The 57,013-nt window shown below is 69.3% G+C and carries 55 protein-coding genes, 1 tRNA gene, 1 other RNA gene and 1 pseudogene (1 of these 58 cut by a window edge); 31 read left to right on the top strand and 27 right to left on the bottom strand.

Features of this window, described 5'->3' with window-relative positions; genetic code table 11:
* From A5694_RS04885 to ctaC, 3 genes and pseudogenes are all read right to left on the bottom strand, one after another.
* Positions 1–320 (bottom strand): annotated as a pseudogene (locus A5694_RS04885) (hypothetical protein); the annotation flags it as partial.
* Positions 321–452: 132 nt separating this feature from the next.
* The gene (locus A5694_RS04890) at positions 453–872 is read right to left on the bottom strand and encodes a cytochrome c oxidase subunit 4 (protein ID WP_064920730.1); all 420 of its coding nucleotides are present in this window, start codon (positions 870–872) and stop codon (positions 453–455) included.
* Positions 873–884: 12 nt separating this feature from the next.
* Entirely contained in the window at positions 885–1,943 is a 1,059-nt protein-coding gene (gene ctaC, locus A5694_RS04895; RefSeq protein WP_064920731.1) for an aa3-type cytochrome oxidase subunit II, read from the bottom strand.
* Between the two features lie 206 nt (positions 1,944–2,149).
* Between ctaC and asnB the strand changes: the two genes are divergently transcribed.
* Positions 2,150–4,096 carry an asparagine synthase (glutamine-hydrolyzing) gene (gene asnB / locus A5694_RS04900; protein WP_064920796.1) on the top strand — a complete coding sequence of 649 codons (1,947 nt, stop codon included), beginning with the start codon at positions 2,150–2,152 and terminating at the stop codon, positions 4,094–4,096.
* 78 nt (positions 4,097–4,174) lie between these two features.
* On the opposite strand, the gene A5694_RS04905 is transcribed toward asnB, so the two are convergent.
* From A5694_RS04905 to A5694_RS04915, 3 genes are all read right to left on the bottom strand, one after another.
* The gene (locus tag A5694_RS04905; RefSeq protein ID WP_064920732.1) at positions 4,175–5,149 is read right to left on the bottom strand and encodes a carbohydrate kinase family protein; all 975 of its coding nucleotides are present in this window, start codon (positions 5,147–5,149) and stop codon (positions 4,175–4,177) included.
* 122 nt (positions 5,150–5,271) lie between these two features.
* Positions 5,272–5,628, bottom strand: a complete 357-nt coding sequence (erpA, locus tag A5694_RS04910; RefSeq protein WP_064920733.1) for an iron-sulfur cluster insertion protein ErpA — start codon at positions 5,626–5,628, stop codon at positions 5,272–5,274.
* A gap of 105 nt (positions 5,629–5,733) precedes the next feature.
* Positions 5,734–6,873 carry a glycerate kinase family protein gene (locus A5694_RS04915; RefSeq protein WP_082952510.1) on the bottom strand — a complete coding sequence of 380 codons (1,140 nt, stop codon included), beginning with the start codon at positions 6,871–6,873 and terminating at the stop codon, positions 5,734–5,736.
* A 60-nt stretch (positions 6,874–6,933) separates the two neighbouring features.
* Between A5694_RS04915 and A5694_RS04920 the strand changes: the two genes are divergently transcribed.
* From A5694_RS04920 to A5694_RS23935, 4 genes are all read left to right on the top strand, one after another.
* Positions 6,934–7,620: a DUF3043 domain-containing protein gene (locus A5694_RS04920; protein WP_064920734.1), complete on the top strand. Its 687-nt coding sequence runs from the start codon at positions 6,934–6,936 to the stop codon at positions 7,618–7,620.
* A gap of 23 nt (positions 7,621–7,643) precedes the next feature.
* A complete protein-coding gene (gene cobT, locus A5694_RS04925) occupies positions 7,644–8,708 on the top strand; it encodes a nicotinate-nucleotide--dimethylbenzimidazole phosphoribosyltransferase (RefSeq protein ID WP_064920735.1) in 1,065 nt (354 codons plus the stop codon).
* Positions 8,705–9,433 carry an adenosylcobinamide-GDP ribazoletransferase gene (locus tag A5694_RS04930; RefSeq protein WP_064920736.1) on the top strand — a complete coding sequence of 243 codons (729 nt, stop codon included), beginning with the start codon at positions 8,705–8,707 and terminating at the stop codon, positions 9,431–9,433. Before cobT ends, A5694_RS04930 begins: the two co-directional genes overlap by 4 nt.
* Before the next feature lie 122 nt (positions 9,434–9,555).
* Positions 9,556–9,720, top strand: coding sequence for a hypothetical protein (locus A5694_RS23935; protein WP_165604320.1), 165 nt, complete (start codon positions 9,556–9,558; stop codon positions 9,718–9,720).
* A 15-nt stretch (positions 9,721–9,735) separates the two neighbouring features.
* Here the strand turns inward: A5694_RS23935 and A5694_RS04935 are convergent, their stop codons facing one another.
* Positions 9,736–10,842: a branched-chain amino acid aminotransferase gene (locus A5694_RS04935; protein WP_064920737.1), complete on the bottom strand. Its 1,107-nt coding sequence runs from the start codon at positions 10,840–10,842 to the stop codon at positions 9,736–9,738.
* 23 nt (positions 10,843–10,865) lie between these two features.
* Positions 10,866–11,960, bottom strand: a complete 1,095-nt coding sequence (gene gcvT, locus A5694_RS04940) for a glycine cleavage system aminomethyltransferase GcvT (RefSeq protein WP_064920738.1) — start codon at positions 11,958–11,960, stop codon at positions 10,866–10,868.
* 32 nt (positions 11,961–11,992) lie between these two features.
* Between gcvT and A5694_RS04945 the strand changes: the two genes are divergently transcribed.
* Together A5694_RS04945 and A5694_RS04950 are read left to right on the top strand one after the other, a co-directional pair.
* Positions 11,993–13,081 (top strand): adenylate/guanylate cyclase domain-containing protein, encoded by a 1,089-nt coding sequence (locus tag A5694_RS04945; RefSeq protein WP_064920739.1) that lies wholly within the window; start codon positions 11,993–11,995, stop codon positions 13,079–13,081.
* Positions 13,082–13,092: 11 nt separating this feature from the next.
* Positions 13,093–14,631 (top strand): leucyl aminopeptidase, encoded by a 1,539-nt coding sequence (locus A5694_RS04950; RefSeq protein ID WP_064920740.1) that lies wholly within the window; start codon positions 13,093–13,095, stop codon positions 14,629–14,631.
* 13 nt (positions 14,632–14,644) lie between these two features.
* Here the strand turns inward: A5694_RS04950 and A5694_RS04955 are convergent, their stop codons facing one another.
* Positions 14,645–15,817 (bottom strand): hypothetical protein, encoded by a 1,173-nt coding sequence (locus A5694_RS04955; RefSeq protein ID WP_234786435.1) that lies wholly within the window; start codon positions 15,815–15,817, stop codon positions 14,645–14,647.
* Between A5694_RS04955 and sucB the strand changes: the two genes are divergently transcribed.
* The 5 genes from sucB (at position 15,774) to A5694_RS04980 (ending at position 20,981) form a co-directional block, all read left to right on the top strand.
* Positions 15,774–17,534: a 2-oxoglutarate dehydrogenase, E2 component, dihydrolipoamide succinyltransferase gene (gene sucB, locus A5694_RS04960; RefSeq protein ID WP_064920741.1), complete on the top strand. Its 1,761-nt coding sequence runs from the start codon at positions 15,774–15,776 to the stop codon at positions 17,532–17,534. The genes A5694_RS04955 and sucB overlap by 44 nt on opposite strands.
* A gap of 42 nt (positions 17,535–17,576) precedes the next feature.
* A complete protein-coding gene (locus A5694_RS04965; RefSeq protein ID WP_064920742.1) occupies positions 17,577–18,488 on the top strand; it encodes a TIGR01777 family oxidoreductase in 912 nt (303 codons plus the stop codon).
* Positions 18,489–18,554: 66 nt separating this feature from the next.
* Positions 18,555–19,250, top strand: a complete 696-nt coding sequence (lipB, locus tag A5694_RS04970) for a lipoyl(octanoyl) transferase LipB (RefSeq protein WP_064920743.1) — start codon at positions 18,555–18,557, stop codon at positions 19,248–19,250.
* A complete protein-coding gene (locus A5694_RS04975) occupies positions 19,247–20,197 on the top strand; it encodes a lipoyl synthase (protein ID WP_064920744.1) in 951 nt (316 codons plus the stop codon). The genes lipB and A5694_RS04975 overlap by 4 nt, the downstream gene beginning before the upstream one ends.
* Positions 20,198–20,228: 31 nt before the next feature.
* Positions 20,229–20,981, top strand: a complete 753-nt coding sequence (locus tag A5694_RS04980) for a DUF4191 domain-containing protein (RefSeq protein ID WP_064920745.1) — start codon at positions 20,229–20,231, stop codon at positions 20,979–20,981.
* 52 nt (positions 20,982–21,033) lie between these two features.
* On the opposite strand, the gene A5694_RS04985 is transcribed toward A5694_RS04980, so the two are convergent.
* Positions 21,034–21,504 (bottom strand): RDD family protein, encoded by a 471-nt coding sequence (locus tag A5694_RS04985; protein ID WP_064920746.1) that lies wholly within the window; start codon positions 21,502–21,504, stop codon positions 21,034–21,036.
* Positions 21,505–21,626: 122 nt separating this feature from the next.
* Here A5694_RS04985 and glnA (A5694_RS04990) point away from each other — a divergent pair, with 122 nt between their 5' ends.
* The 4 genes from glnA (A5694_RS04990) to A5694_RS05000 all read left to right on the top strand — a co-directional run bounded on the left by glnA (A5694_RS04990) (position 21,627) and on the right by A5694_RS05000 (position 25,139).
* The gene (gene glnA, locus A5694_RS04990) at positions 21,627–23,063 is read left to right on the top strand and encodes a type I glutamate--ammonia ligase (protein ID WP_064920747.1); all 1,437 of its coding nucleotides are present in this window, start codon (positions 21,627–21,629) and stop codon (positions 23,061–23,063) included.
* Positions 23,064–23,137: 74 nt separating this feature from the next.
* The gene (locus A5694_RS04995; RefSeq protein WP_125225737.1) at positions 23,138–23,485 is read left to right on the top strand and encodes a hypothetical protein; all 348 of its coding nucleotides are present in this window, start codon (positions 23,138–23,140) and stop codon (positions 23,483–23,485) included.
* An 18-nt stretch (positions 23,486–23,503) separates the two neighbouring features.
* Positions 23,504–23,659 (top strand): hypothetical protein, encoded by a 156-nt coding sequence (locus tag A5694_RS23940; RefSeq protein WP_165604345.1) that lies wholly within the window; start codon positions 23,504–23,506, stop codon positions 23,657–23,659.
* 94 nt (positions 23,660–23,753) lie between these two features.
* On the top strand, positions 23,754–25,139 hold the full coding sequence (locus A5694_RS05000; RefSeq protein WP_064920749.1) for an HNH endonuclease signature motif containing protein: 1,386 nt from the start codon (positions 23,754–23,756) through the stop codon (positions 25,137–25,139).
* Between the two features lie 21 nt (positions 25,140–25,160).
* On the opposite strand, the gene A5694_RS05005 is transcribed toward A5694_RS05000, so the two are convergent.
* From A5694_RS05005 to A5694_RS05025, 5 genes are read right to left on the bottom strand one after another with little or no spacing between them, the layout of a single operon-like run.
* Positions 25,161–25,805: a PaaI family thioesterase gene (locus tag A5694_RS05005; protein WP_082952515.1), complete on the bottom strand. Its 645-nt coding sequence runs from the start codon at positions 25,803–25,805 to the stop codon at positions 25,161–25,163.
* Positions 25,806–25,820: 15 nt separating this feature from the next.
* Positions 25,821–28,814, bottom strand: coding sequence for a bifunctional [glutamine synthetase] adenylyltransferase/[glutamine synthetase]-adenylyl-L-tyrosine phosphorylase (locus tag A5694_RS05010; protein ID WP_064920751.1), 2,994 nt, complete (start codon positions 28,812–28,814; stop codon positions 25,821–25,823).
* Between the two features lie 12 nt (positions 28,815–28,826).
* Complete coding sequence (gene glnA / locus A5694_RS05015) at positions 28,827–30,167, bottom strand: type I glutamate--ammonia ligase (protein ID WP_064920752.1); 1,341 nt, start codon at positions 30,165–30,167, stop codon at positions 28,827–28,829.
* A 20-nt stretch (positions 30,168–30,187) separates the two neighbouring features.
* Positions 30,188–31,729: an alpha/beta hydrolase gene (locus tag A5694_RS05020; protein WP_064920753.1), complete on the bottom strand. Its 1,542-nt coding sequence runs from the start codon at positions 31,727–31,729 to the stop codon at positions 30,188–30,190.
* A 50-nt stretch (positions 31,730–31,779) separates the two neighbouring features.
* Complete coding sequence (locus A5694_RS05025) at positions 31,780–33,162, bottom strand: WS/DGAT/MGAT family O-acyltransferase (RefSeq protein WP_064920754.1); 1,383 nt, start codon at positions 33,160–33,162, stop codon at positions 31,780–31,782.
* Positions 33,163–33,319: 157 nt separating this feature from the next.
* Here A5694_RS05025 and panB point away from each other — a divergent pair, with 157 nt between their 5' ends.
* Complete coding sequence (gene panB / locus A5694_RS05030) at positions 33,320–34,159, top strand: 3-methyl-2-oxobutanoate hydroxymethyltransferase (RefSeq protein WP_064920755.1); 840 nt, start codon at positions 33,320–33,322, stop codon at positions 34,157–34,159.
* A gap of 56 nt (positions 34,160–34,215) precedes the next feature.
* Positions 34,216–35,634 carry a CYTH and CHAD domain-containing protein gene (locus A5694_RS05035; protein ID WP_064920756.1) on the top strand — a complete coding sequence of 473 codons (1,419 nt, stop codon included), beginning with the start codon at positions 34,216–34,218 and terminating at the stop codon, positions 35,632–35,634.
* Positions 35,635–35,719: 85 nt separating this feature from the next.
* Here the strand turns inward: A5694_RS05035 and A5694_RS05040 are convergent, their stop codons facing one another.
* Together A5694_RS05040 and rnpB are read right to left on the bottom strand one after the other, a co-directional pair.
* Entirely contained in the window at positions 35,720–36,181 is a 462-nt protein-coding gene (locus tag A5694_RS05040; RefSeq protein ID WP_064920757.1) for a hypothetical protein, read from the bottom strand.
* 303 nt (positions 36,182–36,484) lie between these two features.
* Positions 36,485–36,871, bottom strand: an RNA gene (gene rnpB / locus A5694_RS05045) — RNase P RNA component class A.
* 58 nt (positions 36,872–36,929) lie between these two features.
* Here rnpB and A5694_RS05050 point away from each other — a divergent pair.
* Entirely contained in the window at positions 36,930–37,649 is a 720-nt protein-coding gene (locus A5694_RS05050; RefSeq protein ID WP_064920758.1) for a 2OG-Fe(II) oxygenase, read from the top strand.
* A 7-nt stretch (positions 37,650–37,656) separates the two neighbouring features.
* Here A5694_RS05050 and A5694_RS05055 read toward each other — a convergent pair whose 3' ends face one another.
* A complete protein-coding gene (locus A5694_RS05055; protein ID WP_064920759.1) occupies positions 37,657–38,289 on the bottom strand; it encodes a class I SAM-dependent methyltransferase in 633 nt (210 codons plus the stop codon).
* Positions 38,282–39,241, bottom strand: coding sequence for an NAD(P)/FAD-dependent oxidoreductase (locus A5694_RS05060; protein WP_064920760.1), 960 nt, complete (start codon positions 39,239–39,241; stop codon positions 38,282–38,284). The genes A5694_RS05055 and A5694_RS05060 overlap by 8 nt, the downstream gene beginning before the upstream one ends.
* Before the next feature lie 230 nt (positions 39,242–39,471).
* Here A5694_RS05060 and cysK point away from each other — a divergent pair, with 230 nt between their 5' ends.
* Genes cysK through A5694_RS05075 form a run of 3 tightly spaced genes read left to right on the top strand, consistent with a single transcriptional unit; the run spans position 39,472 to position 41,616 of the window.
* A complete protein-coding gene (gene cysK, locus A5694_RS05065; protein WP_064920761.1) occupies positions 39,472–40,407 on the top strand; it encodes a cysteine synthase A in 936 nt (311 codons plus the stop codon).
* 9 nt (positions 40,408–40,416) lie between these two features.
* Positions 40,417–41,001 carry a serine O-acetyltransferase EpsC gene (gene epsC, locus A5694_RS05070; protein ID WP_064920762.1) on the top strand — a complete coding sequence of 195 codons (585 nt, stop codon included), beginning with the start codon at positions 40,417–40,419 and terminating at the stop codon, positions 40,999–41,001.
* A 39-nt stretch (positions 41,002–41,040) separates the two neighbouring features.
* On the top strand, positions 41,041–41,616 hold the full coding sequence (locus tag A5694_RS05075; protein WP_064920763.1) for a helix-turn-helix domain-containing protein: 576 nt from the start codon (positions 41,041–41,043) through the stop codon (positions 41,614–41,616).
* Positions 41,617–41,622: 6 nt separating this feature from the next.
* Here the strand turns inward: A5694_RS05075 and A5694_RS05080 are convergent, their stop codons facing one another.
* Genes A5694_RS05080 through A5694_RS05090 form a run of 3 tightly spaced genes read right to left on the bottom strand, consistent with a single transcriptional unit; the run spans position 41,623 to position 44,615 of the window.
* On the bottom strand, positions 41,623–42,741 hold the full coding sequence (locus A5694_RS05080) for a bifunctional RNase H/acid phosphatase (RefSeq protein ID WP_064920764.1): 1,119 nt from the start codon (positions 42,739–42,741) through the stop codon (positions 41,623–41,625).
* Positions 42,742–42,750: 9 nt separating this feature from the next.
* Positions 42,751–43,485, bottom strand: coding sequence for a zinc ribbon domain-containing protein (locus tag A5694_RS05085; protein WP_064920765.1), 735 nt, complete (start codon positions 43,483–43,485; stop codon positions 42,751–42,753).
* The gene (locus A5694_RS05090; RefSeq protein WP_064920766.1) at positions 43,482–44,615 is read right to left on the bottom strand and encodes a Nif3-like dinuclear metal center hexameric protein; all 1,134 of its coding nucleotides are present in this window, start codon (positions 44,613–44,615) and stop codon (positions 43,482–43,484) included. Before A5694_RS05090 ends, A5694_RS05085 begins: the two co-directional genes overlap by 4 nt.
* A 53-nt stretch (positions 44,616–44,668) precedes the next feature.
* On the opposite strand from A5694_RS05090, the gene A5694_RS05095 reads away from it, so the two are divergent.
* From A5694_RS05095 to A5694_RS05115, 5 genes are all read left to right on the top strand, one after another.
* Complete coding sequence (locus A5694_RS05095; protein ID WP_064920767.1) at positions 44,669–45,340, top strand: HAD-IA family hydrolase; 672 nt, start codon at positions 44,669–44,671, stop codon at positions 45,338–45,340.
* A complete protein-coding gene (locus A5694_RS05100) occupies positions 45,333–45,827 on the top strand; it encodes a low molecular weight protein-tyrosine-phosphatase (protein WP_064920768.1) in 495 nt (164 codons plus the stop codon). The genes A5694_RS05095 and A5694_RS05100 overlap by 8 nt, the downstream gene beginning before the upstream one ends.
* Positions 45,827–46,666, top strand: coding sequence for an SURF1 family cytochrome oxidase biogenesis protein (locus A5694_RS05105; protein ID WP_064920769.1), 840 nt, complete (start codon positions 45,827–45,829; stop codon positions 46,664–46,666). The genes A5694_RS05100 and A5694_RS05105 overlap by 1 nt, the downstream gene beginning before the upstream one ends.
* 80 nt (positions 46,667–46,746) lie before the next feature.
* Positions 46,747–47,556 (top strand): oxygenase MpaB family protein, encoded by an 810-nt coding sequence (locus tag A5694_RS05110; RefSeq protein WP_064920770.1) that lies wholly within the window; start codon positions 46,747–46,749, stop codon positions 47,554–47,556.
* A gap of 31 nt (positions 47,557–47,587) precedes the next feature.
* Positions 47,588–48,448: an LLM class F420-dependent oxidoreductase gene (locus tag A5694_RS05115; protein ID WP_064920799.1), complete on the top strand. Its 861-nt coding sequence runs from the start codon at positions 47,588–47,590 to the stop codon at positions 48,446–48,448.
* Positions 48,449–48,450: 2 nt separating this feature from the next.
* Here A5694_RS05115 and fadD8 read toward each other — a convergent pair whose 3' ends face one another.
* A complete protein-coding gene (gene fadD8 / locus A5694_RS05120; RefSeq protein ID WP_064920771.1) occupies positions 48,451–50,043 on the bottom strand; it encodes a fatty-acid--CoA ligase FadD8 in 1,593 nt (530 codons plus the stop codon).
* Positions 50,044–50,153: 110 nt separating this feature from the next.
* On the opposite strand from fadD8, the gene A5694_RS05125 reads away from it, so the two are divergent.
* Both A5694_RS05125 and A5694_RS05130 read left to right on the top strand, forming a co-directional pair.
* Positions 50,154–50,570 carry an ArsR/SmtB family transcription factor gene (locus A5694_RS05125; protein ID WP_064920772.1) on the top strand — a complete coding sequence of 139 codons (417 nt, stop codon included), beginning with the start codon at positions 50,154–50,156 and terminating at the stop codon, positions 50,568–50,570.
* Positions 50,571–50,576: 6 nt separating this feature from the next.
* Entirely contained in the window at positions 50,577–50,783 is a 207-nt protein-coding gene (locus A5694_RS05130; protein WP_064920773.1) for a hypothetical protein, read from the top strand.
* Positions 50,784–51,049: 266 nt separating this feature from the next.
* Here the strand turns inward: A5694_RS05130 and A5694_RS05135 are convergent.
* The 4 genes from A5694_RS05135 to A5694_RS05150 all read right to left on the bottom strand — a co-directional run bounded on the left by A5694_RS05135 (position 51,050) and on the right by A5694_RS05150 (position 52,713).
* Positions 51,050–51,124 (bottom strand) — tRNA-Val (locus A5694_RS05135).
* A 51-nt stretch (positions 51,125–51,175) separates the two neighbouring features.
* A complete protein-coding gene (locus tag A5694_RS05140; RefSeq protein WP_064920774.1) occupies positions 51,176–51,637 on the bottom strand; it encodes a peroxiredoxin in 462 nt (153 codons plus the stop codon).
* Positions 51,637–52,059, bottom strand: coding sequence for a DUF3052 domain-containing protein (locus tag A5694_RS05145; protein WP_064920800.1), 423 nt, complete (start codon positions 52,057–52,059; stop codon positions 51,637–51,639). Before A5694_RS05145 ends, A5694_RS05140 begins: the two co-directional genes overlap by 1 nt.
* 66 nt (positions 52,060–52,125) lie before the next feature.
* Positions 52,126–52,713, bottom strand: coding sequence for a hypothetical protein (locus tag A5694_RS05150; RefSeq protein ID WP_428844257.1), 588 nt, complete (start codon positions 52,711–52,713; stop codon positions 52,126–52,128).
* A 192-nt stretch (positions 52,714–52,905) separates the two neighbouring features.
* Here A5694_RS05150 and aceE point away from each other — a divergent pair, with 192 nt between their 5' ends.
* Entirely contained in the window at positions 52,906–55,695 is a 2,790-nt protein-coding gene (gene aceE, locus A5694_RS05155; RefSeq protein ID WP_064920776.1) for a pyruvate dehydrogenase (acetyl-transferring), homodimeric type, read from the top strand.
* A 52-nt stretch (positions 55,696–55,747) separates the two neighbouring features.
* Positions 55,748–57,013, top strand: the 5' portion of a protein-coding gene (locus A5694_RS05160) for a PucR family transcriptional regulator (protein WP_064920777.1). The gene runs 45 nt beyond the window's last position; the window shows 1,266 of its 1,311 coding nt (coding positions 1–1,266); its start codon is at positions 55,748–55,750; the stop codon falls past the right edge of the window.

Here is a 57,013-nt window from a genome sequence, read left to right on the forward strand (position 1 = left end):
ACCCCGACCACCCAGGGCCAGCGCGGGGTCTTGGCGTGTGGATCGGGCTCGTCGGGTGTGTCGTAGCTGTCGTAGTCGTAGAGTCGCGGATCCATCGGCACGTAGGGCCCGCTCAAGAATTGCTCGGACTCAGGTGCCGAATAGGCCTGCGAATAGGCGGTGTTGTCCCGAGTGCCGCCCGGTGTGTCTGCGGCGATCTCGTCGATCGGCGGGATGTCGTCAGCGGCCGAGACCGCTTCAGGAGTCAGTTCAGAGGCCGGCTGACCGTTGCCGGGGTCCTCGTCGCCAGAGCCCGCCTCCGGGGGATTCGGCCCGCTCATTCCTGCCTATCCTGTTCCAACCGCAGCGCCCACGCGCGCCACACCGACCGCGATCGATATCAACCGCCGTTGGTCATTGTGCACTGGCAACCCTACCCAAGCGGGTTGACACGGCGGTCCAGACGGACCGGCTCAGTGTTTCTCGGGGCCGATGTAGTACTCGAAGACCAGCCCGGCCGCGCTCGACAACACCATCGCCACTCCGGCAGCGATCAGCCACGGGAGCCACAACGCGATTCCGACGGCGGTCACCGAACCCGACAGCGCGATCAGCACCGGCCACCAGCTGTGCGGGCTGAAGAAGCCCAGCTCGCCGGCGCCGTCACTGACTTCGGCGGCCTCGTAGTCCTCGGGGCGGGTGTCCAGCCGGCGTGCCACGAAGCGGAAGAAGGTGGCCACGATCAGGGCCATGCCGCCGGTCAGGAACAGCGCGGTGGTGCCGGCCCATTCCACACCGCCGGTGGCGAACTGCGCGGTCAGGAAGGCGTAGATCACCCCGACCACCACGAAGAAGGTGGCCACGAACTCGAACAGCCTGGATTCGATGCGCATGAGGTTGTGTCCCTACTTGTTGCTGGCGTTGGGGGCGAGCAGGCCGCGGCGGCTGTCGAAGGGCCGCGTGGTGATGGCCAGCGGCTCCTGCTTGATCGCCTCCAGCGCCTCGGCGTTGCTCTTCCCGGCGATGCGCTGACCGAGGTAGGCCTTGAAGTCGTTGGGCGAGACCACCCGGACTTCGAAGTTCATCATCGCGTGGTAGGTGCCGCACATCTCGGCGCAGTGGCCGACGAACGCCCCCTCCTTGGTGATCTCGGCGACCTGGAAGGTGTTCACCTGGTTGTTGCGCTCGGGCCAGGCGATGACGTCACGCTTGAACAGGAACTCCGGCACCCAGAAGGAGTGGATGACATCGGCGGAGTTCAACACGAACTCGATGCGCTTGCCGCTGGGCACCACCAGCACCGGGATCTCGTTCGTGGAGCCGAGCGTCTCGATCCGGTCGAAGTTGAGGTAGGTCCGGTCCTCGGTGTTGAGACCACGAACCGGTCCGACCAGCTCCTCGCCGTGGGCGTCGACGCCTTCGGGCTTGGAGGTCATCGCCTCTTTGCGCTGCTGGTCGGCGCCGTCATAGCTCAGCGTGCCGTCGTGGAAGTTGACCTTCTGGTAGCCGAACTTCCAGTTCCACTGGAACGCGGTGACGTCGACGACCACCTCGGGGTCGGGTTCGTGGTGCAGCATCTTCTCCTGCACCACGACGGTGAAGTAGAAGATCACCGCGATGGCCAAGAACGGCAGGACGGTGAGCCCGAGCTCCAGCGGCATGTTGTAGCCGAACTGGCGCGGCAGTTCGGTGTCGGTTGCCTTCTTCCGGTGGAAGATGGTCGCCCAGAAGATCATTCCCCAGACGATCCCGCCGATCGCGACCGAGGCGATCACCATGCCGATCCACAGCTTGTAGTTGGCCTCGGCCTCCGGCGTGATGCCCTTGGGCCAGCCGAAGCCGACCACGTCGGTCCAGTCGTAGCCGCAGCCGCTGAGCGTCACCGCCAGCAGGCTCAGCACGCCGGCCCCCGCCAGCGGTCGACGCAGACGGCTAAGCACAACGCCCTGCCCGCGACGTGTCACGTTGGTGCCTCCTCGAGTCACAGACCGGGCCGGCGGGAACCGGCGGAGCAGTCGAATACTACGCAGCGTAGACCACCCCGATCACCGAGGTTCGCGTGACCTGCCGGTCAGCCGGTCACGGCGTGTTGCCCCTGTCCCGGACCATCCCGGTCGGTACCGGCCCTGCGCAGGCCGGGGCCGATGCCGGTGCGGCATACTGGGACCCGATGTGTGGACTGCTGGCCCTCGTGTGTGCCCCGGCCGGCACCGCCAACCCCGGCGCGGTAGCCGCCCGGGTCGAACGGGCGGCACACCTGATGCGCCACCGAGGCCCCGACGAACTGGGCACCTGGACCGGCGACGGAATCGCCCTGGGCTTCAACCGGCTGTCGATCATCGACATCGAGCACTCGCATCAGCCACTGCGCTGGGGGCCCGCCGAGCAGCCCGACCGCTACGTGCTGGTGTTCAACGGCGAGATCTACAACTACCTGGAATTGCGCGAGGAACTGGCCGCGTCGCACGGCGCGGTCTTTCACACCGACGGCGACGGAGAAGCGATCGTCGCCGGCTACCACTACTGGGGCGCCGACGTGCTGCCCCGACTGCGCGGCATGTTCGCCTTTGCGCTGTGGGACACGCTGCGCGGTGAACTGTTCTGCGCCCGCGACCCGTTCGGGATCAAGCCGCTGTTCATGGCCACCGGGCCGGGGGGCACGGCGGTGGGCAGCGAGAAGAAGTCGCTGCTGGATCTGGCTGACCTGGTGGGCTTCCAGACCGGCGACGACGGCATCGACCTGCGCGCGCTGCAGCACTACACGGTGCTGCAGTACGTCCCCGAACCCGAAACCCTGCACTCCGGCGTGCGGCGGCTGGAGTCGGGTTGCTGGGCGCGGATCAGCCCGGATCGGCCGGTCCCGGAGATCACCCGCTACTTCACACCGCGCTTCGACGCCAGGCCGCTCACGCGCGACACCGAGCAGGCGCGCTACGACGAGATCACCGCGGTGCTCGAGGACTCGGTGGCCAAGCACATGCGGGCCGACGTCACCGTCGGCGCGTTCCTGTCCGGTGGCATCGACTCCACCGCGATCGCCGCGCTGGCGATGCGCCACAACCCCAACCTGATCACGTTCACCACCGGCTTCGAGCGGGAGGGCTTCTCCGAGGTCGACGTGGCCGCCGCGTCCGCCGAGGCGATCGGCGCCCGCCATGTGGTCAAGGTGGTCAGCCCGGCCGAATTCGTCGCCGCCCTGCCCGAGATCGTGTGGTACCTCGATGACCCGGTCGCCGACCCGGCCCTGGTCCCGCTGTACTTCATCGCCCGCGAAGCCCGTAAGCACGTCAAGGTAGTGCTCTCCGGGGAAGGCGCCGACGAGTTGTTCGGCGGCTACACCATCTACCGCGAGCCGCTGTCGCTGCGGCCATTCGACTACCTGCCCGCACCGGTGCGCCGGTCGATGGGCAAGGTGTCGCGGCCGCTTCCGGACGGCATGCGCGGCAAGAGCCTGCTGCACCGCGGCTCGCTCACGCTGGAGGAGCGTTACTACGGCAACGCGCGCAGCTTCTCCGACGAGCAGCTGCGGGCGGTGCTGCCCGGCTTCTGCCCCGAGTGGACTCACACCGACGTCACCGCGCCGGTGTATGCCGAATCGGCGGGCTGGGATCCGGTGGCCCGCATGCAGCACATCGACCTGTTCACCTGGCTGCGCGGCGACATCCTGGTCAAAGCGGACAAGATGACGATGGCCAACTCGCTGGAGCTACGGGTGCCGTTCCTGGATCCCGAGGTGTTCGCGGTGGCGTCGCGGCTGCCGGTGTCGGCCAAGATCACCCGTACCACCACCAAGTACGCGCTGCGTCGCGCGTTGGAGCCGATCATCCCCGCACACGTGCTGCACCGGCCCAAGCTCGGCTTCCCCGTGCCGTTGCGGCACTGGCTGCGCGCCGGCGAACTGGTGGAGTGGGCGTATGCCACGGTGGCCGACACCGGCGCGGGTCACCTGGTCGACGTCGCCGCGGTGCGCACGATGCTCGACGAGCACCGCACCGGCGTCGCCGATCACAGCCGCCGGCTGTGGACCGTGCTGATCTTCATGCTGTGGCACGCGGTCTTCGTCGAGCACTCCGTGGTGCCGGCCATCAGCGAGCCGGCTTACCCGGTGCAGCTCTAAAAGCTTCTCCGAACGTGCGGCTTCATCCGCAACGCGCCGCAGCGCACGTATGAAACCGCACGTTCGCCTGGCTGGAAACTATTTGAGGGCGGTGCCGATCTCGGCGGCCGCGGCGTCACCGTAGGCGTCGGCCAGCCGGGCCAGCGCGGGGTCGCGGTCCCATGACCACTCCTGGGTTCCGGTGGACTCCAGCACCAGCACCGCCACCAGCGAACCGAGCTGCGCCGAGCGCTCCAAGCTCAGCCCAGCGCTGCGGCCGGTGAGGAAACCGGCGCGGAAGGCGTCACCGACTCCAGTCGGGTCGGTCTGGGCCTTCTCCGGGACCACGCCGACATGGACGCGGGAACCGTCCGGGTTGACGATGTCGACTCCCTTGGCGCCCAGCGTGGTCACCCGCAACCCGACCTGCTTCATGACGTCGGCCTCGGTCCAGCCGGTCTTGGACAGCAGCAGGTCCCACTCGTAGTCGTTGGTGAACAGGTAGGTCGCACCGTCGATGAGCCTGCGGATCTCGTCGCCGGTCAGCCGGGCCAACTGCTGGGAGGGGTCGGCGGCGAACGCCAGGCCGAGTTTGCGGCACTCCTCGGTGTGCAGGAACATCGCCTCGGGGTCGTTGGCCCCGATGATCACCAGTTCCGGTTTCCCGACGCTCTCCACCACCTTGGCCAGCGAGATGTTGCGGGCCTCGGACATGGCGCCCGGATAGAACGAGGCGATCTGGGCCATGTCGACGTCGGTGGTGCAGGTGAAGCGCGCGGTGTGCGCCGTGGTGGACACCAGCACGTTGTCGCAGTTGACGCCGTGCGACACCAGCCAGTCGCGGTAGTCGGCGAAGTCGTCGCCCGCTGCGCCGACCAGCGCGGCGTCACCGCCGAGCACGCCGATCGCGTAGGCGATGTTGCCGGCCACCCCGCCACGGTGCACCACCAGGTCTTCGACCAGGAAGCTCAGCGAAACCTTCTGCAGGTGATCGGCGAGCAGCTGCTCGGAGAACCGACCCGGAAAGCGCATCAAATGGTCGGTCGCGATCGAACCGGTCACCGCAATCGTCACTGACTATCCCCCTCGTGTGTTCAACGTGGACCTGGCTGTGGGTTCCCACGGTAGCGGTCCGGGGAACCCGGCCCGTCGGCGGGCAGCGCCAAGCCGTCGGGTCACGAGGCGGTACTAGGCGGTCAGTTGAAGGAGTCGCCGCACGAGCACGAGCCGCCGGCGTTGGGGTTCTCGATGGTGAAGCCCTGCTTGTCGATCTGGTCGGCGTAGCCGATCTCCGCTCCCTGCAGGTACGGGGCGCTCATCCGGTCGACGGCCAGCTTGACCCCGTTGAACTCGGTGATCATGTCACCGTCGAGGGTGCGGTCGTCGAAGAACAGGTTGTAGCGCAGGCCGGCACAGCCGCCCGGTTGGACCGAGATGCGCAGCGTCAGGTCGTCCCGGCCTTCCTGGGCCAGCAGCGACTTCACCTTGGCCGCGGCTTCATCGGTCAAGACCACGCCGTGAGACTCGGTGGTCGACTGATCCTGAACAGTCATTGCGTCTCCCTACTGCGGTTGATTCGGGTGGGCTCACCTCGACTCAAAGCGTCGCCGAGGCGACTGGGCCCACCGTGACAACGATACCTTGCGCCGACGTGTTCCCTACTGCGCCGCCGGACCGGGGCTGCCGATCTGCGCCGCAAGCACGGTGGTCAGACCGATCAGCTGGTTGGCCGCATCGACCAGGGCCAACCGCACCGAGCCGGCGTGGTCGGCGATCGCCCGGGCAGCCACCACACCCGCCGACCGCAACGCCGGTTCGTCCAGGTCGATCTGACCGGCCAGCACCAGCACCGGCAGGTGCCGCGCCCGCGCCGCGGTGCACAGCGAGCCGATCACCTTGCCGTGCAGGGACTGCTCGTCGAACCGGCCCTCACCGGTGACCAGGACGTCGGCATCGGCCAGGGCGGCCGCCAGACCGGTGCGACGGGCCACGATGTCCGCCCCGGATTCGGCGGTGCCCCCCAGTGCGAGCAGCGCTGCGCCGATCCCCCCGGCGGCGCCGGCCCCCGAGGCCGCGCTGACCTGCCGTCCGGCCGCGCCGTCGAGTTCGGTGGCCCAGGCGCTCAGGCGGGTTTCCAGCACGGCCACGGTGGCGGCGTCGGCGCCCTTCTGCGGCCCGAACACCCGCGCCGCGCCCCACGGGCCCAGCAGCGGATATTCGACGTCGCAGGCCGCGATCAGTTCGACATCGGCAAGGCGCTGGCGGGCGACGGCCAGGCCGCCGAGTTCATCGACCATGCCCCGCCCGCCGTCGGTGCTGGCGCTGCCGCCGAGTCCGACGACGATCCGCGCCGCCCCGGCCGTCAGCGCCGCCTCGATGAGCTGACCCACCCCGGCGCTGTGGGCGGCCAGAGCGGTGCTGGGCGACGGCGGCCCGTCGAGCAGTCCCAAACCACAGGCCTGGGCGCACTCCAGGTAGGCCGTCCGGGAATCGGCGTCCCAGAACCACTCGGCGTCGGCCGGTGCGCCGAGCGGTCCGCTGACCCGGCACCGCTGCACCGCGCCCGCACCGTCGGTGCCCGACCCGGCGGCCAGCACCGCGACGAAACCCGGGCCCCCGTCGGACTGCGGGGCGATCGCCAACCGGTCACGGGGGCGGCTGCGGTGCCACCCGGTCGAGATGGCGGCGGCGGCCTGCACCGCGGTCAGACTCTCGCCGTAGCAGTCCGGCGCGATCAGCACCCGCAGCACGGTTGTCCCCGAGGCCGCTGAGGAGCCGGCACCGGGGTGGTCAGCCATACCGGCAGGGTATCGAGCCACGCGGACGCCGTTACCTGCCGGGCAAGTAATCTGGCGGGCGTGAAGTTGCCGGGACGCAGGAAAGATGAGGCGGGTTCCGCGGGGACCGCCGATTCCGTGGGCGGCGCCGTCGACCTCGACAGCGCCGACGCCAAGTACACCGCTCATTCCCGCGGCACCGCTCCCAAGGGCCGGCCGACCCCCAAGCGCAACGCGGCGGCCAAGCGTCGCGGCCCGGTTGCGCCGGCTCCGATGACCGCCGCCGAGGCCCGGGCCCGACGCAAGAGCCTGGCCGGGCCGAAGCCGACCAAGGCCGAGCGCCGGGCCCAGAAAGCCGAACGGCGCGAACGGATGGCCCAGCGCCGGGAGCGGATGCTCGCCGGCGACGAGGCGGCTCTGCTCGAACGCGACCGCGGCCCGGTGCGCCGGTACGTCCGCGACATCGTCGACGCCCGGTACAACCTGCTCGGCATGTTCATGCCGGTGGCGCTGGGGTTGATGTTCGTCATGATGGCCGTGCCGCAGATCCAGTTCTACATTTCACCGGCGATGTTTGTGCTGATGATCTTGATGGCCATCGACGGCGTCGTGTTGGCCCGCAAGGTCAGCAGACTGGTCGACACCAAATTCCCCGCCGACACCGAAGCCCGCTGGAAACTGGGGATCTACGCCGTCAGCCGCGCATCGACGCTGCGTCGGATGCGAGCACCGCGCCCCCAGGTGCGGCGCGGCGAACGCCTCGACTGAGTCCGGCGCAGGGGCTGACAGCTTTGGACTTTGCCGACTTCCCGCCGGTCAGCCCGCCTGATGCGACGGTGGCCGCCGCCGCCCGTGCCCGCCAGGCCGGCCTGACCAAGCCGCCCGGATCGCTGGGCCGTCTCGAGGACCTGTCGGTATGGGCGGCGGCATGTCAAGGCTGTTGCCCGCCAAGGCAATTCGAACGGGTCCGGGTGGTGGTGTTCGCCGGCGACCATGGTGTGACGCGCGGACGGGTGTCGGCTTACCCGGCGGAGGTGACCGCGCAGATGGCCGCCAACATCGATCGCGGCGGCGCCGCAATCAACGCGTTGGCCGCCGTCGCCGGCGCCGGCGTGCGGGTGGTGGACATGGCGGTCGACAGCGAGGCGGCCGACTTCAGTGCCTACAAGGTGCGCCGGGGCAGCGGCGACATCACCAGCGAAGACGCCCTGACCGCCGAGCAGGCCGCGGCTGCGGTGGATGCAGGCCGCCGGATCGCCGACAGTGAGGTCGATGCCGGGGCAGATCTGCTCATCCCCGGCGACATGGGCATTGGAAACACCACGGTCGCAGCCACGTTGGTCGCGGCACTGACCGGCGCCGAGCCCGTCGAGGCGGTCGGCCATGGGACCGGCATCGACGACGCCGGTTGGGCGCGCAAGACCGCGGCGGTGCGCGATGCGCTGTTTCGGGCTCGCCGAGTGTCTGATCCGCTGGGGCTGTTGCGCTGCTGCGGGGGTGCCGACCTGGCGGCGCTGGCGGGGTTCTGCGCGCAGGCGGCCGTCCGGCGCACCCCGGTGCTGCTCGACGGCCTGGCGTCGACGGCCGCCGCCCTGGTCGGCGAACGGTTGGCCCCAGGCGCGCGGGCGTGGTGGCAGGCCGGCCACCGCTCACCCGAACCGGCCCACGCGCTGGCCTGTGCGGCGCTGGGGTTGGAGCCGATACTCGACCTGCGGATGCGGCTTGGCGAGGGCACCGGCGCCGCGGTGGCACTGCCGGTGCTGCGGGCCGCGGTGGCGGCGTTGGCCTCGATGTCCACCTTCGCCGAAGCCGGCGTTTCCGGGCCCTCCGAGGCTAAAGCGGGAGCCGACGCGTGATCCGGTCGCTGGCCTCGGCGGTCGCGTTCGGCACGGCGGTGCGGCTGCCGGGCGTCGGCGGCCCGCCGGGACGCGGGACGTTGACGGCACTTCCGGTGATCGGCGCCGCCCTCGGGGCGCTGGCGGCCGGGGTGGTCTGGGCCGGCGGGATCGCATTCGGTCCGGGCAGCGCCTTGGCCGGGCTGCTCGCGGTGGCCGTGCTGCTGGCCGCAACCCGCGGCTTGCACATGGACGGCGTGGCCGACACCGCCGACGGGCTGGGCAGCTACCGGCCCGCCGCGCAGGCGCTGCAGGTGATGCGCGAGGGGTCGACCGGCCCGTTCGGCGTGGTCGCGGTGGTGCTGGTGATCGGCCTGCAGGCGTTGGCGTTGCCGATGCTGGACGTGGCGGGGATCGTGGTCGCGGTCTGCGCCGGCCGGGTGGCGGCGGTGCTGGCCTGTCTGCGGTCGGTGCCGGCCGCGGCGGGCAGCACGCTGGGGGCCACCGTGGCGGGCAGTCAGCCGGTGCCGGTGGCGCTTGCCTGGGTGCTGGCGCTGGCAGCCGGGTCGACGGTCGCCGGCTCGGCGCCGTGGCACGGGCCGGTGGCCGTCGCCGTCGCGCTGGGCTGCGCGTTGGTGCTGGTCCGGCGGTGCGTACGCCGGCTCGGCGGAGTCACCGGCGATGTGCTGGGCGCCGCCGTCGAGTGGACCACGGCGCTGGTCGCCGTGCTGCTGGCCGCGCTCTAATTCATCCGATAAGTAACATTTCTCCGGACATATAGACATTCCTCCCCTGTGATGTGATAACTACAGAGTAGCTTTGTAAAAAGCGAACCAGCATTAACTTCTGGTCCACGGAGGGGACGTCGATGGCTCGCCATCACCGCTACAGCAAGAGAAGTCGGGAATCGCGCAGGGCCATGGCCGACGACGCCAGCGACCCACCGGACTATCCCGATCCCGACGACGCCGCGGCCGAGGACTGGCACGCCGGCCCCGACGAACCGGATCTGCCGCCGGGGCCGGCAGGCTGAACCGAACCCGGCGGGTCAGTCCAGCCGGGCCATCCAGCCGTGGGTGTCGGCGAAGGTGCCGCGCTGGATGCCGGTCAGCGTGTCGCGCAGCGCCATGGTGACCTCACCGGGCTGGCCGTCGGCGATGGTGAACTCCCCGTCGGCGGACTTGACCTGCGACACCGGGGTGATGACGGCCGCGGTGCCGCAGGCGAAGACCTCGGTGATCTCGCCGGCGGCGGCCTTCTTCTGCCATTCCCCCACGTCGATCTTGCGTTCCTCGACCGCGAACCCGGCGTCAGTGGCCAACTGCAGCAACGAATCCCGGGTGATACCGGGCAGCAGCGAGCCGGACAGCTCCGGCGTGACCAGCCGCGCCGAACCACCGCTGCCGAACACGAAGAACAGGTTCATCCCGCCCATCTCTTCGACGTAGCGCCGCTCGGCCGCATCCAGCCACACCACTTGATCGCAGCCGTTGTCGGCGGCCTGCGCCTGAGCGACCAGCGACGCGGCGTAGTTACCGCCGAATTTGGCTGCTCCGGTGCCGCCCGGGCAGGCCCGGACGTACTCCGTCGACAGCCACACACTCACCGGTTTGATGCCACCCTTGAAGTACGCGCCGGCCGGCGAGGCCATCACCAGGCAGCGATACTCGTTGGCCGGCCGCACTCCCAGCCCCGGCTCGGTGGCGAAGATGAAGGGGCGCAGGTACAGCGACTCCTCCCCGCCGGACGCAGGTACCCAGGCGGAGTCCACCGCGATCAGCTGCCGCAGCGATTCGATGAACAGTGCGTCGGGAAGCTCCGGGATCGCCAGCCGCCGAGCCGACGCACGCATCCGGGCGGCGTTGGCCTCCGGCCGGAACGACACGATCGAGCCGTCCGTCCACCGGTAGGCCTTCAGGCCCTCGAAGACCTCCTGGGCGTAGTGCAGCACGATCGCCGACGGGTCCAGTTCAATCGGCCCGTACGGTATGACCCGCGCATTGTGCCAACCGGCGTCGACGGTGTAGTCGATCGAGACCATGTGATCGGTGTGGTACTTGCCGAAACCCGGTTGGGCCAAAATGGATTCGCGCACCTCGTCGGGGGTCGGGTTCGCCGTGACCGACACGTGGAACTCGAGGACGCCGCTTTTCATGCAGCGATTGTATAACCGGTGCGCTAGCGGGTTTTTGCCGTCACGAACGGCGGCTGCACCACCTCGCACTCCACCGGGCGACCTCGCACGTCTACGGTCAGTTGCGCGCCGTCGTCGATACCCGCGTCCGCGTCGATCAGCGCCAACGCGATCCCGGCCTTGAGTGTCGGTGAGAACGTGCCCGATGTGGTGATCCCGACCTGCCGGTCACCGTCGAGCACCGCCAGCTCGGCCCGCAACACGCCCCGCCCGGTCGCGCGCAGCCCGCGCAGCAGCCGGGCCGGGCCGGCCGCCTTCTCCGCCTGCAGCGCCTCGCGGCCGAAGAACGCCGGCTTCTTCCAGCCGATCGCCCAACCACAGCGGGCCTGCAGCGGCGAGATAGCAAGCGACAGTTCATGACCGTGCAGCGGATAGCCCATCTCGGTGCGCAGCGTGTCGCGGGCACCCAAACCGGCCAGCTCACCGCCGGCCTGCGCCACCGCCGCCGCCAGCGCGTCGAAGACCACGGCCGTCGACTCCCACTCCGGCAGCAGCTCGTAGCCGTGTTCGCCGGTGTAGCCGCTGCGGCACACCCGTACCGGCACACCGGCGTAGCTGGCATCGGCGAACGCCATGTAGTCCATCTCGGTCGGCAGACCCAAACCGGCCAGCACCTCGGTCGATCGCGGGCCCTGCACCGCCAGCACGGCGCGTGACCGGTGCTCGTCGGTGACGCTGATGCCTGCCGGCGCGGCCTCGCCCAAGGCGGCCACCACCGCGGCGGTGTTGGCCGCGTTGGGGACCAGGAAGATCTCGTCGTCGGCCACGTAGTAGGCGATCAAATCGTCGATGACGCCACCGGATTCGTTGCAGCACAAGGTGTATTGCGCCTTGCCCGGCCCTATCCTGCCCAGGTCGTTGGTGAGCGTCGAGTTGACGAAGGCCGCCGCCCCCGGGCCGGCCACGGTGGCCTTGCCGAGATGGCTGACATCGAACAGGCCCACGGTGCTACGGGTGGCATTGTGCTCGGCGACAGTGCCGGCGTAGGAAACCGGCATGAGCCAGCCACCGAACTCGGCGAAGCTGGCGCCCAGCTCGCGGTGGCGGTCTTCCAGCGGCCCGTGTTGCAGTTCGCTCACGACGAGCCAGCCTAATCGGCACACTGATGTAGGTGGTTGACTGGGACGCGCTCGAAACCGCGGGAATCGTCGACGCGCGGGAGCGCGCCGGCCTCCTGGAGTACCTTGACGGCCTCGGCTTCACCACCGAGCAGATGGTCGAGGCCGAGCGGCAGGGCCGGCTGTTCGGGCTGGCCGGTGACGTCGTGGGGCGCTCGGGCCCGCCCAGCTACACGCTGCGGTCCGCCGGCGAAGCACTGGGCGTGCCGCACAGCGAGGTCCAGCGCGCCTGGACGATGCTCGGGCTCAGCGTGGCCAGTCCGGACACGCCCGCACTGAGCCAAGCCGACGTCGACGCGCTCGCCACCTGGCTGGAGATGCGGTCCTACCTCGGCGAGCCGGTCGACGGCTTCCTGCGGGTACTCGGGGCGACGATGGCCCGGCTGGCCGAGGCCGAGTCGTCGATGATCCGGATCAGTGAGCCCGACGTGTGGCTGGGCCACACCTTCGACGAACTCACCACCGCACGCGCCTGGCGGTCGGTCGCGGAGTTCATCCCGCGCCTGGGCGCGATGATCGACGCCGTGCACCGCCAGCACCAGGTCAGCGCTCGGACGTTCCTCGAGGGGCTGGCCGAGGGGCCGACGGCGAGCATGGTGTGCGGTGTCGGCTTCGCCGATTTGACCGGTTTCACCGCCCTGACCCGGGTGCTCACCCCAGAGGAGTTGGCCAACCTGCTCACCGAGTTCGGCGGCAGCGTCGCCGACGTGGTGCACGCCGACGGCGGGCGGGTGGTGAAGTTCATCGGCGACGCGGTGATGTGGGTGAGCGCGAGCGCGGAACTGCTGGCGAAGGCCGCGGCCGACCTGGTCACCCATCCCAAAGCCCGCAAAGTGGGTCTGCAGGTGCGGGCCGGGCTGGGTTACGGCGAACTGCTGGCCATCAACGGTGACTACTTCGGCACCCCGGTGAACCTGGCTGCGCGGTTGGTGGATGCCGCCGCCCCCGGGCAGGTGCTGGCCTGCGCCGGCGTCGTCAAGGAGTTGACCGACTGGCCTGTTATCGCCCGGGGACCGTTGACACTCAAGGGTTTCGACGAACCGGTCCCGGCATACGAGCTGGACCTGGCCGCCACTCGTTAGGGTGAGTGCTTGTGAGCACCCAACCCGGATACCCCGTCCCCGCCATCACCGTCACCGCCACGCTGCCCGCCGCCGAGGACGCCGTGCTGATCGTGCCGGTCGTCTCGGCCGGCGACGAGTCTGAACCCGGCGCCGTGGTCGCGGCCACCGAGCCTGCGCTGCCCGCCGAGGCGGTCGCCGAGATCGAGGCCGGGCTGCGCGCCTTGGGTGCCAAGGGCGGCAGCGAGCAGGTGAACCGACTGGTGGTCACGTCGCTGCCGGTGGCCAGTGTGCTGACGGTCGGGCTGGGCAAGGCCCGCGACGCCTGGCCCGCCGAGCTCATCCGGCGCGCCGCGGGCACCGCGGCACGCTCGCTGAACGGCACGGCGGCGGTGATCAGCACCCTGGCCGGGTTGCCCGGCGAGCCCGAGCAGGATCTGGTGGCCGCCACCGTCGAGGGGCTGCTGCTGGGCGGCTACCGCTTCACCGCGTTCCGCACCGACAAGACCGCCCCGAAAGATCCGGGCCTGCAGAGCGTCACCGTGGTCTGTGCCGCAGCCGACGCCGAGGCCCGCGCGACACACGGGGCCGATGTCGCCGCCGCGGTCGCCACCGCGCGGGATTTCGTCAACACCCCACCGAGTCACCTGTTCCCGGCGGAATTCGCCGAGCGGGCCCGGGCGCTGGGCGAATCCGCCGGCCTGGAGGTCGAGGTGCTCGACGAGCACGAACTGGCCGACGCCGGATACGGCGGGGTGATCGGTGTCGGCAAGGGGTCGGCGCGCCCGCCTCGACTGGTGCGGCTGACCCACCGGCCCGCGGGGGCGGCGTCGCCGAAGAAGGTGGCGCTGGTGGGCAAGGGCATCACCTTCGACACCGGCGGCATCTCGATCAAACCGGCCGCCTCGATGCACCACATGACCTCCGACATGGGTGGGGCCGCGGCGGTGATCGCGACCATGGTGCTGGCCGCGCGGCGCCGGCTGCCGATCGAGGTGATCGCCACCGTGCCGATGGCCGAGAACATGCCGTCGGCCACCGCGCAGCGCCCCGGCGACGTGCTGACCCAGTACGGCGGCACCACCGTCGAGGTGCTCAACACCGACGCCGAGGGCCGGCTGATCCTGGCCGACGCGATCGTGCGGGCCTGTGAGGACAACCCGGACTATCTGATCGAGACCTCCACGCTGACCGGTGCTCAGACCGTGGCGCTGGGTGCGCGCACCCCCGGGGTGATGGGCTCGGACGAGTTCCGCGACCGGGTGGCGGCGATCTCGCAAGCCGTCGGCGAGAACGGCTGGCCGATGCCGCTGCCCGACGAGCTCAAAGAAGACCTGAAGTCGACGGTGGCCGATCTCGCCAATGTCAGCGGGCAGCGCTTCGCCGGAATGCTGGTGGCCGGGGTTTTCCTGCGTGAGTTCGTGGCCGACGGCGTGGCCTGGGCCCACATCGATGTCGCCGGCCCGGCCTACAACACCGCCGGCGCCTGGGGCTACACCGGCAAGGGCGGCACCGGCGTGCCGACCCGGACCATGTTCGCGGTGCTGGAGGACATCGCCGCGAACGGATAACGCCCTTGGGCCGTCAGGCGTTGGTCTGCGCGCACTCGGTGTCGCGGGCGGGGCGGTACGGGCTTTCCACGCCTTGTTGGAAAGACAGCGCCGCACTTTGAGCCAGCATCAACACGGCGAAGAGGACGACCCAGAGCCAGGCTTCGGTCGGGTCGAGGTGAGACGCCACATCGGTTTTCGGCAGCGCCACCATGGCACGAATGATCGCCGCGATGATGACGACGGTGCTGAAGTACGGAAATGCCGTCCGAATGCGTCCGGCCATCGGCCCGATCGGCGAGTCACTACGCCGTCGTCCCCGTCCGAGGAACCAGCCGAGCGCGCAGGCGACCGCGACGGCGGCCGTGATCGGCAGCGAAAGTCGGTTGGCGTCGTCCCACAGCGGCTGCAACGGCCGATGCGCCTGCAGGTCACCGAGCGAGAGCGCCAGGTCGGTCAGCGTCGCTTGCACGAAGAACACCGCAATCGGCGGGACCAGAACCGCCACGATGAACACGCAGTGTCTGATCAGGGTGCCGGTAGATCCCGACACGAACTGCACGATCGCATACAGCAGGATGTAGAGCGCGGCCACAAACGATATGCCGCCCAACAGTTCTGCCGACGTGGCACGCCCGCTGGCCACCGCACAGCCCTGTTCACCGGAGAGCAGGCTGTATTGCACCGCGGCCAGAAACAGCCCGAGAAATGCGTTCATCAGCGCAACCCCGGTGAGGGTCTCGTGCTCGACCTCGCGCGGGTCCGGAGAATGCCCATCACTACGACGCCGATACGCACGATCGAGCACCAAGTTGATGACGACGAACGCGAAACCGGCCAGCAAACCGGCGAGTTGCGCGTAGTTGCGCGACACGATCGATATGTCGAAGCCGGTCCAGAGCTCACAAGCCTGGGCGATCTGCTCAGCGGGCACAGCGAGATAGTAGTGACGCGGCCGCGTCGGCAGCGCTGCTTTGGCGCACGGCATTGCGCGCGCTACCACGCCGCGCCACCAGCCGCCCGACCCCACCTCGATGTGTGCCGGCGACACCGCAATGACAGGATGGTTTTCGACAGTCCACCTGGGCACCGCCCCGGCCTCACCACAGACGTGGTATTCAGGGACGACGTGCAGCGACCGACCGATCGAGGAGTCAACAGCGATGGCGTTCTCAGTCCAGATGCCAGCACTCGGTGAGAGCGTCACCGAGGGAACCGTGACCCGCTGGCTCAAGAAGGAGGGCGACACCGTCGAGGCCGACGAGCCACTGCTGGAGGTCTCCACCGACAAGGTCGACACCGAGATCCCGGCGCCGGTCTCCGGCGTGCTGACGAAGATCATCGCCGAAGAGGACGCCACCGTCGAGGTCGGCGGCGAGTTGGCGTTGATCGGCGACGCCAGCGAAGGCACCGGGAGCGCCGGGGGGCAAGCCCAGCCGCCGGCTGCCGCAGAGCCCGCGCCCGCGGCGCCCGAGCCCGCGGCGGCCCCCGAGCCGGCGGCGGCCCCTGAGCCCGCGTCCGAGCCGGAGCCGGGGGCAGCACCGGCCGGTGGCGGCACCCCGGTGCTGATGCCGGAGCTGGGCGAGTCGGTCACCGAGGGCACCGTGACGCGCTGGCTCAAGCAGGTGGGCGACTCGGTCGAGGTCGACGAACCGCTGGTGGAGGTCTCCACCGACAAGGTCGACACCGAGATCCCGTCTCCGGTGGCCGGCACCCTGCTGTCGATCACCGCCGAGGAGGACGCCACGGTCGAGGTCGGTGGTGAGCTGGCGAAGATCGGTTCGGCGTCCGAGGCCGCCCCGAAGGCTGCACCGGCACCGGCACCCGCTCCCGCACCCGCACCCGAGCCGGCACCCGCGCCCAAGCCTGCACCGGAGCCCGCACCCGCGCCGCAGGCCCGTCCCGAGCCCCAGCCCGCGCCCGCCGCAGCGCAGCCGTCCCGCGAAGCACCGGCGCAGCCCTCCCCCAGCTCGGAGGTCACGCCCTATGTCACCCCGCTGGTGCGCAAGCTCGCCGCCGACCACAACGTCGATCTGAGTCAGGTCAGCGGCACCGGGGTCGGCGGGCGGATCCGCAAGCAGGACGTGCTGGCCTTCGCGGAGAAGCAGGCCGACCAGCAGAAGGCACCGGCCGCCGAGCGCACGTCTGCGCCGGCACCCGCGGCCGCGCCGGCCCCGGCGCCGGCCTCGGCGTTGGCGCACCTGCGCGGCACCACCGCCAAGGCCAGTCGGATCCGGCAGATCACTGCCAAGAAGACCCGCGAATCCTTGCAAGCCACCGCCCAGCTCACCCAGACTCACGAGGTCGACATGACCAAGATCGTGGCGCTGCGGGCCAGGGCCAAGGCCGACTTCGCCGAACGCGAAGGCGTCAACCTGACCTACCTGCCGTTCATCGCCCGCGCGGTGATCGACGCGCTCAAGGCGCACCCGAACGTCAACGCCAGCTACAACGAGGACGCCGGTGAGATCACCTACTACGACGCCGAGCACCTGGGTTTCGCGGTCGACACCGAGCAGGGGTTGCTGTCCCCGGTGATCCACAACGCCGGCGACCTGTCGCTGGCGGGCTTGGCCCGGGCGATCGCCGACATCGCCGCCCGGGCGCGGTCGGGGGGCCTCAAACCGGACGAGCTGTCCGGGGGCACCTTCACGATCACCAACATCGGCAGCCAGGGCGCGCTGTTCGACACCCCGATTTTGGTGCCGCCGCAGGCCGCCATGCTGGGCACCGGCGCCATCGTCAAGCGGCCGCGGGTCGTCGTCGACGAGGCCGGCAACGAGTCGGTCGGGGTACGGTCGGTCTGCTATCTGCCGCTGACCTACGACCACCGTCTCATCGATGGTGCCGACGCCGGAAGGTTCGTGACCACGATCAAGAACCGACTCGAAGAAGGCGCGTTCGAGGCGGAGCTGGGCCTGTAGCGACGTTAGGGGCTTTGGGAAGGGCTGCAAGAGGTTTCAGCTGTGGGCAATCCCATCGTCGCGGTCGCCGGGTCGTCCGGGCTGATCGGCTCGGCTCTGGTGTCGGCCCTGCGTGCCGCCGACCATCGAGTGCTGCGGATCGTGCGCCGGGCACCGGCCAACACCTCCGAGCTGCGCTGGGATCCCGAGGCCGGTGACATCGACGCGGCCGCCCTGGCCGGAGTCGACGCGGTGGTCAATCTGTGCGGCATCGGCATCAGTGATCGCCGCTGGTCCGGTGCCTTCAAGCAACTGCTGCGCGACAGCCGGATCACCCCGACCGAGGTGCTGTCGACGGCGGTGGCCGAGGCCGGGGTGCCGGTGCTGATCAACGCCAGCGCCGTCGGCTTCTATGGCGATACCGGCGCCCGCACGGTCGACGAATCCGCACCGGCCGGCGCTGGCTTTCTGGCCCGGCTCGCCCAGGACTGGGAGGCCGCCACCGCCCCCGCCCGAGACGCCGGCGCCCGGGTGGTGTTGGCCCGCACCGGCTTGGTGCTGGCCCCCTCGGGCGGGCTGCTGGGCCGGCTGCGTCCGTTGTTCTCGCTGGGGCTGGGCAGCCGGCTGGGCAACGGCCGCCAGTACATGTCCTGGATCAGCCTCGACGATGAGGTCCGGGCCCTGCGATTCGCGATGGCCGAGTCGGCGATCGCCGGCCCGGTCAACCTGACCGGACCGGCCCCGGTCACCAACGCCGAGTTCACCGCCGCGCTCGGCCGGGTGCTGAACCGGCCGACACCGCTGCTGCTGCCCGGATTCGCCGCCCGGATCGCCTTCGGTGAACTCGCCGATGAAGGCCTGCTCGCCGGTCAACGCGCCATTCCGGCCGCCTTGGAGCAGGCCGGCTTCCAGTTCCGGCACAACACCATCGGCGAGGCGCTCGGCTACGCCACCGCCGGCCCCACCCTGGTTTAGCTCCCCCGCCGCCGCACCCCATGCACCCGGTCCGGCGGCCGGTAGCGAGCCGGGTAGCCTGCGAGCATGAGGTCCATCCGCTCCAGCACCGCGCCGCTCGACGTGCGCCAGCTCGGCACCGTCGACTACGGCACGGCCTGGCAGCTGCAGCGTGACCTGGCTGACGCCAGAGTGGCCGGCGGCCGGGACACGCTGCTGCTGTTGGAGCATCCGCCGGTCTACACCGCCGGGCGGCGCACGGAGCCGCATGAACGCCCGCTGGACGGCACCCCGGTGGTCGACGTCGACCGGGGCGGCAAGATCACCTGGCACGGCCCCGGCCAGCTGGTCGGCTACCCGATCATCGGACTGACCGAACCGATGGACGTGGTGAACTACGTTCGCCGGCTTGAAGAATCACTTATCGAGGTGTGTAACACCTTGGGTCTCAGCACGATTCGTGTCGAAGGACGGTCCGGGGTGTGGCTACCGGCCGACGGCGCCCGTCCTGCCCGCAAGATTGCCGCCGTCGGCGTGCGGGTGGCCCGCGGAACGACCCTGCACGGGTTCGCGCTCAATTGTGATTGTGACCTCAGCGCGTTCGCCGCGATCGTGCCGTGCGGGATCACCGACGCGGGCGTGACGTCGCTGTCGGCGGAGTTGGGCTTTGTGACCAGCGTCGAGGATGTCCGGCGCGCGGTTGCCAGTGCCGTCGTCGACGCGCTCGACGGCGTGCTGCCGGTGCGCGAACACGTCGCGTCGCGCGTAACATCGACCCGGTGAGCGCCGTCGGAGAAGGTCGTAGGTTACGTCGTGCTGAGGCACGCAACGCCGAGACACCGATCGAGCGCAAACCCTCGTGGATCAAAACCCGCGCCCGGATGGGGCCCAATTTCACCGAGCTGAAGGTCTTGGTGAAGCAGGAGAAGCTGCACACGGTGTGCGAGGAGGCGGGCTGCCCCAACATCTACGAGTGTTGGGAGGACCGGGAGGCCACCTTCCTGATCGGCGGCGAGGTCTGCACCCGCAACTGTTCGTTCTGCCTGATCAAATCGGGTAAGCCTCCCGAGCTGGACCGCGACGAGCCGCGCCGGGTCGCCGAGAGCGTGCAATCGATGGGCCTGCGCTATTCCACGGTCACCGGCGTCGCCCGCGACGATCTGCCCGATCAGGGCTCTTGGCTCTACGCCGAGACGGTGCGCGCCATCAAGGCGCTCAACCCGTCAACGGGTGTCGAACTGCTGATCCCCGACTTCGGCGGTCGGCCCGAGTTGCTGGGCGAAGTGTTCGAATCGCGCCCGGAAGTGCTGGCCCACAACGTCGAAACGGTGCCACGCATCTTCCGCTTGATCCGGCCGGGGTTCAGCTACGAGCGCAGCTTGAGCGTGTTGACCCAGGCCCGCGATGCCGGGCTGGTCGCCAAAAGCAACCTCATCCTGGGGATGGGTGAGACCCCCGACGAGATCCGCGCGGCGCTGGCCGCGATCTACGACGCCGGCGCCGAGCTGGTCACCATCACCCAGTACCTGCGCCCCACCGAACGCCACCACCCGATCGACCGGTGGGTAAAGCCGGAGGAGTTCGTCGAGCACGCCCGCTACGCCGAACAGCTCGGGTTCGCCGGCGTGATGTCGGGGCCGCTGGTGCGCTCGTCGTATCGGGCCGGCCGGCTCTACCAGCAGGCCATGGCTCGTCGCGCCGAGCTCAACGGGACCGCGGCCCACGGCTGACGGTGAGCGCCGCTGCGTATCCTTGGTAGCTATGCCCAGACCGCGCACCACCGCCGAGAACAAGGCTGCCCGGGCGGCGGCCAAAGCCACCCGCAAGGCCGCCAGCAAGGAGCGCCGCACCCAGCTGTGGCAGGCCTTCCAGCTTCAGCGCAAAGAGGACAAGCGGCTGCTGCCGTACATGATCGGCGCCTTCGTGCTGGTCGCCGGCGTGACCACCGCGCTGGCCCTCAACGGCGGCACGTTCGCCAAGGTGACGACGATTCCGCTCGGCCTGCTGCTGGGTGCGCTGGTGGCATTCGTGATCTTCGGTCGCCGCGCCCAGCGGTCGGTGTACCGCAAGGCCGAGGGGCAGGCTGGTGCGGCGGCGTGGGCGCTGGACAATCTGCGCGGCAAGTGGCGGGTCACCCCCGGGGTGGCCGCCACCGGCCAACTCGACGCCGTGCACCGCGTGATCGGACGGCCGGGCATCATCTTCGTCGCGGAAGGCTCGGCCTCCCGGCTCAAACCGCTGCTGGCCCAAGAGAAGAAGCGCACCGCGCGGCTGGTCGGTGACGTCCCCATCTACGACGTGGTGGTGGGCCCGGGCGACGGCGAGGTTCCGCTGGCCAAGCTGGAGCGTTTCCTGACCAAGCTCCCGGCCAATATCTCGACCAAGCAGATGGATTCGCTGGAGTCGCGGCTGACCGCGCTGGGCTCGCGCACCGGCACCGCGGCCATGCCGAAGGGCCCGCTGCCCGGTGGGGCGAAGCTGCGCGGCGTCCAGCGCGCCGTGCGCCGGCGCTGACGGTGGTCGCAAGCGGCGCGGAGCCGGGCGAAGCTTGCCACCGCCGCAACGCTTAGCGGCTGCGCACCACCGCGGTGGCGGTCGCCCGGTCCTGCAGGCCGCGGCCGTCGGCGTCGATGAATAGCGCCGGGACCACCAGCGCGATCAGCAGCCCGCGTACCACCGCCCGCACGATTCCGACTCCCGGCCCGCCACCGTCCACCGGTATCACCCGCAGCCCGCAGACGTACTGGCCCGGCGTGAAGCCGAACAGCCGCAGCGCAGCGATCCCGAGCACCAGCCAGATGACCAACACCGCGGTCGGCAGCAGCTCCCGGGTCACCACGCCCATCGCCAGGCCCAGCCCGGCAATCCCGTAGGCCACCAGCCAGTCGACGGCCAGCGCCAGCACCCGACGCCCCGTCGCCGCCAGCGAGCCAGGACCGGTGGGCGGCAAACCCAGGGCCTGCCCCGGGGCGCCGTCGGGAGGCTGCGGTCCGGCCGACTCCGGCCCGGACAGCCACGATGAGAAGGTGCGGCTCATGGCCCCTACGATAAGCGGGTCGGAACCCGACCCGGCTTCGCCGGGTCCTGCCGCCGTTGCGTAACGTCAGCAGCGGCAACCCCAGCGCCCGACCGGGGCTACCAGCGGAGGAGAACACTTCTGTGACCGACAAGACGGCCGACGACATTCTCAAACTCGTCGCCGATGAGAACGTGGAGTACATCGACATCCAGTTCTGCGACTTGCCGGGCATGATGCAGCATCTGACGATTCCCGCGTCCACCCTCGACTCGAGCGTGTTCGAGGACGGGTTGGCCTTCGACGGTTCCTCGATCCGCGGCTTCCAGTCCATCCACGAGTCCGACATGATGCTGCTGCCGGACTTCTCCACCGCGCAGATCGACCCGTTCCGGGCGGCCAAGACGCTGAACCTGAACTTCTTCGTGCACGACCCGTTCACCCGCGAGCCCTACTCGCGCGACCCACGCAACGTCGCCCGCAAAGCGGAGAACTACCTGGCCAGCACCGGGATCGCCGACACCGCCTACTTCGGCGCCGAAGCCGAGTTCTACATCTTCGACTCGGTGGCCTTCGACTCACAGATGAACAGCACCTTCTATGAGGTCGACTCCGATTCGGGCTGGTGGAACACCGGCTCACCGACCGAGATCGGCGGCGGCGTCAACCGCGGCTACAAGACCCGCCCGAAAGGCGGCTACTTCCCGGTGGCGCCCAACGACCACTACGTCGACCTGCGCGACGCCATGACCACCAACCTCGCCAACGCCGGCTTGACCCTGGAGCGTGGTCACCACGAGTGCGGCTCCGGCGGGCAGGCCGAGATCAACTACCGGTTCAACACGCTGTTGCACGCCGCCGATGACCTGATGCTGTTCAAATACATCATCAAGAACACCGCCTGGGCGCACGGCAAGACCGTCACCTTCATGCCCAAACCGCTCTTCGGTGACAACGGCTCGGGCATGCACGTGCACCTGTCGCTGTGGAAGAACGGTGATCCGCTGTTCTACGACGAGGCCGGCTACGCCGGATTGTCGGACGTCGCCCGGTACTGCATCGGCGGCATCCTGCATCACGCCCCGTCGCTGCTGGCGTTCACCAACCCCACCATCAACTCCTATAAACGGTTGGTGCCGCACTACGAGGCGCCGATCAACCTGGTCTACAGCCAGCGCAACCGCTCGGCATGCGTGCGCATCCCGATCACCGGCACCAACCCCAAGGCCAAGCGGCTGGAGTTCCGCTGCCCGGACTCCTCGGGCAACCCGTATTTGGCCTTCGCGGCGATGCTGATGGCCTGCATCGACGGCATCAAGAACAAGATCGAGCCGGCTCCCCCGGTCGACAAAGACCTCTACGAACTGCCGCCGGACGAGGCCGCCGACATCCCGCAGGCCCCGACCACGCTGGCCGAGGTGATGGACAATCTGGAAGCCGACCACGAATACCTCACCGAGGGCGGGGTTTTCACCCCGGATCTGATCGAGAACTGGATCCGCTACAAGCGCGACCACGAGATCACCCCGATCAACCTGCGCCCGCACCCGTATGAGTTCGCGCTGTACTACGACTGCTGAGTGAACCCGAGCGTCACGCCCGCGCCACGCCGCAACCCGGCGAACACAGGATTATGTCGTAGTACGATCAAATCGTGCATGCGTCGACAGTCCGGTGGCGGCGCGCCATCGGCACCGCACTACTAATCGTGGCGCTGGCCTGCGCTCCGGGAGCACACGCCGATCCGGAACCGCCCCCGGGGGCGCCGGTCCCCACCGCCGAGCAGGTGGCGGCCATCCTGAACCAGCTCACCGACCCGAACGTCGCCGACACCGATAAGGCCAAACTGGTCGATGGCGGGCTTTCGCCGGATGAGCTGGGCCAGAACGATCAGGGGCTCGCCAAACTGGTCCGGCACCACGCCCTGCCGTTCACCTTCACCGTCACCGACATCCGGCCGGCGATCAACGACCTGGCCGGTGTCACCGCGGCCCTCACCTGACCGCGGGAGCCGTTCCCGGTGATCCGGCCGCTGGTCCTGGTCGACCACGACGGCACCTGGCAGCTCACCCACGACAGCTATGAGCCGACATTCGCCAACATGGTCCGGCACGTCATCCACCGGGTCGGACCGCATCCCGGTGCCGGCGGGAATGTAGCCGTCTTCGGCTGGTGACCCGTTCTCCCCAGTTGGGGGTTCATCCACAGCTCGGCCCTCGGGTGTGCTCCGGTTCGCTGTGGTTGTCGGGGCGGGTTTTTAGCGTCGGTGTATGGCATCAGTACTGAGTGCGGCAGCGGCGCAGGAGCAGATCTGTGCGGCGCTGGATGCCATCGACACCGCCCATCAGCTGTTGCGCGAGACACCCTCGGACCTGGTCGGTAACGACTTTCGGATCGAGATCGCCGACCGGTTGGAGACCCAGGACCGCACCAACCGCGGCCTGATGTACCGGATCTTCGGTGAGCTGGCCGACCCACCCGATGGCCAGGGCTCGATCGCGCAGGTGCGGGCGGCACTGTGGAAGCGGTTGCACATCACCCCGCGCGAGATCACCCGCCGCTGCCGGCTGGCCACCCGCGTCCGGCCACGCCGGTCGCTGACCGGCGCCGAGATCCCCGCCGAGCTGCCGCAGCTGGCCGCGGCGATCGAAGCCGGGCTGGTCGGGGAAGACCACATCCGGGCCATCTGCCAAGCCGTCGACGTGCTGCCGTCCTCGATAGCCCCCGATGAGATCGCCAAGGCCGAAGCCGCCCTGGTCGAGCACGCCACCCAGGCGGATGCGGGCGTCGTCAGCAAACTCGGCCAACGCATCGCCGACCACCTCAACCCCGACGGGCTGTTCAGCGACGAAGACCGGGCACGGCGCCGCGGCCTGATGCTGGGCCGCCAAGGCCCCGACGGCATGTCCACCCTGTCCGGGCTATTGGATCCACAGGCCCGCGCCTACTTCGAGGCGATCACCGCCGCAGTCCGACCCGGACGCCACCGACCCGAGGGATCAAACACCACCGGCCGCGATGACCGCACCGATGCCCAACGCCGCCACGACGCCTTCACACTCGCCATGGCCACCGCCCTCTCCGCCAACAAACTGGGCACCCACCGGGGCCACCCGGTCACCGTCGTGGTCACCACCACCCTGGCCGAACTCAACCAAGCCGCCCACGCAGTCACCGATCCCTGCATCCCCATGCCCTCGCCCGCTTACACCGGCGGCGGCTCCCGACTGCCTATGCGCGACCTGATCCACATGGCCGGCCAGGCGATCCACTACCTCGCGGTCTTCGACGACCACACCCAACGCCCGCTCTACCTCGGCCGGCAAAAACGCGTCGCCACCACCGACCAACGCCTCATCTGCTACGCCCGCGACCGCGGCTGCACCCACCCCAACTGCCTAGAACCGGGCTATCACTGCGAAGTCCACCACGCCCGGCCCTGGGCCCACGGCGGACGCACCAACGCCGACGAACTGTTCTTCGCCTGCGGACCCCACCACACCGACGCCACCGACGGCCGCCAACACACCACCATCACCCAAACCGGCCGCCTCGGCTGGACCGACGGCACCAGCCCACCACAAACCAACCACGCCCACCACCCCGAAGAACTCCTCTACAGCAACCCCGACCCACCCAAGAACGACGCCACGTGAGCGCTGCGTTAGCTGTGCGACTTAGTCCAGTCCGTCACGCGCCCAGGCCGGCATGATGAACACGCCTTCGGCTTCCACCGTGATTCCGGCTGCATCGGAAATATGGCCGCGCGCATACGTTTTGATGCGTTCCCGGCGGTATACCGAGGCTTCTGCTCGCAGCGGGCCCAGCGGGGTGCCGCGCAAGTACTTCACCGTGATGGTGCCGGTGAACAGCGGCTTGGTCAGTCCGTCGCTGGCCGCCTCACCGAGCAGATGGTCGAGTACCAGGGCACTGACGCCGCCGTGGACCAGCGAGGGCGGGCCCTCATAGGCCGCGCCGAGGTGAAAGTCGCTCCAGCAGTGGCCGTTCTCGCCGTGGTGGATCACCAGCGGCGGGGCGATCGGATTGCGCAACCCGATCACCGCGTTGCCCCACGCCAGCGGCCGCCCGTTGACGACGTAACGCATGCCCGGTGAATCACTGAGGATCCCGGCACGCAGCCGCCCGGTCATCTGGCGGACCGCAGTGGTCACCTCTCGGATCGTGGTGTCGTCGGCTTCGGTGCGGATGGTGGCGTCGATCAGCTCACGTACCGCCTGCGCCAGCGGCCCATACCGTTGCGAGAGCAGCGCGCTCTCGTCGGCGCTGATCGTGGGCACGTCCGAGCCCGCTCCGAAATCCACCACAGATGTTCTCCTCTAATCTCCGAATACCTTGCGCACCACAGCCTTTGCGCGCCGCGTCACCCGCAGGTAGTTGTCCAGGAACTCGCCGCCGTCACCGCCGGGCCAACCGGCGGCCACCGCGACCGCGTTGAGCGCGCGCCCGGCCCCGGGCAGCTGGTCGGTGGGTTTGCCGCGCACCAGGACCAGCGCGTTGCGGGCGCGGGTCGCGGTCAGCCAGGCCTGGCGGAGGCGGTCCACGTCGTCTTCCTCGAGCAGTCCGGCGGCGGCGATGGCGTCCAGGGTCTCCAGGGTCGAGGTGTTGTGCAGCGCCGGAAACCGGTGCGCGTGGCGCAGCTGCAGCAGCTGCACCGTCCACTCGACGTCGGCCAGCCCGCCCCGGCCCAGCTTGGTGTGGGTGTTGGGGTCTGCGCCGCGCGGCAGCCGTTCGGCGTCGACGCGTGCCTTGACCCGGCGGATCTCCCGCACCGCGTCGGCGGACACCCCGCCGGCCGGATACCGGGTCTCATCGACCATCAGCAGAAACCGTCGGCCCAGGTCCGCATCACCGGCGACCCAGTGCGCCCGCAGCAGCGCCTGAATCTCCCAGGGCTGGGCCCACTGGGCGTAGTAGGCCGCATAGGAGGCCAGGGTGCGCACCGGCGGGCCGGTGCGGCCCTCCGGTCGCAGGTTGATGTCGACCTGCAGCGGGGGGTCGGCGCTGGCGGTGCCCAGCAGCGCGCGGACCTGTTCGGCGATCGACGTCGCCCAGCGCACCGCGTCGGCGTCGCTGACGCCCTCGGTGGGCTCGCAGACGAACATGACGTCGGCGTCCGAGCCGTAACCGAGTTCGCGCCCGCCGAGCCGGCCCATCCCGATGACGGCGATGCGCGCCGGGGCCGCCTGGCCGTCATCATCGGGCAGGTTGACCCGGATGATCGCGTCCAGACTGGCCTGCAGCACCGCCACCCACACCGCGGTCAGTGCCGTGCAGACGTCCCGGATTTCGAGCATGCCGAGCAGGTCCGCTGAGGCGATCCGGGCCAGTTCGAAACGGCGCAGGCTGCGGGCGGCTGCGATGGCGCGCACCGGGTCGGCGTAGCGGGCCGCCGACGCGATCAGCGCCCGCGCCACCGCGTCCGGCTCGGAGTCGAGCAGTTTCGGCCCGGACGGACCGTCGCCATAGGCCTGGATGACGTCGGGCGCCCGCATCAACAGCTCCGGGATGTAGGCCGAGGTGCCCAGCACCCGCATCAGCCGCTTGGCGACGGCGCTGCTGTCGCGCAACGTGCTCAGGTACCAGCGGTGGGCGGCCATCGCCTCGCTGAGCCGGCGGTAGGCCAGCAGGCCGGCGTCGGGGTTGGGCGTGTCCGACAGCCAGTACAACAGCTTGGGCAGCAGCACGGTCTGCACCCGGCCGCGGCGGCCGCTCTGGTTGGTCAGCGCCGCCAGATGCGTCAGGGCGTTCTGCGGCGCCTCGTAGCCGAGTGCGGCCAGCTGGCGTTCGGCGGCGCCGGGCGTCAGGCCGCCGGCCAGCTCCAGTCCGGCAGGGCCGACCGCCTCCAGCAGCGGCTGATAGAACAGCTTGGCGTGTAGCCGCGACACCCGCAGGTTCTGGGCCTTGAGCTCCTCGCGCAGCACCCCCAACGCATCGTGGCGTCCGTCCGGGCGGACGTGGGCGGCGCGGGCCAGCCAGCGCAACGCCTCGTCGTCGTCGGGAGGTGGCAGCATGTGGGTGCGCTTGAGGCGCTGCAGCTGCAGCCGGTGTTCGAGCAGCCGGAGGAACTCATACGACGCGGTCAGAGTCGCTGAATCCTCGCGGCCGATGTAGCCGCCGGCGCCGAGCGCGGCCAGGGCATCGACGGTGGAGGCCACGTGCAAGGACTCATCGCTGCGGCCGTGTACCAACTGCAAAAGCTGCACGGCGAACTCCACGTCGCGCAGTCCCCCGGCGCCGAGCTTGATCTCGCGGGCCCGGATCTCGGCGGGCACCAACTGCGCCACCCGCCGGCGCATCGCCTGCACGTCGGCGACGAAATCCTCCCGCTCGCAGGCGGTCCAGACCATCGGCAGCAGTGCGTCGACGTAGGCTCGGCCCAGTTCGGCGTCACCGGCGGCGGGGCGCGCCTTGAGCAGCGCCTGGAACTCCCAGGTCTTGGCCCACCGCTGGTAGTAGGCGACGTGCGATTCCAACGTCCGCACCAGCGCGCCGTGGCGGCCCTCCGGCCGCAGATTGGCGTCCACCTCGAAGAACGCCTCGCCGGCCACCCGCATCAGCTCGCCGGCGATCCGGCTGCTCACCGCGTCGGCCTCCTCGGCGACGAAGATGACGTCGACATCGCTGACGTAATTGAGTTCCCGCGCACCGCATTTGCCCATCGCGATCACGGCCAGGCGCGGCGCAGGATCGGTGCCGCAGACCAGCCTCTCGGCCACCCGCAGCGCCGCTGCCAGCGCGGCGTCGGCCAGATCGGCCAGATGCGCGCCGACGGTCACGAACGGCAGTTCCGGCAGGATCTCGACGGTCGGGGCCAGATCCAGCGCCGCCAGCACCAGGATCCGGTCGCGGTACAGCGCCCGCAGCCGCTCGACGTAGCCGCCGTCTGCCGTCTCGGCGACGCAGTCCAAGAACATGGCGCGCAGCGCATCTGCCGAGGGCAGGGCCAGCCCATAGTCGTCGTCCGTACTGGCCAGCAGCTTCCAGGACTGCGGATGGGTGATGAGGTGATCGCCCAGGGCCAACGAGGATCCCAGTACCCCGAACAGCCGCCCGCGCAGGCCGCGATCGGCCATCAGCGCCGCGCTCAGTTCCGCCCAGTCGATTCCCGGCGCCTCCGACAGCCTTACCAGGGTGCGCAGCGCGGCGTCGGCGTCGGGTGCTCGCGACAGCGCCCACAGCACATCGACATGCGGCTGGGTGTAGGAGCTGTACCAGCCCAGCTGGGTCAGGTCCGCCGCGGCGTACCGGTCGACCAAGCCCAACCGCCCGACGCTGGGCAGCTTGCGGCGCTGCGCTCCGGGGTAGGCCACCAGGCGTCCGGGCTAGAGCGCCAGGTAGTTCTGCAGCTCGTAGGGGGTGACGTGGCTGCGGTAGTTCGCCCACTCCTGGCGCTTGTTACGCAGGAAGAAGTCGAAAACCTGCTCCCCCAACGCTTCTGCGACCAGCTCGGAGTTCTCCATCTCGGAAAGCGCGCGCTCCAAGGTGCCGGGCAGTTCGCGGTAGCCCATCGCCCGGCGTTCCTCGGGCGTCAACGCCCACACGTTGTCCTCGGCCTCCGGGCCGAGTTCGTAGCCCTTCTCCACGCCGCGCAGGCCGGCGGCCAGCAGCACGGCGAAGGTCAGATAGGGGTTGCACGCCGAGTCCGGGCTGCGCACCTCGACACGCCGCGACGACGTCTTGTGCGGGCTGTACATCGGTACCCGCACCAGCGCCGAGCGGTTGGACGCGCCCCAGGACGCCGCCGTGGGTGCCTCCCCGCCGTGGATCAGCCGCTTGTAGGAGTTGACCCACTGGTTGGTGACGGCACTGATCTCGTTGGCGTGCTCCAGGATTCCGGCGATGAACGACTTGGCGGTGTTGGACAGCTGCAAGGGGTCGTCGGGACTGTGGAAGGCGTTGACCTCCCCCTCGAACAGGCTCATGTGGGTGTGCATGGCCGAACCGGCGTACTCCCGGAATGGCTTGGGCATGAACGACGCCCGCACCCCCTCTTTGAGCGCGATCTCCTTGATCAGGTAGCGGAAGGTCATCACGTTGTCGGCCATCGACAGCGCGTCGGCGTAACGCAGGTCGATCTCCTGCTGGCCCGGAGCGTTCTCGTGGTGGCTGTACTCCACCGAGATGCCCATGGTTTCCAGCGCGTCGATCGCGTGCCGGCGGAAGTTGGCCGCCGAGCCGTGGATCGCCTGGTCGAAATAGCCGGCGTCGTCGGCCGGCACCGGCGTGGAACCGTCGTAGGGGCCGGGCTGCAGCAGGAAGAACTCGATCTCGGGATGCACATAGCAGGCGAAGCCCAGTTCTCCGGCCTTGGCCAGTTGCCGGCGCAGCACGTGCCGCGACGACGCCCAGGCCGGGGAACCATCCGGCATGGTGATGTCGCAGAACATCCGTGCCGAGTACTGCCGGCCGTTATCCGACGTCCACGGCAGCAGCTGGAACGTCGACGGGTCGGGGTGGGCGACCATGTCCGATTCGAAGACCCGGGCGAAGCCCTCGATCGCCGAACCGTCGAAGCCCACGCCCTCCTCGAAGGCGCCCTCGAGCTCAGCCGGTGCGATCGCGACCGACTTCAGGTATCCGAGAACGTCGGTGAACCAGAGCCGGACGAAACGGATGTCGCGTTCCTCCAGCGTGCGGAGCACAAACTCCTTCTGACGGTCCATACCGCGAAGCGTAGCAGCGCTCAGCACTTCGCATCGGTTGGCGGCAACGTGCCGTCGACCAGGTAACGCGTGGCGTAGCCGTCGACGCATTCGTTGCCCTGGAACACCACCGTGTGCTGGGTTCCGTTGAACGTCAGCAGGCCCCCGCGCAGCTGCTTGGCCAGGTCCACGCCGGCCTGATAGGGGGTGGCCGGGTCGCGGGTGGTGGACACCACCATCGTCGGCGGCAGGTCCGGTACCGAGATGGTGTGCGGCTCGGTGGTCGGCGGCACCGGCCAGAACGCACAGGTGCCCAGCGGCGCGTCGCCGGTGAACTTTCCGTAGCTCATGAACGGCGCCAGCTCGCGCGAGCGGCGGTCTTCCTCGATCACCTTGGCGCGGTCGGTGACCGGGGGCTGGTCGACGCAGTTCACCGCCACCCGGGCGTCGGTGGCGTTGGTGTAGTGGCCGTTGGCATCGCGGCGCATGTACAGGTCGGCCAGCCCGAGCATGATGTCGCCGCGTCCGTCGGCCAGGTCCGACAGCCCATCGGTGAGGTGCGTCCAGAACGTCGGCGAGTACAGCGCCATGATGGTGCCGACGATCGCGTCGCTGTAGCTGAGCCCGCGCGGATCCTTGGTCTTGGCGCGCTTGTCCACCAGCGGGTCCACCAGACTGTGGTAGACGTCGACGGCCTTGGCCGGGTCGGTTCCCAACGGGCACTCCGGTTCCTTGGCGCAGTCCGCCGCGAAGTCGTCGAACGCCCCCTGGAAGGCCTGCGCCTGGCGCAGGTCCTCCTCGATCGGGTCGGCGTTCGGGTCCACGGCGCCGTCGAGGATCATCGCGCGGACGTTCTGCGGGTAGGCCTCGGCGTAAGCCGCGCCGATTCGAGTGCCGTAGGAGTAGCCCAGGTAGGTCAGCTTCTCGTCGCCCAGCCCGGCCCGGATCGCGTCGAGGTCGCGCGCGACGTTGACGGTGCCGACATTGGCCAAAAACTCTTCGCCGGTCTTTTCCAGGCAGCGCGCGACGTAGTCCTTGGTCTCGTTCTCGATACGCTCCACACCCGCCGGGCTGTAGTCGACTTGGTTGAGGGCCCGCAGCCGGTCGTTCTCCTTGTCGGAGTTGCACCAGACCGCCGGCCGGCTCGACGCCACCCCGCGCGGGTCGAACCCGACCAGATCGAAGCGCTCGCGGACCTTGCGCGGGAGCGTGGAAACCAGGCCCACCGCGGTTTCGATCCCGGACTCCCCCGGCCCGCCCGGGTTGATCACCAGGGAACCGATCTTGTCCTTGGTGGCCGGGAAGCGGATCATGGCCAACCGCGCGATGTCGCCCTGCAGTTTGGAGTAGTCGACCGGCACCGCGATGAAGCCGCACTGCGCGTCGTCGGGCACCTTGATGTTGGTGTCGGCGGTGAATCGACACTTGTCCCAGGAGACCGGCTGGCCGAGCCGTGGCGCGGCCAGCACCGCATGGCCCGGCGTCATCCGGGTGCAGCTGCCGACCGTGAGGGCCACCACCGCGATCGCGAGGCAGGTCAGGGCGGTACGCGCGATCCTGTCGCGGCGGGTCGGCGGGGTCATGACACCACATGCTGCCATGCACCGCTGGGCGCAGTCCGACACCGGGGCGCTCAGCGCGTGGCGTCGAGCAGTTCGTTCATCGCGAGGGTGAAGTCGTCAGCAAGTTCCCACAGGTTCGGCAGCAGTTCGGGGCAGCTGACCAAACCGACGTTGAGGTGGCCGTTCAACGACATCACGGTCACGTTCAGCCCTGACCCGTGGAAGATCGGCCCCAGCGGGTACATCGCGGTGATCTCGCAGCCCAGGAAGTACAGCGGCACCTGCGGGCCCGGGACGTTGGAGATGACCAGGTTGTGCACCGGGCGGGCCGAGGTGAGCCGGGTCTTGGCGTAAAGGCGCATGGCGACACCGAACACCGCTGGCGCGGCGAACTGCGACCAGTCCTGCAGCAGGGTCGCCCCGATCGCCGAACTGTGCTGCTTGGCCACCGCGTTGGCCTCGGAAATCGCCTTGAGCCGCTCTGCGGGGTCGGCGATCTGCGTTTCCAGGCGGGAGAACATGCCGGAGACCTGGTTGCGGCCCGGGCGGTCGGACCTGCCGTGCACCGACACCGGCACCATGGCCACCAGCGACGACTCCGGCAGCTTGCCGCGGTCGCCCAGAAACCTCCGCAACCCGCCTGACACCAGGGCCATCACCACGTCGTTGACCTTGACGCAGAAATGGTCCTTGACCTTCTTGATGTCGTCCAGATCCAGTTGGGCGTAGGCGATGTTGCGGTGGGCGCTGACACTGGCGTTGAACGCGGTCTGCGGCGCGGCGAACGGCGCCGCCATCGTCTCGCCGGTACGCACCCGCTGCACCGTCTTGGCCACTGATGACACGGTGCGCGGCAACACATTGACCAGATTGAGTGGCCGGCTCACGAATCGGACCAGCCCGCCCGCCACGATCGCCAGCCCACTGGCATCGCCGGGACCCTCGACCGGCTCTGGACGCGGGGAGTCGATCTCGGTGCTGCACATCTGCGACAGCATGTTCGCGCCGGTGACCCCGTCGACGCCGGCGTGGTGCATCTTCATCAGCACCGCAATGCGGCCGTCGGCTCTGCCGTCCAGGCCCTCGATGACCCACGACTCCCACAGCGGCCGGGTGCGGTCCAGCGGCAGCGACACGAGGTGCCCGGCGATTTCGGACAGCTCCACCCGCCCGCCCGGCGGCGGCAACCCGATGCGGTGCACGTGGCGGTTGATGTGAAAATCGCGGTCCTCCACCCAGACCGGGTGGTCGAGATTGAGGGGGTTGTCGGCGAGCTTCTCCCGGAACTGCGGCATCGCGGTGATGCGCTGCGCAAGTTCGTCGCGGAGCCGCTCGAAGCGGTAGCCGCCCGGCATGGTGGCCGTGTCAAGCTCCAGAATCGAGCAGACGTGCAACGGCTGTTGCGGAGTCTCCAAGTACAGGAAACTGGCGTCGAGCCCGCTGAGCCACTGCATGCCGCTGATCGTAGGCCGGTGCGATGCAACTGTGAGGAAATCCACTCCACCTGCTGGTTCAGCTGTGCGGGCGCAGGTGGCACACTGGCTGCTGTCAGACGACCCGGGGACCCGGCTAGGGCTTCGAGGATCGACCCGACCACTTCAAGGGACAACGATGTCTGAGCACATTTATGGCTCTTCGCCCGAACCTGCCCGCATTGCTCCGAAGACCCGCGTTCATCATCTGCAGCAGATGAAGGCCGAGGGCCGCAAATGGGGGATGCTCACGGTCTACGACTACTCCTCCGCCCGGATCTTCGACGACGCCGGCATCCCGGTGCTGCTGGTCGGCGACTCGGCGGCCAATGTGGTCTACGGCTACGACACCACGGTGGCGATCACGATCGATGAGCTGCTCCCGCTGGTGCGCGCGGTGGTGCGCGGCGCCCCGCATGCGCTGGTGGTCGCCGACCTGCCGTTCGGCTCGTACGAGGGCGGCCCGGCGGCGGCGCTGGCCACCGCCACCCGGTTCATGAAGGAAGGCGGCGCGCACGCGGTCAAGCTCGAAGGCGGTGAGCGGGTGGCCGACCAGATCGCGACGCTGACCGCGGCCGGGATCCCGGTGATGGCCCACATCGGCTTCACCCCGCAGAGCGTGAACACGCTGGGCGGTTACCGGGTGCAGGGCCGTGGTGACGCCGCCGAGCAGACCATTCATGATGCGATCGCGGTGGCCGAAGCCGGAGCGTTCGCGGTGGTGATGGAGATGGTGCCGGCCGAGCTGGCCACCCAGATCACCGGCAAGCTGACCATTCCCACCGTCGGGATCGGCGCCGGCCCCAACTGCGACGCCCAGGTGCTGGTGTGGCAGGACATGGCGGGGATGACCACCGGTAAAACCGCCCGATTCGTCAAGCGCTTCGGCGAGGTGGGCGCTGAATTGCACCGCGCGGCAACGCAATACGCCGAAGAGGTCGCGGCCGGAACCTTCCCCGCCGAGGAGCACTGCTTCTAGAACGACTGCTTTGAGAACGCGGTGTCGGGGCGGTCCGGATGTGACAGGCTGGAGGCGTGTCGGCAACCGACCCGAACACCGCCCAATATCGCGAGGTGGAACGCAAATTCGACGTTGACGCGTCGGCCACCTCGCCGTCCTTCGACGACATCGCCGGGGTCGCCCGAGTTGAGCAGTTGCCGGAGCAGGCGCTTGCGGCCGTGTACTTCGATACACCCGGTCACGACCTGGCGGCCCGACGAGTTACGTTGCGCCGGCGCACCGGCGGTCCCGACCCGGGCTGGCACCTGAAGCTTCCTACCGGGCCGGACACCCGCACCGAGGTGCGCGCACCCCTGGGCCCGGAGATTCCGAACGACCTGCTCGACACGGTGGCAGCGATCGTCAGGGATCAGCCGCTGGCACCCGTGGCACGAATCTGTACCGCCCGCAGCGTGGTGGTGCTGCGCGACGATCGGGGCGAGGTGCTGGCTGAGTTCTGCGACGACCAGGTCACCGCCTCGGCCGAAGGCTCCGAGCACGAGCAAACCGAACAGCACTGGCGGGAATGGGAACTGGAACTGGGCTACGGGGACCTCGAGTTGCTGGACCGGCTGAGCCACCGGCTGCTCGACACCGGCGCCGGGCCGGCCGGCTACGGCTCCAAACTGGCCCGGGTGCTCGGCGCGCCGGCGGTGCCCGCGCACCCGACCGATCGCCTACATCGGGCGCTGGCCGAGCAGATCGAGCAACTGCTGGTCGCCGATCGCGCGATGCGTGCCGACGCCGATGATGCGGTTCATCAGATGCGGGTGACGATCCGACGGATCCGCAGCCTGCTGCACGGCGAGGAGTCGGCGCACGCCCAGCTGCTCGGCGAATTGCGGGAATTGGGTGCGGTGCTGGGTGTCGCCCGCGACGCCGAGGTCCTGGCCCAGCGTTATCAGCAGGCGCTCGACGAGCTGAGGCCAGAACTGGTCCGTGGGCCGGTGGGCGAACGGCTGGTCGACGGTTCGCTGCGCCGCTACCAGACAGGACGACGACGCAGCCTGGCCGCGATGCGCTCCCCGCGGTACTTCCGGCTGCTCGATGGCCTCGACGATCTGGTCAACGCGTCGGCCGCCGAGCGGTACGCCACCGTCGACATCGCCTACCGGCGGCTGCGCAAGGCGGTGAAGGCCGCCAAGACGGCCGCCGACCGCGACGCGGCGCTGCACCGGATCCGCAAGGCCGCCAAGCGGCTGCGGTACGCCGCCGCAGCCGCGAATGAGAAGAAGATCGCCAAGCGGGCGAAGGCGATTCAGAGTCTGCTCGGCGACCACCAGGACAGCGTGGTCAGCCGGGCGCATCTGCTTCAACAGGCGGATGCCGCGCTGGCCGCCGGCCAGGACACCTTCACCTACGGGCTGCTGTATGCCCGGGAGGCCGAGCTGGCTGCGCAGAGCCGGGCGAAGTTGAGGCCTGCACTGCGCAAACTCGACCGGGCGGTTCAGTGAGGCTCGACCCTCATGCCATCGTCGCCACCCCAGCTGCCACCGCCCCAGCCAGCGGGTTGGGGGCGCTGCCCTACCTCGAGGGCACCTATTCCCCCGCGGATGTTCCCGCCAGTGCGTCGAGTACCCGATCGATGAACCGGTCGGCGTTACCACGAAGGCTGTCGTTCGTGTGTTGGGCCGTGTCGACCTCAATCGCAGTTCCCGATGCAAAGCGCACCACCATTGCGCGCCGGTACGTTCGTTCCCCGAAAGCGTCCGCCGAACCATAGGCGTTGATGTCGACCCCGGTGACCTGGCTCAGCGGCCGGATCAGCGCATCCAGATCCTGCTCCTCCGCAGCGTCCGCGATGTAGTCCAGCTGTCCGATCACGTGCCTGTCGATCCACACAAGACGGCACTGCTGATCTGGCAACGTCTCGCGGGCGAAGCCGTCAACCGGCCATCGCCTAACCAGCTCGCCGATCTGCTCAACCACGATCCTGGGCGGCCGCGACCAGTCCGGGAATACGTCCCTGGCGATCTGCCGGAGTTGCTCTTCGTTCGTCATGGACGAAAAAGTTAGCCCGCAATGCTTGCGGCCGCAGAGTGGCCGACGGCAGCGTGTTCACACCGCCTGCCTGCGCTCCCCCGGCGTATTCACCGCGCCGTATCGCACGCATGGCAGCAGCCGCACGCTGCCGTTCGTTCAACCCATCGGGTTGACGCCGGTACCCGACCGCAGCCCCACGCCCGGGGCTGGTGGCCGGACTCCGACGACCCGACCCATGAGGCTATCGACTCGGTGCTCGGTGATTCCGCTGCGTACCGGCACCGCCTCGAAGGGGTAAACGCGCTGGTCAACGTTGCAGGGCGAACGAGTTGGCCTGTAAGCCGGATTCTGTTCCGCACCGCTTACGCGACGCGGCGGCGACCATCCATCTGGGCACACCGTCGCCGGGTACCTCAAGCGGCCTACCCGCAGATTCGGGCGAGCAGCCCTCAAACACCTGCGCGACCGCACCGCAGTGCGGCCTTCTTGGCCTTGCTTCGGGTGGGGTTTACCGAGCCGTACCGGTCACCCGGCACGCTGGTGCGCTCTTACCGCACCGTTTCACCCTTACCACCTGGCGGTGGCGGTCTGTTTTCTGTGGCACTATCCCGCGAGTCACCTCGGATTGCTGTTAGCAATCACCCTGCTCTGTGAAGTCCGGACTTTCCTCGACCCGCTTGCGCGCGCCGCGGCCGCCCGGCCAACTCGTCCGCGCTGATCACCGTACCGCCAAGCGTCGGCGCAGGCCAACCGGCATGATGGCGCCGTGGGCGTAACAACACCGTGGCAAAAGCGGGTGGACGCCGGCGACTGGGATGCCATCGCCGCCGAACTCGACGACTGCGGCGGCGCGCTGCTGCCCCGGCTGCTGACGGTGCCCGAGGCCGCGCGCCTGCGCCGGATCTACGCCGACGATGAGCGCTTCCGCGCCACCGTCGACATGCAGCGCCACCGCTACGGCTCCGGCCAATACCGGTACTTCGCCGCGCCGGCACCAGATCCCGTCGATGCGCTCAAGCGGGCGCTGTATCCGCACCTGCTGCCGATCGCCCGGGACTGGGCGGCCCGGCTGCGACGCGACGCGCCCTGGCCGGACGACTTCGACGAATGGCTGCAGCGCTGCCATGCGGCCGGGCAGACCAAACCCACCGCGCTGATGCTGCATTACGGTCAAGGTGATTGGAATGCCTTGCACCGCGACCTCTACGGTGACTTGGTATTTCCGCTGCAGGTGGTGATCAACCTGTCCGATCCGGCCACCGACTACACCGGCGGTGAGTTCCTATTGGTCGAACAGCGGCCGCGAGCCCAATCCCGCGGCACCGCCACCCAATTGCCGCAGGGGCACGGCTATGTGTTCACCACCCGCGACCGGCCGGTGCGTTCCACCCGGGGCTGGTCGACGGCACCGGTGCGCCATGGCGTCTCGGCCATCCGCTCCGGCGAGCGCTACACCCTCGGGTTGATCTTCCACGACGCCGCGTGAGGCCGCGTTATCCGGTGCGGCGCAGCAGGATCACGTTGTCAGTCAGGGTCGCGGTCTGACCGTCGGGCCCGAGAGCGTCGCGGTCGACCGGCTCCGCCCGCAACCGCTCCCAGCGCGCCTCGTCGAGGTGCAAATCGGACAGCACCTCCTCGACCGTGGCGAACCGATGGTCATGAGCCTGCTCGCCGGCCCATGGCGGCGCGGCGCCGTGGTCGACGATCAGCAGCCGCCCGCCCACCGCGACGGCATCGGCGGCGCGACGCAGCACCGTCTCGCGGTCCAGCCGCACCGGGGAGTGCAGGAACTGTGCCGACACCAGGTCGAACCGACCGTCCGGGAAGCTGGTCGACAGGTCATGACGCTGGAAGCTGATGCGGGACAACACATCCCGTTTCTGCGCAGCGGCCCGGGCCCGGTCCAGGGCGTTGGCGGAGACGTCGACGGCGACCACCTGCCAACCGTCCTCGGCCAGCCAGATGGCATCCGCGCCCTCGCCGCAGCCCAGGTCCAGTGCCCGGCCCGGCGCGAGATCAGCGGCGACCTCGGCGAGCCGGAGGTTGACCTGCCCGCTCCAGACCCGCTCGTCGCCGCCGTAGAACTGTTCCCAGAACTCCCGCGCGTCCTGTACCGACTCAGTCATCGCTCAGCGCTCCGGTGGCCACCCCTGGCAGCGGTAAGCCGTAGTCGTCGGCGGCCAGGCTCTGTACCACCGCCGCTGCCGCCCGCGAACCCGCCGCGATCGCGGCGGCGACCTGCGGCATCTCCCCGGTCAGGTCGCCGGCGGCAAACACCCCGGGAACCGACGTGCGGCACAGCGGGTCCACGCCGACCGGGTCTTCGGCGGCGGGGCCGGGTCCGGTGATGTCCACGCCGAGGCACTCGGCGAGCCGATCACGCTGCCGCATGCCCGTTGCGGCCAGCAGCCCGCGTCGCGCCAGTCGGCTGCCATCGGCGAACACCACCGCCGCCAATTCCCCCTCGGCTGCCTCCAGCGCCGCGATCGGCCGCTCGTCGATCTCGATGCCGGCAGCGGCCAGTCGGGTGCGGCCGGCGTCGTCGAGCTCGACCGAACCGTCGCCGAGCACCACGATGTCGTCGCTCCAGCACCGCAACAACAGCGCCAGGTGCACCGCGCGGTCGCCGCGGGCCAGCACCGCCAGCGGTTGATCGGCCACCTCCCAGCCGTGGCAGAACGGGCAGTGGAATACCGAACGGCCCCACAGCTCATCCACACCGGGTAGCGCCGGCGGCAAGTAGGCCATGCCGGTGGCCAGCAGCAACCGGCGGGCCCGATGGCTGGTGCCGTCGGCCAAGCGCACGACGAAACCCCGTTCCCCGCGCTCGATGCCGGTCGCCTCGCCGGAGCGGACCTGCACACCGTAGGACGCGAGTTCGCCGCGGCCCAGCGCATACAGCTCGGCCGGAGGACGCCCGTCATGGCCCAACAGGCCGCCGATGCCCGTGGCGGCCAAGTTGCTCTGCTCCCCCGCGTCGATCACCAGCGTGGTGCGCCGGGCTCGGCCCAGCACCAGCCCCGCGCTGAGCCCGGCCGCCCCGCCGCCCACGACGATGCAGTCCCAGATTTCATTCATGCATCCGAGCATTCCGGCCGGCCCCAGAAGGTGGCAACCCAATTTGCTAGTTAGGCAAATGGCGCGGGCGTCGGTCGATCGGCGTGCCAGGGCCCCTGCAGGTGGGACGCGAGGCCTTCTTCTGGGCCGTTCGCCATACCGCCGAGCCCGGCTCCTAGCATCGTTTACGGGGTCTGTTTACCTGGAGTAGCCACGCGGTACCGGACGAGCAGCGAGAGATAAGGTCTCCTATGGGCAGGATCTACGACAACGTCGCCGAACTGGTCGGGCACACCCCGCTCGTGCGGCTCAATCGACTGACCGACGGCCTCGACGCCCAGGTCGTGGCCAAGCTGGAGTTCTACAACCCCGCCAGCAGCGTCAAAGACCGGATCGGGGTGGCGATCATCGACGCCGCCGAGCGCTCCGGTGAGCTGCGGCCCGGCGGAACGATCGTCGAAGCCACCAGCGGCAACACCGGCATCGCGCTGGCGATGGTCGGTGCGGCGCGCGGCTACAAGGTGATCCTCACCATGCCGGACACGATGTCCACCGAACGCCGGGTGATGCTTCGCGCCTTCGGCGCCGAAATCGTGTTGACGCCCGGCTCCGAGGGGATGTCCGGCGCGGTGGCCAAGGCCAAGCAGATCATCGCCGAGACCGACAACGCCGTCGCCGCCGATCAGTTCGCCAACCCCGCCAACCCGCAGATCCATGCGACGACGACCGCCGAGGAGATCTGGTCGGACACCGCAGGCGCCGTCGACATCTTCGTCGCCGGCATCGGCACCGGTGGCACGCTGACCGGCGTGGGCCACGCCCTCAAGGCACGCAAGCCCGAGGTCAGCATCGTCGGGGTCGAGCCGAAAGACTCCCCGATCCTCAACGGCGGCGACCCCGGACCCCACAAGCTCCAGGGCCTCGGACCGAATTTCGTGCCTGAGGTGCTCGACCGGGAGGTCTACGACGAGATCATCGATGTCACGTTCGAGGACGCCATCCAGGTCGCCCGCGAGCTCGGCACCGCCGAGGGCATCCTCGGTGGCATCTCTGCGGGCGCAAACGTCTGGGCCGCATTGGAATTGGCCAAACGCCCGGAAAATGCCGGCAAACTCATCGTCGTAGTCATCCCCGACTTCGGCGAACGCTACATCTCGACCCCGCTGTTCGAGCACATCAGGGAATAATCACACACCATGAGCCTGCTATCGGCTGTACGCGAAGACCTGCGCAACGCGCGGGCGCATGACCCGGCGGCACGCGGGGATGTCGAGAATGCCTTGGTCTACTCCGGTCTGCACGCCATCTGGTCACACCGTGTGGCACACCGGCTTTGGCACCGCCCGGCTCTCCGCGGCGCCGCCCGGCTGCTCTCCCAGGTCACCCGCCTGGTCACCGGGATCGAAATCCATCCGGGTGCCACCATCGGCCGGCGGTTCTTCATCGACCACGGGATGGGCGTCGTGATCGGCGAGACCACCGAGATCGGCGACGACGTGATGCTCTATCACGGGGTGACGCTGGGCGGCCGCTCCCTGAACAAAGGCAAGCGCCACCCGACGGTGGGCAACCGGGTGACCATCGGTGCCGGTGCAAAAGTGCTGGGGCCCTTACGTATCGGCGATGACTCCGCGATCGGCGCCAATGCCGTCATCACCCATGACGTGCCGGCGAATTCGATCGCCACCGGCATCCCCGCGGTGGTGCGCGCCCGCACCGAAAACCAGCGCGAGCCGGGCGTCGACCCGACCTCCTACATCGACCCGGCAATGTACATCTGACCTTGCCCGCCCCGCCACCAGGTGGCAAGCTTGCTTGCCATGTCGGCAAACGACGAGGAAAGCAGCGTCGACCTGCGGGTGCGGCGACGGCTGCGTGAGCTGCGCACCCAGCAGGGCCTGACGCTGGAGGACGTGGCCACCCGCGCCCGCATCGACGTCTCCACGCTGAGCCGGCTGGAGTCCGGCAAGCGGCGCCTGGCGTTGGATCATCTGCCCAGGCTGGCCGAGGCCCTCGCGGTCAGCACCGACGAATTGCTGCGTGCCCCCGAACGCCCCGACCCGCGGGTGCGCGGCGCCTCCCAGACCCACCACGGCATCACCTACTGGCCGCTGACCCGGCACGGTCCGGCCGGTGGCCTGCATGCCTTCAAGATCCGGGTCAGCGTGCGGCGCCGCCGCCCCGCGCAGTTACCGGTGCACCAGGGCCACGAGTGGATGTACGTGCTGTCCGGCCGCCTGCGGCTGGTGCTCGGCGACGACGATTTCCTGATCGGGCCGGGCGAGGCGGTCGAATTCTCCACCTGGACCCCGCACTGGTTCGCCGCGGTCGACGGGCCGGCCGAGGCGATCATGATCTTCGGCGCCCACGGCGAACGGGTGCACCTGCACGACTGAGGCGCCCTAGAGGTAGGCGGTCTGGTTCACCAACCGCACCGACGCAGGACCGTCGCCGAAGAACTCGGCGATGCTCAACGACGCCAGATCCAGGTGCAGCCGGTAGAGGATCGCCGGGCCGGCGTCCAGCGCCAGCCGCAGCAGGGTCTTGATCGGCGTCACATGCGAGACCACCAACACGGTGGTGCCGCCGTGCGCGGCGATGATCCGGTCGCGCGCCCGCGTCACCCGCTTTTGCACCGCGTCGAAACTCTCCCCCTCCGGCGGCCGCGTGGAGGTGTCCTTGAGCCAGCGCCGGTGCAGGTCGGGATCGCGGGCGGCCGCCTCGGCGAAGGTCAGGCCCTCCCAGGCCCCGAAGTCGGTTTCGGTCAGGTCCTCATCGACGGTCACGTCCAGGTGCAGCAGCTTCGCCGCCGCGGTGGCCGTGTCATAGCAGCGCTGCAGCGGCGAACTGATCACCGCGGCGATGCCCCCGCGCTCGGCGAGATAGCGCGCCGCCGCGTCGGCCTGTGCCCGGCCGATCTCGGTCAGCGGCGGGTTGCCCCGCCCGGAGTAACGCCGCTGCACCGACAGTTCGGTCTGCCCGTGCCGCAGCAGCAGCAGGCGGGTGGGCGTGCCGGTCGCGCCTGTCCAGCCGGGTGCCGTTGGCGCCGCAGGCTTCTCGGCTTCCTCTCGGTCCACTTCCGCGGGTTCGGCCAGGGCCAGCTCCTGAACGGCCGGTGCGGCCGCCGCATCCATCGCCTGGTTGGCCAGCCGGTCGGCGTACGAGTTCTTCTCCCGCGGAATCCAGCTGTAGCGGACGTGGTCGAATTTCGCGGCCAATTCACGGGCCTGCCGGTGCAGCGGGATCAGGTCCGGGTGCTTGACCTTCCACCGGCCGGCCATCTGTTCGACGACCAGCTTGGAGTCCATGAACACCGCGACCTCGGCGGCGCCCAACCGTGCCGCCTCGGTCAAACCGGCGACCAGGCCACGGTATTCGGCCACGTTGTTGGTGGCCACGCCGATCGACTCCCTGGCTTCGGCCAGCACCTCGGCGCGATCCGCGGACCACACCACCGTTCCGTATCCGGCCGGGCCCGGATTACCGCGCGACCCGCCGTCGGCTTCAACAATGACCTTCATCCGCGCGTACTAACCGAAGTCCTTGACCCGCAACAGGATCGCACCGCACTCCGGACAGCGCAGCACCTCCTCCGGCGGAGCCGCAGAGATCCGCGCCAGCTCGCCGCGGTCGATCTCGATCCGGCAGGCCCCGCACTGCCCGCCCCGCAGCGGTCCGGCGCCGACGCCGCCGGATGCCCGCTGCCGCTCATAGAGTGCCAGCAGCTCGGCGTCGATCGCGGCGGCCAGCTCGTCCCGGCTCGCTGCACGCTGGGCACGGGTGGTCTGGAGCTCGGCCGACGCGGTGTCCAACGTCTGCTGCACCCGGGCCAGGTCGGCGGCGAGTCCGTCGACCGCAGCCGACTCGGCGCTCGCCTGGGCCTGCAGCTGCTCACGCTGTTCGAGCAGCTCCAGCAGCGAGTCCTCCAGGCTGGCCTGCCGCCGCTGCAGCGTCTCCAGCTCGTGCTGCAGGTCGACGACCTGCTTGGCGTTGGTCTGCCCCGAGTCCAGCAGGGCGCGGTCGCGGTCCTCCCGCTGGCGCACCGCGTCGATCTCCGCTTCGAAGCGGGCGGCTTGGCCGTCCAAGTCCTCCAGCGCCAGCTGCAGCGCCGCCAGCCGGTCGGATGCGGCCGTGTGATCGGCCTGGATGCGCTGCAGGTCCTGCTGCTCGGGAAGATGACCGGCCCGATGCGCGATCCGGGCCAGCTCAGCATCCAGCTCCGACAACTCCAGAAGCGAGCGTTGCTGTGCCACTTCAGCTTTCATCGTCGGTCTCCTTCGCACGCGAGGTTCCAGGGGTCGGTGCGCAGCCCGCTGACGCGTACCGGCAGGGCCGCACCGAAGTGCGAACGGAGCACCTCGGCGGCTTGCGCGCACCACGGGTATTCACTGGCCCAGTGCGCCACATCGACCAGCGCCACCGCCGACCGGCGGGAGTGCTCGTCGGCCGGGTGGTGGCGTAGATCGGCGGTGACGTAAGCCTGGGCGCCGGCCGCGGCCGCCGCAGCCAGCAGTGAGTCCCCGGCGCCGCCGCAGACCGCGACCCGCGACACCGGCAGGTCCGGATCCCCGGAGGCGCGCACCCCCCAGGAGGTCGCTGGCAGCCCGGCGGCAACGCGGGCGACGAAGGCGCTCAGCGGCTCCGGCGCCGGCAGGGTGCCGATCCGGCCGATCCCGACTCCGGCGGGCAGCGGCTGCAGGGCGAAGACGTCATACGCGGGCTCCTCATACGGATGTGCCGCCAGCAGCGCCGAGCGGACCTGCGCGCGGGCCCGGGCCGGGGCCACCACCTCGACCCGGTCCTCGGTGACGCGCTCCACCGCGCCCACCCGGCCGATCGTCGGCGCCGCCCCGTCGCCCGGGAGGAACTGCCCGGTGCCCGTCACGCTCCAGCTGCACTGTGCGTAGTCGCCGATATGACCGGCGCCGGCCGCGAACACCGCGGCCCGCACCGCCTCGGCATGCTCGACGGGGGTGTAGATCACCCACTTGTCGGTGTCGGGATTTCGCGCGGCCGGGTCCAGCACGGCGTCCACGGTCAGCCCAAGCGCGTCCGCCAGCGCATCCGACACCCCCGGGGCGGCCGCGTCGGCATTGGTATGGGCGGTGAACAGGGCACGTCCGGAACGGATCAGCCGGTGTATCAGGGAACCCTTGGGCGTGCTCGCCGCCACCGTGTCCACCCCCCGCAGCAGCAGCGGGTGATGGGCCAACAGCAGGCCGTTCTCGGGGACCTCGTCGACCACCGCCGCCGTCGCGTCGACGGCGACCGTCACCGAACTCACCACGTCGTCGGGGTCGCCGCACACCAGGCCGACTGAATCCCAGGAGTGGGCCAGTTCCGGCGGGTAGGCGGCATCCAGCACGTCGATGACATCAGCCAGCCGCGCGGTCACACTCCAAGACAGTAGTGCGCCACCCGGCGGGCCCGCCGCGCACGTCGGGGACAATGGGCCCCGTGACGCGCACGACCACTGCCACCGCCGAACTGGTGATCTTCGACCTGGACGGCACCTTGACCGACTCCGCGGCCGGGATCGTCGCCAGCTTCCGCCACGCGCTGGATCACATCGGCGCGCCGGTGCCCGACGGTGATCTGGCCCAGCGGCTCGTCGGCCCGCCGATGCACCACACACTGGCCGCCATGAGCCTCGGCGAGCAGACCGAAGCGGCGATCGCCGCCTACCGGGCCGACTACACCAGCCGCGGCTGGTTGATGAACACCGTGTTCGACGGCGTCGCCGCGCTGCTGGCCGACCTGCGGGCCGCCGGGGTCCGGTTGGCGGTGGCCACCTCCAAAGTCGAGTCGACCGCGCGCAAGATCCTGGCCCACTTCGGGCTTGACGGGTTTTTCGAGGTCGTCGCCGGCGCCAGCGCCGACGGCGCCCGGGCGGCCAAGTCCGAGGTGCTGGCCCACGCGCTGCACCAACTGGGCCCGCTGCCCGACCGGGTGGTGATGGTGGGCGACCGGCGTCACGACGTGGACGGCGCGGCGGCCCACGGTATTGACACCGTGCTGGTCGGCTGGGGCTACGGCCAGTCCGATTACGACGACACCGAGACCGGCCCGTTCTCCCGCGTTCAGACCGTCGCCGAGCTGCGGGAGGTGCTCGGTGTCTGAACCGGCGCTGCATGTCACGTTCGTCTGCACCGGCAACATCTGCCGCTCCCCGATGGCCGAGAAGATGTTCGCCCACCAGCTCGCCCAGCGCGGTCTGAGTGAGCTGGTGCGGGTGACCAGCGCCGGCACCGCGGACTGGCATGTCGGCAAGGGCGCCGACGAGCGCACCAACCGGGTGCTGCGCGACAACGGCTATCCGGTGGACCACCGCGCCGCCCAGGTCGGCGCCGACCACATGGCGGCCGATCTGGTGGTGGCGCTGGGGCGCAACCACGTCGGGCTGCTCCAGGGGCTGGGCATTCCGGCCGAGCGGATCCGGATGCTGCGGTCCTTCGATCCGCGCTCCGGGGCGGCGGTCCCCGACGTCGACGACCCGTATTACGGCGGTCACGACGACTTCCTGCAGGCGTTCACGGTGATCGCGGCCGCGCTGCCCGGCCTGCACGACTGGGTCGACGCACAACTGGCGTCCGGCGAGGGCGGCTGATGCGGCGCCTGGCCTTCCTCCTTCGCCCGAGCTGGCTGGCCCTGGCGTTGGTGGTGGTGGCCTTCGCCTATCTCTGCTTCACCGTGCTGGCGCCGTGGCAACTGGGCAAGAACACCGCCACCTCGCGCGCCAACAGCCAACTCGAGCGCGCGCTGACCGCGGAACCGGTGCCGCTGACAACGTTGCTGCCACACCAGGATTCGTCGGCACCCGATGCGCAGTGGCGGCCGGTCACCGCCACCGGGCGCTACCTCCCCGAGGCACAGGTGCTGGTGCGGTTACGGCTGGTCGACGGGGTACCGGCCGTCGAGGTGCTGACGCCGTTCGCGGTCCGGGGCGGGCCGACCGTACTGGTCAACCGCGGCTATGTGCGCACCGACGACGGCGGCACCCGGATGCCGCAGATTCCGCCGCCGCCGGACACCCAAGTCACGATCACGGGGCGGCTGCGGGATTCGCAGGCGCCGGCTAAGAATCCGTTCAGCGAGAACGGATTCCGCCAGGTGTACTCGATCAATACCGAGCAAATTGCGGCATTCACCAAGGTTCCGCTGACCGGCTCCTACCTGCAGCTGGTCGAGGACCAGCCGGGTGGGCTGGGGCTGATCGCGCTCCCGCGCCGCGATGCCGGGCCGTTCTTGTCCTACGGGATTCAGTGGATCGCGTTCGGGATCCTGGCCCCGATCGGCCTGGGCTATTTCGCCTACGCCGAGGTGCGCGCCCGCCGGTCGGAGCGAGCCGACACCGGGTCCGATGCCGGTGCCGCCGCGGCCGACGAGCCCGCCCCGCCGATGACCGTCGAGCAGAAGCTGGCTGACCGGTACGGGCGCCGCCGCTGAGCCACTCGCTGTCAGAACCGCCCGAGTGCGGCGTATTCGTCCCGGTATTCGGGCATACTCGCACCCATGGAGCAGCCCCGATGAGACGGGCCACCAGAGTCGTCGACCTGCTGAATCCCGCGGCGATGCTGATGCCGGCCGCCAACGTGATCATGCAGCTCTCGCTGCCCGGCGTCGGCTACGGCGTGCAGGAGAGCCGGGTGGACAGCGGCAATGTCTACAAGCATCCGTTCAAGCGGGCCCGCACCACCGGCACCTACCTGGCGGTGGCGACCATCGGCACCGACCACGACCGGGAGGTCTACCGCGCTGCGGTGGACACCGCGCACCGGCAGGTGCGGTCCACGGCCGAAAGCCCGGTGCGCTACAACGCGTTAGACCCCGCGCTGCAGCTGTGGGTGGCGGCCTGCCTGTACCGCTACTTCGTCGACCAGCACGAGTTCCTGCACGGCCCGCTCGACGACGCCGCCGCCGATGCGGTCTACGCCGACGCCAAGAAGCTGGGCACCACCTTGCAGGTCCGCGATGAGATGTGGCCGAAGGACCGCGCGGCGTTCGACGAGTATTGGAAACGCTCGCTCGACGCGCTGCGCATCGATCCCCCGGTGCGTGAGCATCTGCACGGGGTGGCGTCGATGGTGTTCCTGCCTTGGCCACTGCGGCTGGCCGGCCCGCTCAACTTGTTCGCGACGACGGGGTTCTTGCCGCCGGAGTTTCGCCAGCTGATGCAGCTGGACTGGTCGGCGTCGCAGCAACGCCGGTTCGAATGGCTGCTGTCCGCGCTACGAGTGGCCGACCGGCTGATCCCCCACCAGGCATGGATATTGGGGTACCGGGCGTACCTGTGGGACATGCGTTTTCGGGCCCGCAACGGTATGCGCGTCGTCTGACCCGCCGGCACCATGCCATCCTGGGGAGATGGTGAACATCGCGGGTGTGGGGATCTGGAGTGCGCCGCTGCGTTACGGCGATCAGGGCGAGGCCGCCGACGCGGCCGCCGAACTGGAGGAGTTGGGATTCGGAGCGCTGTGGATTCCCGACGTCGGCGGTCCGGTGTTCGACGCGGTGCGCAATCTGCTGTCGGCCACCCGGCGAGCGGTCATCGCCACCGGCATCCTGAACCTGTGGATGCACAGCCCGGCCGAGGTGGCGGCATCGTATGCAGCGCTGACCGCGGCCCACGGGGATCGATTCCTGCTCGGCATCGGTGTCAGCCACGCCCCGCTGGTAGACGCCGGCGATCCCGGGCGGTACCGGCGGCCGCTTCGCGCCATGAGCGAGTTTCTCGACGGGCTTGACACCGCCGACATCCCCGTCCCGGCCGAGTCCCGGGTACTGGCGGCGCTGGGCCCGAAAATGCTGCAGCTGGCCGCCTCCCGCAGCCGCGGCGCCCACCCCTACCTGACCACCCCCGAGCACACCCAGTATGCGCGCGAACAGCTCGGTGCGGGCCCGTTGCTGCTGCCCGAGCAGACCGCGATCTTGTGCTCCAGCCGCGACGAAGCCCGCGCGATCGGCACCAAATGGCTGGGCAGCTACCTCGCGCTGCCCAACTACGCCAACAACCTGCTGCGGTCAGGTTTCTCCGAGGACGACATCGCGCAAGTCAGCGACCGGCTGTTCGACGCGATCATCGCCTGGGGGACCCCGGAGGCCGTGCTCAGCCGGGTCGCCGAGCACCAGGCCGCCGGCGCCGACCACGTCTGCGTGCAGCTGTTGGATGCCGACCCGCGCGGGTTCCCGCGGGAGCAGTGGCGGCAGCTGGCGGCGGCGCTGGGCTGATCTCAGCCGACGGAACGTGCTGAGCCGGACCAGAATTGGGCGCGCACCGCCTTCTTGTCCGGCTTACCCAGCGCGGTCACCGGCAGCGATTCAGTGACGATGACCTGCTTGGGTGATTGCACCGACCCCTTGCGCTCTTTGACCGCGGACTGGATCTCGGCAGTCATCGCGGCGATGGCGGCGGCATCGCTGTCGACACCGGGACGCAGCACCACCACTGCGGTCACCGCCTCGCCCCACTTCTCGTCGGGAGTGCCGATCACGCACACCTGGGCCACCGACGGATGCTCGGCGATGACATCTTCGACCTCGCGGGGGAACACGTTGAAGCCGCCGGTGACGATCATGTCCTTGGTGCGGTCGACGATGTAGTAGAACCCGTCTTCGTCCTCGCGGGCCAGGTCGCCGGTGTGCATCCAGCCGCCGGAGAACGTCTCGGCGGTGGCCTCCGGAAGGTTCCAGTAGCCGCCCGACAGCAGCGGACCGGACACGCAGATCTCCCCGACCTCACCCTGAGCCACCGGGTTGCCGTCGTCACCGAGCAGCGCCACCCGGGCGAACAGCGTCGGGCGGCCGCAGGAGGTGAGTCGCTTCTGGTCGTGGTCGCCCTTGGCCAGGTAGGTGATCACCATCGGCGCCTCGGACTGACCGTAGTACTGGGCGAAGATCGGGCCGAAGCGGTCGATGGCCTCCTGGAGCCGGACCGGGTTCATCGCCGAGGCGCCGTAGTACACCGTCTCCAGCGACGACAGGTCGCGGGTGTGCGAATCGGGGTGATCCAGCAGCGCGTAGATCATCGACGGCACCAGCATGGTGGCGGTGATCTTCTGTTCCTCGATCACCCGCAGCACCTCGGCGGGATCGAACTTGGTCAGCACCACCAGCTGCCCGCCCTTGACGATCGTCGGCACGAAAAACGCTGCGCCGGCATGTGACAGCGGGGTGCACATCAAAAACTTCGGGCGCTCGGGCCATTCCCACTCGGCGAGCTGAATCGTCGTCATCGCGGTGATGGATGCGACGGTGCCGATCACGCCCTTGGGTTTTCCGGTGGTGCCGCCGGTGTAGGTGAGGCCGCCGATGTGGTCTGCGGCCAGGTCCGCGGGCACCAGCGGTTGCGGCTCGTACTTGGCGGCTTCGGCCGCCAGGTCGACGGCCTTGCCCTCGAGCTCCGGCGGCACCGGCCCGATGGTCAGCACCTGCCGCAACGTCGGCACCTTCTCCAGCAGGCCCACCGCGCGCTCCACGAAGGCCGGGGTGGGGTCGATGATCAGCGAGCTGACCTCGGCGTCGGCCAGCACGTAGGCGTGGTCGTCGAGTGACCCCAGCGGGTGAAGTGCGGTGCGCCGATGTCCGCGGATCTGCCCCGCGCCGATGATCATCAACACCTCGGGACGGTTCAGCGACAGCAGGCCGAACGTGGCGGCACCGAGCCCCTCGAACGCCTGGATGTACTGGCTGATGCGCTCGGCGAGCTGGCCACCGGTCAGCGTGGTGTCCCCCAGCGCCAGGACCGGGTTGTCCCGGTGGCGCTTGAGGGCGCCCACGGTGAGATGCCCGGAGTGGACTGGGTGGCGCAAGGACGGCGTCGACATGGAGTTCCCTCGGCTAGGTGCGCTAACGGTTTGTCGCTGGGGAGATTAACTCCCCGCCGGCCGGGCGGCGGGGTTGACATACCACCGCGCCCAAGAACTACTATTTGCGTATGCATGCAGATACGGGTGCAACGGACCGGCTGCCGGACGATCAGGTCGGCCTGATTGTCGAAGTGTTCCGAATGTTGGCTGACGCCACGCGAGTTCAGGTGCTGTGGGCGCTGACCAGCCGGGAGATGTCGGTCAATGAACTCGCCGAACACGTCGGCAAACCGGCTCCATCGGTCTCACAGCACCTGGCGAAGCTCCGGATGGCTCGGCTGGTGCGCACCCGCCGGGAAGGCACCACGATCTTCTACAGCATGGAGAACGAGCACGTCTGCCAGCTGGTCACCGACGCCGTTTTCAACGCTGAGCACGCGGGTCCCGGGGTACCGCCGCATCACCGTGCCGCCACCAACCTGCCGGCCGGCGCCGGCCAGGCGTTGCCCGCGCTGGGGCAACGAATCATCGAACAAGGGAGATGAGCAGTCATGTCGCACCACAACCACGACCACGACGCGCCGCATGCGCACGAGCACGCCCACGGCGAGGACACACACGTCCACTTGCACGACACGCATGAGCACGACCACGTCGTTCACGACCACGAGCACACCCACGAGGACGGCACCGTGCACAGCCATCCGCATGTGCACCAGGCCGGACTGGAGGATGCGGGCCACGCGCATTCGCACTAAGGCGGTGGGCGCTTAGGCCGATACGACGATCAACACGATGATGATCGCGACGAGCACGGCCAGTCCCGCCCAGAGCACCAGGCCTGGGGAGACCCGGGACCGCCCCGATGGCGTCATCTGCGGGCTGGTGGTCGGCGGGACACCCCACTTTCCCGTCGGTGCTGCACCAGGGGTTTGAGGAGCCGGCGGTGGCGTGGGATCGTCGCCTGGTGTCGGGTTGGTGGTCATGAGTGGCTGCATTGACCGTCCACCGCGGCGTCAAACACTGGTGGGCGCGGACGGTATCGAACCGCCGACCGCTGGTGTGTAAAACCAGAGCTCTACCACTGAGCTACGCGCCCTTGCCTCGGGCAGGTTACCCGGCGTGATGCCGGGCGCCCAAAACCGCGGAACTACCCTTTCAGCGCGGCCAGGGCGTCGACCCACAGCTGCTGGTCGCGCGCCTCGCCGGGCTGCTTCATCTCGGCGAACCGGATGATCCCGGACTTGTCCACCACGAAGGTGCCGCGGTTGGAGAAGCCGGTGTCGTCGTTGAACACCCCGAACGCCTGGCTGACCGCCCCGTGCGGCCAGAAGTCGGAGAGCACCGGGAATAGGAACCCGCTCTCGGTGGCCCAGATCTTGTGGGTGGGCGGCGGGCCCACCGAAATGGCCAGCGCCACGCTGTCGTCGCCTGTGTAGGTGGGCAGGTGATCGCGCAACTGGTCGAGCTCGCCCTGGCAGATTCCGGTGAACGCCAGCGGAAAGAACACCAGCAGGACGTTCTTGTCACCGCGGAAGCTGCTCAGCGTGACCGGCTGCTGATCCTGGTCTTTGAGGGTGAAATCGGGAGCTTCGGTACCGACTTCCAACATCAGCGCTTTCCCGTCCGTGATTTGGGTTGAACCAATCGACTGGCGCTCCAGTCCCCGAGATTGACCGACGAGGTCGGCATCAGGCCGGCGGTCGGGGCCGCCTCGGCGATCTCGGCGGGTTGCACGTGCCCGGACCGGCCGGTCTTGGGCGTGAGCACCCAGATCACGCCGTCGTCGGCCAGCGCGGTGATCGCGTCCATCAGGGTGTCCACCAGGTCCCCGTCGCCGTCGCGCCACCACAGCAGCACCACGTCGACCACCTCGTCGGTGTCTTCGTCGAGCAGTTCGCTGCCGCAGGCCTCTTCGACGTCGGCACGGATGTCGTCGTCGGCGTCGTCGTCCCAGCCGAACTCCTGGACCAACTGCTTGCTCTGGATGCCCAGTTTGCGGGCGAAGTTCGGGGCGTTATCCGCCGCGACCACCGTGTGACCTCCTTCGATCATCAGCGCGCCGTGTATTGGGCATCATCGTTGCACAGCACCGGGCACTTAGAAGGCTCGGCACAGCTGCATTCCCTTCTCCCTCGCCCGGTTCAATTCGTCTTTGCGGGAGTTGTACACCGAGACCGGCGCCTTGGTCGAAATCGCGTTCGCCACGCCCCGGGCGGCTTCGGCATACGTGGTGAACGCGTCCTTGAGCTCTGCGGACAGCTTTTCGTTGATGGCGCCGGCCACCTCGTCGGCGCTGTGGTTGAGCGCCTCGACGGCCGGCCCGGCGGTTCCGGGGATGTCGCCGCCGTTGTTGAACGCCTCCACGTACTTGTTCACGGTGTCCACGGCGTCGCTGCTGCTCGAGGCGAATCTGCCGCATGCCCCGCGCACGGCCTGGGTGGTCATCGACTGCTGGCGCTGGGTCTCGCGAATACTCGAGGTCGCCTCCGAGGCCGACACCGACGCCGAGACCGAGGAGCGGTAGGCCGGCGCGGCCGACGTGTCCGCCTGAGGGTTCCCACCGATGATGCTGGTACAGCCGACGACGCCCATCGCGACCGCCGCGGTTCCACCAGCAACCAGCGCACCCAGCCGGGCGTGTCGCCGCGCCCGCCCACGCGGGACGGTCCGCCATCCGGTCAGCACAACCTCAGACGTTACCGCGTAGCGGCGCGCGGGCCGAGATCAACCCACCCCCCACCTGTCACTCACCCACCGCCGGTCCCGGGCCAGGTGGGGCAGGATAGAAAAGACGGGGCCGACGAAGCGATCGGTCCGGTGTCGTTCTGGCCACAAGCCGGGAGACACGTCTTCACCTCCAAACCAAGGAGTAATGCGTTGACCACTGAGGCCGTGCGCCAGGATCTGGGTAAAAAACCAAGCGGCACAAGCGAATCCGATCGTGTCCGGGTGATCCGCGAGGGGGTGGCGTCTTACCTCCCCGACATCGACTCCGAAGAGACCGCCGAATGGCTGGAGTCCTTCGACGAACTGCTGGCCCGGTCGGGCCCAGCCCGCGCCCGCTACCTGATGCTGCGGCTACTGGAACGCGCCGGAGAGCAGCGGGTCGCGATTCCGGCGCTCACCTCCACCGACTACGTCAACACCATTCCGACCGAACTGGAGCCCTGGTTCCCCGGCGACGAGGACACCGAGCGCCGTTACCGTCGGTGGATCCGCTGGAACGCCGCGGTGATGGTGCACCGTGCACAGCGCCCCGGGGTCAGCGTCGGCGGGCACATCTCGACCTACGCGTCGTCGTCGACGCTGTATGAAGTCGGGTTCAACCACTTCTTCCGCGGCAAGAACCACCCCGGCGGCGGAGACCAGGTGTTCATCCAGGGCCACGCCTCCCCCGGCATCTACGCGCGGGCATTCCTGGAGGGCCGGCTGAGCACCCACCAGCTCGACGGCTTCCGCCAGGAGCACAGCCACCCCGGCGGCGGCCTGCCGTCCTACCCGCACCCGCGGCTGATGCCCGACTTCTGGGAGTTCCCCACGGTGTCAATGGGGCTGGGTCCGATGAACGCCATCTACCAGGCCCGGTTCAACCACTATCTGCATGACCGCGGCATCAAGGACACCTCCGACCAACACGTGTGGTGCTTTTTGGGCGACGGCGAGATGGATGAGCCGGAGAGCCGCGGGCTGCTGCATGTCGGCGCACTGGAGGGCCTGGACAACCTGACGTTTGTGATCAACTGCAACCTGCAGCGCCTGGACGGCCCGGTGCGCGGCAACGGCAAGATCATCCAGGAGCTCGAATCGTTCTTCCGCGGGGCGGGCTGGAACGTGATCAAGGTGGTCTGGGGCCGCGAGTGGGACGCTCTGCTGCACGCCGACCGAGACGGCGCCCTGGTCAACCTGATGAACGTCACCCCCGACGGCGACTACCAGACCTACAAAGCCAACGACGGCGGTTACGTGCGGGAGCACTTCTTCGGCCGCGACCCGCGCACCAAGGCGCTGGTCCAGGATCTGTCCGATCAGGACATCTGGCACCTCAAGCGCGGCGGGCATGACTACCGCAAGGTCCATGCGGCCTACCGGGCGGCCGTCGAGCACAAGGGCCAGCCGACCGTCATCCTGGCCAAGACCATCAAGGGCTACAGCCTGGGCAGCTACTTTGCCGGTCGCAACGCCACCCACCAGATGAAGAAGTTCCGGCTGCAAGACCTCAAGGACTTCCGCGACGAGATGCGGATTCCCATCTCGGACGCCGAACTCGAGGACAACCCGTATCTGCCGCCGTACTACCACCCCGGCGAGGACGCCCCGGAGATCCGCTATCTGCTGGACCGCCGGCGCAGCCTCGGTGGGTTCGTACCGCAGCGCCGCACCCAGGCCCGCCCGTTGCAGTTGCCCGGGTCCGAGGCCTACGCGGCGGTCAAGAAGGGATCGGGCACCCAGGAAGTGGCCACCACCATGGCCACCGTGCGGGTGTTCAAAGAGTTGTTGCGGGACAAGCAGATCGGCCCGCGCCTGGTGCCGATCATCCCCGACGAGGCGCGCACGTTCGGGATGGACTCGTGGTTCCCGTCGTTGAAGATCTACAACCGCAACGGGCAGCTCTACACCTCCGTCGACGCCGATCTGATGCTGGCCTACAAGGAAAGCGAAGCCGGCCAGATCCTGCACGAGGGAATCAATGAGGCGGGCTCGACGGCCTCCTTCACCGCGGTCGGGACGTCGTATGCCACCCACGACGAGCCGATGGTCCCGATCTACATCTTCTACTCGATGTTCGGTTTCCAGCGCACCGGCGACGGCCTGTGGGCGGCCGCCGACCAGATGGCGCGCGGTTTCGTCCTGGGCGCCACCGCGGGCCGCACCACGCTGACCGGCGAAGGCCTGCAGCACGCCGACGGGCACTCACTGCTGCTGGCCAGCACCAACCCGGCGGTGGTCTCCTACGATCCCGCGTTCGCCTTCGAGATCGCCCACATCATCGAGAGCGGCTTGGCGCGCATGTACGGCCCCGACCCGGAGAACGTGTACTTCTACGTCACTCTCTACAACGAGCCCTACGTGCAGCCGCCCGAACCGGACGGCTTCGACCCTGACGGACTGCTGCGCGGCATCTACCGCTATCAGCAGGCCACCGGGTCCGGGTCCCATACCGCGCAGATCCTGGCCTCGGGCGTGGCGATGCCCGAGGCGCTGCGCGCCGCCGAGCTGCTGGCCGCCGACTGGGATGTGGCCGCCGACGTGTGGTCGGTGACCAGCTGGGGTGAGCTCAACCGCGACGGCGTGGCGGTCGAACGCGAGCGGCTGCGCCACCCGGACCGGGAGCCCGGGGTGCCATATGTGACCCAGGCACTGGCGGATGCGACCGGGCCGATCATCGCGGTCTCGGACTGGATGCGCGCGGTGCCCGAGCAGATCCGGCCCTGGGTGCCCGGCAACTACGTCACCCTGGGCACCGACGGGTTCGGCTTCTCCGACACCCGCCCGGCCGCGCGGCGCTACTTCAACACCGACGCGGAGTCGGTGGTGGTCGCGGTGCTGGCCGCCCTGGCCCGCGACGGGGCCATCGAGGCATCGGTCCCGGCCACGGCCGCGACCCGCTACGAGATCGACGACGTGCTGGCCGCCCCGGAGCAGACGTCCGATTCGGGTGTCGCCTGACCGACGCTGCTCCTTGTTGGGAATCGCCAGAAATCAGGCGTAGCTTTTAGGCATGGCTGACAACAGCACGGGTGGTCCGGTCCTGCCGCGGTCCACGCTGGATCTGCTGAGCACGGTCCCGGACACCCTGCTGCGCAGGCTCAAGCAGTATTCGGGCCGGCTGGCCACCGAGGCGGTGTCGGCGATGGGCGAACGGCTGCCGTTCTTCGCCGACCTGGAGGCCTCCCAACGCGCCAGCGTCGCGCTGGTGGTGCAGACCGCCGTGGTCAACTTCGCCGAATGGATGCATGATCCGCACGGCAACGTCAGCCACACCGCGCAGGCCTTCGAGCTGGTGCCCCAGGAGCTGACCCGGCACATCGCCCTGCGCCACACCGTGGACATGGTGCGGGTCACCATGGAGTTCTTCGAGGAGGTCGTGCCGATGCTGGCCCGCTCCGAGGAGCAGGTGACCGCGCTGACGGTGGGCATCCTCAAGTACAGCCGCGACCTGGCCTTCACCGCCGCCTCGGCCTACGCCGACGCCGCCGAGGCGCGGGGCACCTGGGACTCCCGGATGGAGGCCAGCGTGGTGGACGCCGTGGTGCGAGGTGACACCGGTCCGGAGCTGCTGAGCCGGGCGGCGGCCCTGAACTGGGACACCACCGCACCGGCCACCGTCGTGGTGGGCACCGCGCCGCCCGGCCCGGATGCCTTCTCCGGCCAAAAGGCCAGTCAGGACGTCCGCGACGTCGCCGAACGCCACGGCCGCGCCGCGCTGACCGACGTACACGGCACCTGGCTGGTGGCGATCGTGTCCGGCCCGCTGTCACCGACGCAGAAGTTCCTCGCTGACCTGCTGGGCGCGTTCTCCGACGGGCCGGTGGTGATCGGCCCGACCGCACCGACACTGACCGCGGCCTACCACAGCGCCAGCGAGGCGATCTCCGGGATGAACGCCGTGGTCGGCTGGACCGGAGCCCCGCGGCCGGTGCTGGCCCGCGAGCTGCTGCCCGAGCGGGCCCTGATCGGGGACCCCGCGGCGATTGCGGCCCTGCACACCGACGTGATGCGGCCCCTGGCCGAGGCCGGGCCGTCCCTGACCGAAACGCTGGACGCCTACCTGGACTGTGGCGGCGCGATCGAAGCCTGCTCCCGAAAGTTGTTCGTTCATCCAAACACTGTCCGCTACCGACTCAAGCGGATCGCGGACTTCACCGGTCGCGACCCCACCCAACCGCGCGACGCCTACGTGCTGCGGGTGGCCGCCACCGTCGGCCGGCTGGCCAACCAGGCCCAGCAAGCCAGCTTCAGCAGCGCATCGGTGACATACGTCACC

The organism is Mycolicibacter sinensis (genome assembly GCF_001667945.1).
Classification (GTDB): domain Bacteria; phylum Actinomycetota; class Actinomycetes; order Mycobacteriales; family Mycobacteriaceae; genus Mycobacterium; species Mycobacterium sinense_B.

Coding starts and splice junctions, on each gene's coding strand:
- A5694_RS05080 (WP_064920764.1), bottom strand. CDS start 42,741: ATGAAGGTCATTGTTGAAGCCGACGGCGGGTCGCGCGGTAATCCGGGC.
- fadD8 (WP_064920771.1), bottom strand. CDS start 50,043: ATGTCGACGCCGTCCTTGCGCCACCCAGTCCACTCCGGGCATCTCACC.
- A5694_RS05020 (WP_064920753.1), bottom strand. CDS start 31,729: ATGACCCCGCCGACCCGCCGCGACAGGATCGCGCGTACCGCCCTGACC.
- A5694_RS05110 (WP_064920770.1), top strand. CDS start 46,747: ATGAGACGGGCCACCAGAGTCGTCGACCTGCTGAATCCCGCGGCGATG.
- A5694_RS05000 (WP_064920749.1), top strand. CDS start 23,754: ATGGCATCAGTACTGAGTGCGGCAGCGGCGCAGGAGCAGATCTGTGCG.
- A5694_RS04985 (WP_064920746.1), bottom strand. CDS start 21,504: ATGAGCCGCACCTTCTCATCGTGGCTGTCCGGGCCGGAGTCGGCCGGA.
- A5694_RS05125 (WP_064920772.1), top strand. CDS start 50,154: ATGCATGCAGATACGGGTGCAACGGACCGGCTGCCGGACGATCAGGTC.
- A5694_RS05040 (WP_064920757.1), bottom strand. CDS start 36,181: ATGACGAACGAAGAGCAACTCCGGCAGATCGCCAGGGACGTATTCCCG.
- A5694_RS04935 (WP_064920737.1), bottom strand. CDS start 10,842: ATGAAAAGCGGCGTCCTCGAGTTCCACGTGTCGGTCACGGCGAACCCG.
- A5694_RS05095 (WP_064920767.1), top strand. CDS start 44,669: ATGGGCCCCGTGACGCGCACGACCACTGCCACCGCCGAACTGGTGATC.
- A5694_RS05075 (WP_064920763.1), top strand. CDS start 41,041: ATGTCGGCAAACGACGAGGAAAGCAGCGTCGACCTGCGGGTGCGGCGA.
- epsC (WP_064920762.1), top strand. CDS start 40,417: ATGAGCCTGCTATCGGCTGTACGCGAAGACCTGCGCAACGCGCGGGCG.
- sucB (WP_064920741.1), top strand. CDS start 15,774: ATGGCGTTCTCAGTCCAGATGCCAGCACTCGGTGAGAGCGTCACCGAG.
- A5694_RS05055 (WP_064920759.1), bottom strand. CDS start 38,289: ATGACTGAGTCGGTACAGGACGCGCGGGAGTTCTGGGAACAGTTCTAC.
- A5694_RS05025 (WP_064920754.1), bottom strand. CDS start 33,162: ATGCAGTGGCTCAGCGGGCTCGACGCCAGTTTCCTGTACTTGGAGACT.
- A5694_RS23935 (WP_165604320.1), top strand. CDS start 9,556: ATGGCTCGCCATCACCGCTACAGCAAGAGAAGTCGGGAATCGCGCAGG.
- A5694_RS05060 (WP_064920760.1), bottom strand. CDS start 39,241: ATGAATGAAATCTGGGACTGCATCGTCGTGGGCGGCGGGGCGGCCGGG.
- A5694_RS04890 (WP_064920730.1), bottom strand. CDS start 872: ATGCGCATCGAATCCAGGCTGTTCGAGTTCGTGGCCACCTTCTTCGTG.
- A5694_RS04980 (WP_064920745.1), top strand. CDS start 20,229: ATGCCCAGACCGCGCACCACCGCCGAGAACAAGGCTGCCCGGGCGGCG.
- erpA (WP_064920733.1), bottom strand. CDS start 5,628: ATGACTGTTCAGGATCAGTCGACCACCGAGTCTCACGGCGTGGTCTTG.
- A5694_RS05105 (WP_064920769.1), top strand. CDS start 45,827: ATGCGGCGCCTGGCCTTCCTCCTTCGCCCGAGCTGGCTGGCCCTGGCG.
- cysK (WP_064920761.1), top strand. CDS start 39,472: ATGGGCAGGATCTACGACAACGTCGCCGAACTGGTCGGGCACACCCCG.
- A5694_RS05085 (WP_064920765.1), bottom strand. CDS start 43,485: ATGAAAGCTGAAGTGGCACAGCAACGCTCGCTTCTGGAGTTGTCGGAG.
- A5694_RS05130 (WP_064920773.1), top strand. CDS start 50,577: ATGTCGCACCACAACCACGACCACGACGCGCCGCATGCGCACGAGCAC.
- glnA (WP_064920752.1), bottom strand. CDS start 30,167: ATGGACCGTCAGAAGGAGTTTGTGCTCCGCACGCTGGAGGAACGCGAC.
- A5694_RS05140 (WP_064920774.1), bottom strand. CDS start 51,637: ATGTTGGAAGTCGGTACCGAAGCTCCCGATTTCACCCTCAAAGACCAG.
- lipB (WP_064920743.1), top strand. CDS start 18,555: ATGAGGTCCATCCGCTCCAGCACCGCGCCGCTCGACGTGCGCCAGCTC.
- panB (WP_064920755.1), top strand. CDS start 33,320: ATGTCTGAGCACATTTATGGCTCTTCGCCCGAACCTGCCCGCATTGCT.
- A5694_RS04915 (WP_082952510.1), bottom strand. CDS start 6,873: ATGGCTGACCACCCCGGTGCCGGCTCCTCAGCGGCCTCGGGGACAACC.
- asnB (WP_064920796.1), top strand. CDS start 2,150: ATGTGTGGACTGCTGGCCCTCGTGTGTGCCCCGGCCGGCACCGCCAAC.